Origin of the sequence: Bradyrhizobium valentinum, assembly GCF_001440405.1 — a bacterium.
Taxonomy (GTDB): Bacteria; Pseudomonadota; Alphaproteobacteria; order Rhizobiales; family Xanthobacteraceae; genus Bradyrhizobium; species Bradyrhizobium valentinum.
In genome coordinates, this window is sequence record NZ_LLXX01000175.1 from 1 (window position 1) to 57,671 (window position 57,671).

The window sequence follows — 57,671 nt, forward strand, 5'->3', positions numbered from 1 at the left end:
GGTGCCGCTGGGCGGGCCATCGCCGGCGGTGGTCCCGCTGGACGGGACATGGCAGGTGGTGCTGCCGGCGCAGCCACGCCCCCTGGACCGTGACCTCTTCCCACTTGGGCGGATGAGCCGGTGCTCAGCGTGATCGCGGAGACACCAAGAAAAAGCGTTGCAACGCGGGCGACGCGCGGAAGCATGGTCTCAACTCCCTCGTGCTTGGTCGCCCGGAGGTGTCAACGCGCGACCGCAGAAATCGTTCGCCTGGGGTCTGTGGCTTACATTGCGATTTTGCGACGCAGGACTGATGCAATTCGCCTACGGCGCTAGCTGACCGTGCAAGGCACGCTCAAGTATCCGCGGAAGCGCACGCGGCCGCCGCGTACCGGTGCGCCGTCGAGTGCATAATCCGGAAAGCGCGCGAGGAAATGAGAGATCGCGATCGCGCCCTCGAGCCGCGCCAGCGCCATGCCGGCGCATTGATGCGCGCCGGTGCCGAAGGCCAGATGCCGGTTCGGCGTACGGCCGATATCGAAACGCTCGGGATCGGCGAACTGCGCGGGATCGCGGTTGGCGGCGCCGATGCACAGCGTCACCGGCGTGCCAGGGGGCATCGCGATGCCGCCGAGTTCAAACGGCTCGACGGTCATGCGGTTGCCGAGCTGGTTGGAGCTCTCGAACCGCAGCATTTCCTCGACCGCGGTCTTGATCAGCGCAGGATTCTCAATCAACCGGCGTTTCTCGCTGGCGTGGTTCGACAACGCCACCAGGCCGTTGCCGATCAGGTTGGTGGTGGTCTCGTGGCCGGCATTGAGCAGGAAGATGCAGTTGTGCAGCAGCTCCTTTTCGGTCAGCCGTTCGCCATTGTCTTCGCCCTGAATGAGCCGCGTCAGCACGTCGCGGTCGGGATTGCCGGGCTTGGACCGTCGCCGTGCCACCAGCCCTTCGAGGTAGGACAGGAAATCCTCCACCGCCTTGTTGCCACGGGCGAAGGCGTCCGGGCCGATCACCGGCTCCAGCGCACCGAGGATAGCCAGCGACCAGTCGCGCAAGGGCTCGCGCTCGCCCTCGGGGACATCGAGCAGATTGCCGATCACCTCGATCGGGATCGCGGCGGCGAAATCGTCGATCAGGTCTACCTTGCCCTTGGCGGCGATGGCGTCGAGCAGGCGGTCGACCAGCCGGATCAGATCGGGCTCCATGCCGGCGATCGCGCGCGGCGAGAGCGCGCCCATGATCAGCCGCCGCACGCGGGTGTGGGCGGGAGGATCGTTGAACACGAGGCTTGTGGTGTGGTGCTCGTAGAGCAGGGAATTACCGTACTTCGGCGAGAACTCCTTCTTCTTGTCCGAAGAGAAGGCCTTGGTGTTCTTGTAGGCTGCAACCAGATCGTCGTAGCGGGTCAGAAAATACGACCCGTTCGGCAGCCGCTTGACCGGCTCGGTCTCGCGCAGCGCGCGATAGGTCGGGTAGGGGTCGGCGTAGAACTCCGGCGTCAGCTTTTCGAGGTCGAAGGTGGCCGCCAGTTCGCGCGCATCCAAATTCATGGCCCGGCACACTCTTTGGGAAAATTAAGCAGGCGACCATCAAATTAGTCGCAACTGCAACTATCTTAGATGCCATTCCCGGGGCGTCAAGCCAGAGCGCACCTTCCAGCTCCGAACCATCCGCGGCGCGTTGGGGTTGCAGCCGATCCAGGATAAGCCGGAAAGGTGAGCGCCGGATTCCAGGAAAAGTCATGTTCAAACAAAGCGATGAAGCTGTGTCTTTGACGTCACCCCGCGACACAATTCGCTTGGTGCGCTGCAATAGATACTTGACTCCATCAAGGTGAGTGATTACTCACGCCCCCATGTCTACCCTGCGCATGACCAGTGACTTGCGGCGGCAATTAATCTTGAGCGCCGCCAAGCGATGCTTTGCCCGCAACGGCTTTGCCGGCACCACGACCAAGAGCGTGGCGGCGGCCGCAGCCATTTCGGAAGGGCTATTGTTCAAGCACTTCCCCTCCAAGGCCGCGCTCTACGCCGAAATTCTCACCGAGGAGTGCGAGGCCGATCCGGATTTCGCGCACCTGCTCGGCCAGGAGCCTTCAACTGCCACACTGGTCGAACTGGTCAAGGGCATGGTTGGCCATTTCGTCGAGGTGTCCGACGGATCGGATCCGGAGGAAGCGCAACGGCTGCGGCTGATGACGACGAGCCATCTCGACGACGGCGAGTTCGCGCGGCTGCTCTACGACAAGATCGGCGGCCTGATCGGGCCGGTGTTCTCCGCATCGATCGAACGCGCTGTCGCGGTTGGCGATGCGGTGCGGATCGGCAGCGACCCGCTCAACCTGTTCTGGTTCGCGCACCACACCGTGCTGATGGCGGCGCTCACGCGGCTTCCGGCCGTGCCCTGTCTTTCCTACGGCAACGCCGCCGATCTGCAGCGGCAACTTTGTCAATTCATCCTGCGCGGCATTGGACTTACCGAAGCCGCAATTGCTTCTCATTTGGACTGCGAGCTGTCACCGACTTCGGGACAATCGGTAACTGCAGAAAGTGCATGACATGAATATCGTGACTGAACACAAGATATCGGGCAAGCCGATTGTCGATAAGCCGCACAAGCGGCCGGTCCGGATGGTGCGATGGTTCATCGTCGTGGGATTGTTGCTGGCCTTGCTGGTCGGCGGCCTCGTCTGGTTCAACTACTTCCGCGGCAAGATGATTGCGCAGTTCTTCGCGAACAACAAGCCGCCGCCGGTGAGCGTCAACGTTGCCACGGCGAAGTCCGAGACCATTCCGAACCTCCTGACCGCGGTCGGCGATCTCGCCGCCGTGCATCAGGTCAACGTCACTTCCGACGTCAACGGCCGCATCACCGACATCCAGTTTACCGCTGGTGCAAGCGTGAAGGCAGGTACGCCGCTGGTGCAGTTGTTCGACGGTCCGGAGCAGGGCGACCTCGCGAACTATAAGGCGCAGCAGCGGGTGGCGCAGATATCGCTGGATCGCGCCAAGCAACTGGCCGAGCGTCAGGTCGGGCCGCAGGCGACGGTGGACACCGCGCAAGCGGCGTTCGACCAGGCCAGCGCCGGCATTGCCAAAACCGAGGCGATCATCTCGCAGAAGCTGGTGCGGGCGCCGTTCGATGGCGAACTCGGCGTTCGCAGGGTCGAAGTCGGACAATATCTGACCGCCGGCACGCAGATCGTCTCCTTGACCGATCTGTCGGCGCTGTATGCGAACTTCACCGTGACGGAAAAGGATTCCGGCCAGCTCAAGGTCGGCCAGATCGTTCGTATCGCGGTCGATGCCTATCCGGGCCGTACCTTCGAGGGCAAGATCACCACCATCGAGCCGCAGATCGCGGCCGAAACGCGCAACATTCGCGTGCAGGCGACGATCCAGAATCCGGACCGTATCCTCAAGCCCGGCATGTTCGTGACCACCACCGTGGTGCTGCCGGACAAGCCGCCTGTGGTCACCGTGCCCGAAACCGCGGTTGACTACACGCTCTATGGCGACTCGGTCTTCCTCCTCGGCGAGAAGAAGGAAGAGGACGGCAAGACCAGCCTCACGGTGACGCGGACCTTCGTGCAGACCGGCAAGCGCCTCGAAGGACGGGCTGAAATCCTGAAGGGCTTGAAGGACGGCGACCGCGTCGTGGCGGTGGGGCAGCTCAAGCTGCAATCGGGATCCGCCGTGACGATCTCGACCGATCCGACACCGCCGATTCCGGCGAAGCCACCGCGCTACTGACAACAGATGAGCGCGATCCTGAGGGGCCGCGTTGGCGAAAGACGGGCAGCGGTCCTCGAGACGAGACCGCGCCCAAAACTGCTGAACTCACCGGGATAAATCTGCGATGGCCTTAACCGATATTTTCATCAAGCGTCCGGTCCTGTCGGTCGTCGTCAGTCTGCTGATCCTCCTGATCGGTCTCAGGGCCGCCAGCGTCTTGCCGATCCGGCAATATCCGAAGTTGTCGAACACGGTGGTCAATATCACCACTTCTTATCCGGGCGCGTCGGCTAACCTCATTCAGGGCTTCATCACTACGCCGATCGAGCAGGCGGTCGCCTCCGCCGAGGGCGTCGACTACATCACCTCGTCGTCCGTGCAGGGCACCAGCACGATCCAGGTCTACATCAAGCTGAATTTCGACCCGAACCAGGCGCTGACCGAAGTTCTCGCCAAGGTGAACTCGGTCAAATACCTGATCCCGAAGGAATCGAACGACCCGGTCATAACCAAGACGACCGGCCAAACCACGGCCGTGATGTATCTGGGCTTCTCCAGCGAAGAACTCTCGGGGTCAGCCATTTCAGACTATCTGACACGCGTGGTGCAGCCGGTGCTGTCGACGGTCGACGGCGTTGCATCCGCTGACATTCTTGGCGGACAAACGTTCGCGATGCGGCTGTGGCTCGATCCGATACGAATGGCGGGGCGCGGCGTATCGCCGAGCGACGTTTCCGCGGCGATCGCCGCCAACAACTTCCAGGCCGCGGCCGGTCAGTCCAAGGGCTATTTTATCGTCTCGAACGTCCAGACCAACACCGACCTGCGGAACCTCGATCAGTTCAAGAAGATGATCGTCAAATCCAAGGACGGCGGCTTCGTGCGGGTCGAGGATATCGCGACCGTCGAACTTGCCGCCCAAAGCACGGACGCGAGCGTCGCATTCAGCGGCGAGCGCGCGATCTTCATCGGCGTGCAGGCGACCCCGCAAGGCAATCCGCTGACGCTGGTCAAGGGCGTGCGCGCGCTGTTTCCGGAACTGGAGCGCAACCTGCCGCCATCGATGAAGATGAAGGTGGCCTACGATTCCACCAAGTTCATTCAGTCATCAATCGACGAGGTGAAGAACACGCTGATCGAAGCCGTGCTGATCGTCGTGGTCGTGATCTTCCTGTTCCTGGCCTCATTCCGCTCGGTCATCATTCCCGTGGTCACGATTCCGCTGTCGTTGATCGGCGTCTGCAGCCTGATGCTGATGATGGGCTTCAGCTTCAATCTTCTGACGTTGCTGGCGATGGTGCTGGCGATCGGGCTCGTGGTCGACGACGCCATCGTGGTGGTCGAGAACATCCATCGACATCTGGAAGAGGGAAAAACTCCGGTACAGGCGTCGCTGCAGGGCGCGCGCGAAATCGTCGGCCCCGTGATCTCGATGACGATCACGCTGGCGGCGGTGTATGCTCCGATCGGCTTCCTCGGTGGCTTGACTGGTTCGCTGTTCCGCGAATTCGCCTTCACGCTCGCGGGTTCCGTGATCGTGTCCGGCGTGATCGCGCTGACGCTGTCGCCGATGATGTGCTCGGTCCTCCTGAAGAGCGCGGACGAGGGGCGATTCTCCAGGCTGGTCAACAGGGTGTTCGGCGCGATGACGCGCTGGTATGGACGTCAGCTCGATCGCTCGCTCGACTATCGTCCGATCACCGGGCTGTTCGCGCTGACGATGCTCGGTCTGGTCGGCTTCCTCTATATGAACACTTCAAAGGAGCTTGCGCCCGAAGAGGACCAGGGCATCGTGTTCTCGGTAACCAAGGCGCCGAAATACGCCAACATCGACTATGTCGATTTCTACGGCGACAAGCTCGACAAGACGTTCGCCAAGTTTCCGGAAACCGACCTCCGCTTCGTCCTGAACGGCATCACCGGCCCGCAGGGCGGCATTGCCGGCATGCTGCTCAAGCCGTGGGACGAGCGTGAGCGTTCCTCGATCCAACTGAAGCCGCTGGTGCAAGCGGAGCTCTCAAAGATCGAGGGCGTCCAGGCGTTCGCGTTCAACCTGCCGCCGCTCCCGGGCGGGCCCGGCGGGCTGCCGATACAGATGGTGGTCAATTCCACCGCCGGCTTCCAGGCCGTTTATGACGAGATGGCGAAGCTGAAGGACGCCGCGCGCAAGAGCGGGCTGTTCATCGTGTCCGACAGCGACCTCGAGTTCAACCAGCCGGTGGTGCGCGTCTCCATCGACCGTTCCAAGGCGAGTGATCTCGGCATCAACATGTCGCAGGTCGGCGCCACCCTGCAGACGCTGCTGGGCGGCAATTACGTCAATCGCTTCAATCTCGAGGGACGTTCGTATCAGGTCATCCCGCAGGTGTCGCGGGACAAGCGGCTGTCGCCGGAATCGCTCGGGGGCTACTACGTCCCGACCAACACCGGGCAGCTTGTGCCGCTTTCGACCATCGTGTCGATCGAGACCGGTACCGATCCGAATTCGCTCACGCATTACAACCAGCTCAACTCCGCGACCTTCTCGGCGGTGCCGATGCCGGGCGTGACGGTCGGGCAGGCCGTGGACTTCCTGGAGGGCGAGGCCAAAAAGCTGCCTGCCGGGTTCGGCCATGACTATCTGGCTGATTCTCGCCAATATGTGCAGGAAGGCAACCAGCTCGCGATCACCTTCGGCTTCGCGCTGATCATCATCTTCCTGGTGCTGGCGGCGCAGTTCGAGAGCTTGCGGGATCCGCTGGTGATCATGATCAGCGTGCCCATGGCGATCGTCGGTGCGTTGATTCCGCTGTTCTTCGGCGTGGCGACCATCAACATCTACACCCAGGTCGGACTATTGACGCTGGTCGGCCTCATCACCAAGCACGGCATTCTGATGGTCGAGTTCGCCAACGAATTGCAGCTCAAGGAAGGTCTCGACAAGCGCTCGGCGATCGAGATGGCGGCCCGCATCCGGCTGCGTCCGATCCTGATGACGACGGCGGCGATGGTCACCGGTCTGATCCCGCTTCTGACCGCAACCGGTGCAGGTGCGGCGAGTCGCTTCTCGATCGGCCTCGTCGTGGTCGCGGGCATGTCGATCGGCACGCTGTTCACGTTGTTCGTGCTGCCGGCGGTCTATGTCTGGATGGCCACCGACCACCAGGCCAAGGCCGGCTCGCAGCGGACCAAGGAGATCTCCGATTTCGATCTCGGAAGGTCGGGGCTCAAGCCGACCTGAGCTTCTCGTGCGATGAAATTGTAGGCGACGGCAGCGGACATCGCTGCCGTCGTTTTTTTGCGGCGGCGCGTCGTGCAGCCCGGCGACGCCTTCGGCTCTCCATGCTAGGAAAGAAGAAACAGGGGAGCCAACATGACGAGCGACTTTCCCGCGGGCAATTACCGCTTCATCCCGGCCGTGTTTCAGTACTCCGGCGGGGTGGCCGCCAACCCTGACTATGAGATCGAGCGGGTGCGGTTCGACAAATGGGTACCGCTGGCCGAAGGTTTTGCGCAGATCGCAAAATACATTCAGGCGGCGGGAAGGCCGCTGACATCGTTCTGCGCCTGCGAATTGCGATCGCCCGCGGCGTTCACCGATGAAGGATTCCGCAATTTCAACCTGCACTACGTCAAGACGCTGGCAGAGTGGGGCGTCTATGACGGCAACACCAATCCGGTGGCGCGCAGCAATGTCTGTCCGGAGATCGATCCGCCGGCCGAGCCGTCGTTCTACGCCTTTTCGTTTACGCGCCTGAGCCAGGGTGCGACGCCGAGTTTCGTGATCGCAGGCAGCGGCGAGTCGCAGGAAGGCAATGCGAGCTACGCCGAACGTACGGTGCGCTACCGCGACGTCAGCCCCGAGGGCATTGCGGAGAAGGTTCGCTATGTTGCCGGCGTGATGGAGCGCCGCATGGACGAGTTCGGGTTCGGCTGGAAGGATGCGACTGATGTGCAGACCTACACCATCCACGACTTCCACCACGTCTTTGCCGATGCGCTTGTTCGCCGTGGTGCGGCGCGTTCCGGCCTGACCTGGCATTTCGCGCGGCCGCCGGTGATCGATCTTGAGTATGAGATGGATTGCCGGAGGGTGATGCGGGAGGTGGTAATCTAACCCTCATCCTGAGGAGCGCCTCTTCGCGCGTCTCGAAGGATGAGGCCACAGTGGGGCCTCATGGTTCGAGACGGCGCTATGCGCCTCCTCACCATGAGGGTTCGCCACTCACCGTTCTCTCGGGTCCAGCGCGTCGCGCAGGCCGTCGCCGACCAGGTTGAACGACAGCACCACGAGGAAGATCGCCAGCCCCGGCCAGATCGCCATCCACGGCGCATTGGTGAGGAAGCGTTGTGCGACGTTGAGCATGCTGCCCCACGATGGGGCCGGGGGCTGCTGGCCAAGGCCGAGAAAGGACAGCGCGGCTTCCGCGATAATCGCGGCGGCGATCGACAGCGTCGCCTGCACCAATAGCGCCGGCATGATGTTGGGCAGGATGTGAAACAGCGCGATACGCCAGCGCGGATTGCCCATGGCGCGCGCGGCCTCGACATAATCCTCGACCTTGACACTCATCACCTGGCCGCGGGTCAGCCGCACGAAGATCGGCGTCGCCGAGATGCCGATCGCGATCATGGCGTTGCCGAGGCTGGGGCCTAAGAATGCGGCCAGTGCAATCGCGAGGATCAGGAATGGGCAGGCCAGCATTGCGTCGGTAATGCGGCTGATCAGGGCATCGATGAAGCCGCCGCGATAACCCGACAACAGGCCGAGCGGGACGCCGATCGAAAGCGCTATCCCGACCGAGATGGCGCCGGCTAGCAGCGACGCCCGCGCGCCGTAGATTACGCGCGCAAGAATGTCGCGGCCGAGCTCGTCGGTCCCGAACCAGTGCAGTGCGGAAGGCGGCTTGCGCACCAGCGACCAGCTTGTCGCGATCGGTTCATAAGGCGAGATCAGCGGCGCAAACAGCGCGAGCAGGACGAAGGTTGCGATCACGACAAGGCCCGCCACCGCGCCCTTGCGCTTGAACAGCCGGCGTAGCGCGCGCCGCGCCGGGCTCTCCAGTTCGTCGGAGGCCGCAATCGGTAACGCGCTGAGGGTGGTGTCGGCCATGGCCTACGCCCTCAGCCGCGGGTTGACGAGGACATAGGCGATGTCTGCAATGAGATTGAGCGTGATGTAGATCGTCGCCGTCGTCAGCACGACGCCTTGCACGACCGCATAATCGCGGTTGAACACCGCATCGACGATCAGCTTGCCGAAACCCGGAATCGAGAAAATCTGCTCGGTCAGCACCGCGCCCGACAGCAGCGTACCCAGCTCGAGCGCACCGAGGGTGATGATGGGCGTCAGCGCGTTGCGCATGGCGTGCTTGAGAATGACGGAACGCTCGGAAAGGCCCTTGGCGCGGGCGGTGCGGACGTAGTCGCTTTCCAGCACCTGCAGCATGGCGCTGCGGGTATGCCGCATCAGGATCGCGGCAATCGCATTGCCCAGCACGAAAGCGGGCATGATGGTCGAGGCAATGCTGGCGCGAAAATTCTCGGTCGGCGGCACATAGCCCGATGCTGGCAGCCAGCCGAGCTCTATCGAGAACAGGAAGATCAGCATGATGCCGAGCCAGAAATTCGGCGTCGAGATGCCCCACAGCGCAAAGAAATTGGCGCCATAGTCCCAGGCCGTGCCCTTCTTTACCGCCGAGACGATGCCGGCGGGAATGCCGATCAGGAAAGCGATGATGATCGCCATCGACGCCAGTTGCATCGTTACGGGAAGTTTCTGCGCTATCAGTTCACGCACCGGCACCTTGTTGCGCAGCGACTCGCCGAAATCGCCCGATAGCACGCCCTTGACCCAGTAGACATATTGCACCGGCACCGGCTGATCGAGCCGGTACTGCTGGCGGATCTGCGCGATGACGTCAGGGTCGCGTTCCTCGCCCGCCATTACCAGCGCCGGATCACCCGGCAGCAGTTGCTGCAGCGAGAAGATCAGCACCGATACGAAGAACAGCGTCGGGATGAGCTGCACGATGCGCCGCACGAGGAAGTTCAGCATGGCGTGCGTCGCGTGCTTGAAACGAGTCGAGGGAGGCGGTGTCGCCGCGTGGTTCCCTCCCCCCTTGCGGGGGAGGGACAGGGAGAGGGGTAACCCAACGGGATTCTGTGTTCGTGGCACCCCCCACCCCAGCCTTTCAGAGCGAGCTTCGCTCGTCTCGACCCCGCAAGGGGAGAGGGAGCAAAGGGAGTGTGCCCGCTCATCGCGCTCACTTCAGCTTCAGCCCGACCACGCGCACCAGCCCGTCCGGCATCTGCTTGTAGCCCTCGAGCTTTATGGTATGCGCGATCAGAATGCGGCGGTGATAGATGTAGAGGAGCGGCTTCTCTTCGAGCACGATCTTCGCCAGCTTTTCATAGATCGCCTTGCGCTGCGCCTGATCGGTGACGAGGCGGCCGTCATCGAGGGCCTTGTCGGCCTCCTTGTTGGACCAGCCGCTATAGTTCTGCGGTGCGTCGGTCTTCTGGAAGACGTAGGAATTGCCGTCCGGATCGATCCGCCCGCTCCAGGCCAGCAGATAGGCCTGATATTCTCCGGCCTCGGCCTGCTTCAATGACGTCGCGAACTCGGTGACCCGGAGCTTCATGTCGAAACCGGTCTCCGCCGCCATCGACTGGATCACTTGCGCCGCGGCTTCGGTTTCCGCGCCTTTCGAAACCATGAAGTCCACGCTGACCGGCGTCGTGACGCCCGCTTCCTTCAGCAGCGCCTTGGCTTTGGCGACGTCGCGTTTCGGTATTGGAAAGGCCTTCTGGTAATAGGGATGGTCGGGGTTGACCCATTGGTTGCCGGGTTTGAACTCCCCGTTGGACACCACCTGGCTGATGGCATCGCGGTCGAGCGAGAGGTCGAGCGCCTGTCGCACCTTGGCGGACTGGCTGAGCGGCCCCTTGGCCTTGTCCTTGCCGACGTTCAACGTCACGCCCTGATAACCGAGCTCGATCGCGCTGGACAGTTTGAGTTTCGAGTCCGACTGCACCTCTTTGAGGTCTGTCGCGAGCACCCGCTCGATCAGGTCAAGGCCGCCGGATTTCAGGTTGGCGAGGCGGACGGTTGCGTCCACCAGCGGCAGGTAAACGATGCGGTCGATATGGATATTGTCCTTGTTCCAGTAATCGGCGAATTTCTCGAACACCATGCGGTCCTGCTGCACGCGTTCGACGAACTTGTAAGGACCGGCGCAGACCGGGCGCAGCCCGAACTTGTCGCCGGCTTCTTTCGCTGCCTTGGGCGACACCATCATCCCGGCGCGATCGGTGAGCTGCGCGACCAGCGGCGAGTAGGGGGCCTTCAATGCCAGTTTGATGGTGAGCGGATCGACGACGTCGATATGATCGACGGCTGCCAGTTCGGGCTTTCGGAACGAGCCCGGAAATGTCAGATGGCGCTCCAGCGAAAACTTTGCAGCCTCCGCGTTGAAGGCCTCGCCGTCGTGAAACTTGACACCGGGCCGGAGCTTGATGGTGACTTCCTTGCCGTCGGCCGACGTCTCGTGACTCAGCGCGAGCTGCGGCACGATGTTGAGCTTTTCGTCGATGTCGAACAGCTTATCGCAGAACGAGGCGAACACGATGCGGCCGACATAGGTGCGGGCCATGGTCGGGTCGAGAATGTCAGGATCTTCGGCGAGCCCGATCCGAAGCGTCGTCGTCTGGGCCTGAACAGATGTCTCGAACGACAGCAGGAGAGCCGCCGCGGTTACTGCCAAACGCAAAATCTTCATCGCTGCATCCCTTTGTCCACGATTACGCCAGCCATGTTCTTGATACATCAACCCCGGCGCGACCTGCACCTTCCGTGCCACCGCTGAAGGCGGCGACCAATTTTTCCAGCACCGGCGAAAAGCCGCCATCGGCGGGAATGATGGCCTCGGCTGCCGGCAGCTCAGTCGTGCGGTGGCACGCTGTGGCATGTCCTGTGCCGTCGGCGAGCAGCGCCGGGACCTCGGCGCGGCAGCGCTCGATGACGTAGGGGCAGCGGGTATGGAAGCGGCAGCCGGAGGGCGGATTGAGCGCGCTCGGCATCTCGCCCTCCAGCACGATGCGGCTGCGCTTCGCCTGGGGCTTGGGCACGGGAATGGCCGACAACAATGCGCGGCTGTAGGGATGCCGGGGCGCGGCGAACAGCGCCTCGGCGTCCGCGGTCTCGACAATGCCGCCGAGATTCATCACGGCGACGCGGTCAGCGATATGCTTCACGACCGCAAGATCGTGTGAGACAAAGATATAGGCGAGGCCGAGCCGGTCCTGCAGGTCGCGCAACAAATTGAGGATCTGCGAACGGATCGAGACGTCGAGCGCGGATACCGGCTCGTCGCAGATGATCAGCTTCGGCTCTACCGCTAAGGCCCGCGCAATCGCGATGCGCTGGCGCTGGCCGCCGGAAAATTCATGCGGATAGCGGCGGGCAAAGCGTGGCTCGAGCCCGACCAGCCGCAGCAGCTCCTCGACCCGCTCGCGCCGGCGTGGAGCCGGCACCAGATCGTGCAGCGCCAACGGCTCGGTTAGAATCTGGCTGACCGTCATGCGCGGGTTGAGCGACGCATAGGGATCCTGAAAAATGATCTGCGCATCGCGGCGGAAGGCACGCAACGCGTTGGTGCCGAGCGCGCCGAGGTCCCGGCCTTCGAAGCGGACAGTACCCGCATCCGGCTCGATCAGCCGCAGCACCAACCGGCTCACGGTGGATTTGCCGCAGCCGGATTCGCCGACCAGCGCCAGCGTCTTGCCGGCCTCGACGGTAAAGCTGACGCCGTCGACCGCTTTCACGTACGCGGTGGGCCGGCCGAACACCGAACGCGCGGCGACGAAATGCTTCACCAGGCCTTCGACTTCGAGAAGGGCGGTCATGACACCAGTCGCTCCAGCGGTGCCCGGATGCAGCGCGAGGCGTGACCATGGCTCACCATCGCCAGCGGCGGCGGCGCAGCGGTGCAGATCTCGACGACAAAGGGGCAGCGGGCGGCAAAGCGACAGCCGGCGGGCGGGTTCGCCATGTTTGGCACCATGCCCTCGATCGTCGCGAGATGTGCGGTGCGGCGGCCGAGTCGTGGGATCGAGCCGAGCAGGCCGACGGTGTAGGGATGTTGCGGATTGGCAAAGAGCTCATCGACCGGTGCGCGCTCGACGATCTCGCCGGCATACATGACCGCGACCTCGTCGCAGACCTCGGCGACCACGCCGAGATCATGGGTAATCAGGATGATCGCAGCGCCGCTTGCGGCTTTCAGCTCGCGCATAAGGTCGAGGATTTGCGCCTGCAGGGTGACGTCTAGCGCCGTGGTCGGCTCGTCGGCGATCAGCAGGCGCGGGTCGCAGGCCAGCGCCATCGCGATCATCACGCGCTGGCGCATGCCGCCGGAGAGCTTGTGCGGATACTCGTCGATTCGTTTGTCGGGCGAGGGAATGTGGACGCGGCGCAATAGCTCGATGGCGCGCTCGCGCGCCTGCCGGCGCGAGCCGCCGCGATGGCGCAGGATCGTCTCGGTGATCTGGTCGCCGATGGTAAAGCTCGGATTGAGCGAGGTCATCGGCTCCTGAAAGATCATCGCGAGCCGGTTGCCGCGGAGGTCCCGCAGCGTGTCGTCGGGAACGTCGAGCAGATCGAAGCCGTCGAAGCGGATCGAGCCGGAAACTTCGGCGGAATGTTTCGACAAAAGTCCCATGATGGCGAGCGAAGTCACGCTCTTGCCGCAACCGGATTCACCGACGAGACCGAGCGTCGCGCCATTGGCCACGCTGAGATCGACGCTGTCCACCGCGTGCGTGGTGCGGCCATCGTCGCCGTGGAAGACGACGCGCAGGCCCTCGATTTCGATCAGCGGGCTCGCCGTCATGCCTTGCCCGCCGTCGCGGCTTGAACGCTGGCGTCAATGACCGCGCGGTCGGTGATCCCGGCCGGGTTCTTGCGCGTCGGCAGGAAGGGACGGAAATGCACCCAGCGCTCGCGGCTCACCTGTTCCAGCCGCTCGAGCTCAGTGAGTGGATCGGCGTGGTCGTCGACGCGCAGGTCGAGATCGGACCATTCCTCCTCGCCATGGATCAATAGCGCCGCGGATTGCTTGCCGCGCTTGTCGCCGCCGGCGGCCTCGCCGGCTTTCAAGGCCGTGATCAGCCGCTGTGCAAAGGGCAGGGTAGCGTTGGCGGCATAGGCCTTCGCGGTGTCGTCGAGCACGGCGGCGCCTGCCAGCATGTTGCCGGCGAGAGAAAAACCGTCGCCCTGGATATGCCCGCACCAGTCGATGCATTCGGCTCCGGTATGCGCAGCGATCCGCCCGTCGATATCCATCACATGCAGTTGCCGGCTCTCGCGGCCGTCGTCGGCGGCAATCAGCGCGTCCACCACCTCGCGCGGGCTGCGCCCTTCGCGCAGCAGCCTGACGCCGTCGATGCCGTAATAGGGATTGACCAGCGCCTGCGTCGCGATGCCGCCAATGCCGGGTGCGATATGCGGCACCCGCGCGCCGACCGCAAAAAACCTAGTCGCAACCGCAATGCCGAGTTGGCCGGTTGAGGGATCACGGGCGATGATCGACCAGGTCATCTTGTCTCGTTCCTGTGAATTACCGACCTGCCGCGTAGCCTTGCATGCCTCTGGGATTGGCGGCGGCGCGGCGGCGGCGGCCGACCTTGGAGGCTGCCGTGAGGCGGCCTTCCGACCAGTCGGGGCCGATCTCGACGACATGGCCGCGGCTTTTCAGGGTGTCTACGGTCGTCTTTGGCACGCGGTTCTCGACCACGAGCACGCCAGGACGCGCGGTGCGCGGCCAGAATGAAATCGGGAAGTGCTCGGAGTGCCAGGCCGGCGCGTCGATCGCTTCCTGCAGGTTCAATTTTGCATGGACATGGCGCAGGAAGAATTGCGTGGTCCATTGATCCTGCTGGTCGCCGCCCGGCGAGCCCCAAGCCATGTACGGCTCGCCGTCGCGTAGCGCCATGGTCGGCGAGAGCGTGGTGCGCGGGCGCTTGCCAGGCGCCAGCGCCGCCGGGTGGTCTTCTTCCAGCCAGAACATCTGCGCGCGGCTGCCGAGGCAGAAGCCGAGTTCGGGAATGACGGGTGAAGATTGCAGCCAACCGCCGGACGGGGTCGCCGAGACCATGTTGCCGGCCTGGTCGATGATATCGAAATGAACGGTATCGCCGCGCACCTCGCCGAACCGGCCGACCGTCGGCTCGCCCGCGCCCATGGCGCCAACCGCCTCGCGGTGGCCTTCCGCTCGGCGCAGCTTCACCACCGAGCCGAAACCTTCGACGGAGCCCGGGAGGAAATCGAGCGAGGCTTTGTCTTTTGCGATCAGGTTGCGGCGTTCGTCATTGTAGGCGTCCGACAGCAGCGTCGTGATCGGGATGTCCGTGAACTTTGGATCGCCGTAGAATTTTTCGCGGTCGGCGAAGGCGAGTTTTGCGCATTCGATCTGCAGATGGATGAAGTCGGGGCCTGCCGGATCGAGGCCGTCGAGCTCAAATCCCTTCAGCAGCGCGAGCTGCTGCAGCATCACGGGGCCCTGGCTCCAGACGCCGGGCTTGCAGACGGTGTAGCGGCCGTAGTCATACGTGAGCGGCGTCTCGACGGTCGGCTGCCAGCGTGCCATGTCGTCGGCGGAGAGCACGCCGCGATGCGGCGAACCGGAGACGTCCATCACGTCCTGCGTACGGCAGAACTTGTCGATCGCTTCCGCCACAAAACCCTGCGACCAGGACTGTCGCGCGCGTTCGATCTGCGCGACGCGATCGGAGCCGGCACTTTCAGCTTCCTTGAGGATGCGGGCGTAGGTTTCCGAGAGCTGCTTGTTGGTGAATAGCGTGCCGGGCCTCGGCACTTCGTTGTTCGGCAAATAGACCGCCGCCGACGTGGTCCAGTGCTTCCTGAACAACTGCTCGACGACCTGGATGGTTGCGGAAGCGCGCTCGACCAGCGGATAGCCGTCGCGAGCGTAGGCGATGGCGGGCTCCAGCACCTCGCGCAGCCGCATCGTGCCGTAGTCACGCAGCAGCAGCATCCAGGATTCGAACGTGCCGGGCACGCAGGCGGCGAGAAGGCCGGTGCCGGGCACCATTTCCAGGCCTTCGCTCTTGTAGTGCGCGATGGTGGCCTTCGCAGGCGCCGGACCCTGGCCGCAGATCACTTCGGTGCGGCCGCGCTTGGTGTCGTGCACAATGATCGGCACATCGCCGCCGGGACCGTTCAGATGCGGCTCGACCACCTGCAGCGTGAAAGCGGTGGCAACACCGGCGTCGAACGCGTTGCCGCCCTTTTCAAGGATGCCCATGCCGACCGCAGTGGCGATCCAGTGGGTGGAGGTGACCACGCCAAAGGTGCCTTCGATTTCCGGCCTTGTGGTGAAGGGATCGGGGTTGATGTTGCTCATGGGAATCCAATGCCGTGCTGCTATCGCGATGCCGGTGCACTTGACCACAGGCGAGGCTGGATGCCAACGGCTGGCATGCCACGCATTGCTCCCATCCCTGTGATCATAACGCGACGGCGGCTTCAACCGGATGGTTGACTGCATGGCAGGCGACGCCGTCGATCAGCGCGGGCGCCTGCCGGCGGCAGAGATCGAAGGCCAGTGGGCAGCGCGGATTGAAGGCGCAGCCGGGCGGCGGATGGATCGGATTGGGGATTTCGCCCTTGACCGGAATCCGCTGGCGGCCCGACATCGCGAGATCAGGAACGGCTCCTAAGAGCATCTTGGTGTAGGGCATTCGGGGATTGGCGAACAACTCACGGCCTTCGGCAATCTCGACGATGCGGCCGAGATACATCACGCCGATGCGGGTCGCCATATGGCGAACCACGGCGAGGTTGTGGCTGATCAAAAGGTAGGTCAGGCCGAATTTGTCCTGCAGGTCGCGCATCAGATTGAGGATCTGCGCCTGCACGGAGACATCGAGCGCCGAGGTCGGTTCGTCGCAGACGATGAATTCGGCCTCGGACGCCAGCGCGCGCGCGATCGCGATGCGCTGGCGCTGCCCGCCGGAGAATTCGTGCGGATATTTCAGCCCGTCATCGGGATGCAGCCCGACGAGGTTCAACAATTCGCCGACGCGCATGCGGATGTCGCGCTCGCCCTGGATCAGGTCGAAGGCGCGGATCGGCTCGGAGACGATGGCGTCGACCCGGAAGCGCGGATTGAGGCTCGCATAGGGGTCCTGGAAGATCATCTGGATGCGGCGCCGCAGCCGCTGCCGCGCCTGTGCCTGTCTGGCACTCGTCATCGACACGCCGTCGATGATCACTTCGCCCGAACTCGGCGGCAGCAACCCTACTACCATCCGCGCCACGGTGGTCTTGCCCGAGCCGGACTCGCCGACGAGCGCGAATGTTTCGCCCTTCTTGATATCGAAGGTCACGCCGTCGACGGCTTTGAGGAATTCGAGATCGCCGCCTTCGAGGACGCGGTTGAGCCACGGCTTCGAGACGTCGAAGACGCGGCGTAAATTTCTGACATCTACAAAGGGCGGACTCATGCCGCGGTCTCCTTCGCCGCTTCGCCGGGCGCGGTATCGAAGAGATGGCAGGCCACGGCGTGCGAGCCGTGCTTGAGCGGCTCCGGCCGATCGACGCGGCAGCGGTCGAACGCAAAGGCGCAACGCGGATTGAACGAGCAGCCCGGTGGGATCGCCGACAGCCGCGGCATCGAACCCGGAATCTGCACCAGCCGCTTGTCTTCGCCGGCCAGCGTCGGGATCGCGCCCATCAGGCCCTTGGCGTAGGGATGCAGCGGGTTCTGCACGACATCCTGCACCGGGCCGATTTCGGCGATCCGGCCCGAATACATCACCGCCACGCGGTCGGAGGTCTCGGCAATCACGCCCATGTCGTGGGTGACCAGCATGACGGCGGTGCCGTGATCGCGGCCGAGCCGCTTGATCAGCGAAATGATCTGCGCCTGCACGGAAACGTCGAGCGCGGTCGTCGGCTCGTCGGCAATGATCAGTTCCGGTTCGGCGCAAATCGCAAGCGCGATCACGACGCGCTGGCGCATGCCGCCGGAGAATTCGTGCGGGTAGGCGTCGATGCGTTTCTCCGGAGCCGGGATTCCAACTTCGGCGAGCAGATCGATGGCGCGTTTGCGCGCCGCCGTCTCCGAAAGATTCATGTGGGTTCGGATCGTCTCCACGATCTGGTCGCCAATACGATACAGCGGATTGAGGCTTGTCAGCGGATCCTGGAAGATCATCCCGATCCGCTTGCCCCGGATCCGGCGGATTTCTTCCGGCGGCAGGTGATCAATCCGCGTGCCCGACAGGTAGATTTCGCCGGAGGCGATGCGGCCGGGCGGGTCGATCAGCCCGATTACGGCAAGGCCGGTGACTGATTTGCCGGCGCCTGACTCGCCGACCACGCCGAGCACTTCGCCCTTGGCGATGTCGAAGGACACGCCATTGATCGCGCGCAGCGTGCTGCGGCGGGTGAGGAATTCCACCTCGAGGTTACGCACGGAGAGGACAGGCACGGTCATCGGAGCTTTGGATTGAGCGCGTCGCGCAGCCAGTCGCCGAGCAGGTTGATGGAGAGGATCAGTCCCGCCAGCGCAATGCCGGGGAAGGCGACGATCCACCATTCGCCGGCGAACAGGTAGTTGTTGCCGATCCGGATCAGTGTGCCGAGCGAGGGCATGGTGTCAGGCATGCCGGCGCCCAGGAACGACAGCGTCGCCTCGGTGATGATGGCGAGCGCCAGGTTGATGGTCGCAATCACCAGGATCGGCCCCATCGTGTTGGGCAGCACGTGCCGGAAAATGATCTTCGGCGCGGGGAGGCCGATCAACTGCGCGGCCGCGACATAGTCCTTGTTCTTCTCGACCATGACCGAGCCGCGCACGGTGCGGGCATACTGCACCCAGAAACTCAGGCCGATCGCGACCACCAGCACCGCCAGCGTACTCATGGCATCTAACCGGTTGCCGAACACGGACTTGGCGACACCATTGACCAATAGCGCGATCAGGATCGCAGGGAAGGTGAGCTGCACGTCGGCAATGCGCAAGATCAGTCCGTCGATGGTGCCGCCGAAATAGCCCGCGATCAACCCGAGCGTGATGCCGAGCGTGCCGGCAAGCACCACGCCGAGCACGCCGACCACGAGTGAAATCCGCAAGCCATAGAGAATGGCCGAAAACACGTCGCGGCCCTGTTCGTCAGTGCCGAGCAGGAACGGGCTCTGGCCTTCGGCGGTCCACAGCGGCGAGATCCGCGAATTCATCAATTGCAGTTGCGCCGGGTCGAACGGGTTCTGCACCGACAGTTGCGATGCAAAAATCGCGAGCAGGAAGAACAGAATGGTGACGGCCGCCGCCACCATGGTCATTCGCGAACGGCGGAACGAATAAAAGATGTCGCTGTCGAGTGCACGCTTGAGCCAGCCCGTGCCGGAGCGCGACGCTTGCGCGTTCGGCTCTAGTCGGTGAGGGACCACGGCGTCAGACATCTGGTGTCTTTCCTATGCCGGTCGGCTGATGGTCGAGCGCAGGCGCGGATCGACGATGGTGTAGAGGATGTCGACCACCAGGTTGATGGTGACGAAGATCAGCGACACCATCAGCAGGTAGGCCGCCATGATCGGGATATCGACATTCTGGACGGCCTGCACGAACAACAATCCCATACCCGGCCATTGGAAGACGGTTTCGGTGATGATGGCAAATGCAATTACCGAGCCAAACTGCAGGCCTGCCACCGTGATGACGGGAACCAGCGTGTTCTTCAGCGCGTGACCGAAATGGATCGCTCGCGTCGTCAAGCCGCGGGCGCGGGCGAAGCGAATGTAATCAGTACGAAGCACTTCGAGCATTTCAGCGCGCACCAGCCGCATGATCAGGGTCATCTGGAACAAGCCGAGCGTGATCGAGGGCATGATCAGCGCCTTGAGGCCGGAGAGTGTCAGGAGGCCGGTGGTCCACCACCCGATCCGCACCACATCACCGCGCCCGAATGAAGGCAGCCAGCCCAGCGTGACAGAGAACAGATAGATCAGCAGAATGCCGATCAAGAACGTCGGCAGGGAGATTCCAATCAGAGATACGGCCTGGAAGAACTTTGTGAGAATGGTATCGCGCCGCAATGCGGAATAGACGCCCATCAGGATGCCGAAGACCATGGCAAGAACGGTAGCGCAGGCGGCGAGTTCCAGCGTCGCCGGCATCCGCTCCATCAACAGGTTCGAGACCGGCTGGCGGAACTGATAGGACACCCCGAATTTGAACTGCACGGCGTTGCCGAAATAGCGCGCGAACTGCACGGGCACCGGATCGTCCAGACCGAGCGATTTGCGTACCGCCTCGCGCTCAGCGGCCGGCGTATCCAGCGAAACGATCTGGTTGACGGGGTCGCCGGCGAAACGGAACATCGAGAAGGCGATGACGCCGACCGCGATCATGACGCCGATGGCCTGGATAGCGCGGCGAAGAGTGAAAGCGAGCATGAATTCCTTTCACTGCTCTATGCGGCGGCGGACGTCGCTGTCGCCTCCCGGAAGCCACTAAGCCGCCGGGACCTGGTGTTGACGCCTGACTAGTCCTGTTTGGTCGCCCAGTACAGCAGGACCTGATTGTCGGCGCGCTGCGTCAGCTTCACTTTTTTCGACACGCCCCAGGCCAGCGCCTGCTGATGCAGCGGGATGTAACCGAAATCCTTGTCGAGGATCGCGTAAGCGCTCTTGATCAACTGATCGCGCTTGGTGGTGTCGGCTTCCTGCAATATCTTGTCGGTGAGGGCGTCAATTTCCTTGTTGCAATATCCGCTGAGATTGTTCTCTCCGCGCGAGCTCTTGGGATCGTCGCGACAGCCGATAACGTCGTGGAGCACGTTGTGGGAATCGAGAGTTCCGGGAGTCCAGCCCAACAGAAAGAACGACGTCTGATAGCCGCCCGCCTTGAGAACCTTGGCGAAGTACTGCGCCTTGGGTTGCGCGAGGAGGTCAACTTTGACGCCGATCCGGGCCAGCATGCTGACTACCGCCTGGCAGATCGGGGCGTCGTTGACGTAGCGATCGTTGGGGCAGTCCATCGTGACTTCGAAACCATCGGGATAGCCGGCTTCGGTCAGAAGCTTCTTGGCGCCGTCGGGATCGAATTTCGGCCGCGTGAAATCCTTTGACAGCGCAAATAATTGCGGTGCGATCATCAGCGCCGATGGCGTGGAAAGGCCGCGCATCACGCGGGTCTTGATCAACTCGACATCGATTGCCTTGTAGAACGCCTCGCGAACGCGAACGTCCTTGAAGGGGTTCTTGCCCTTGATGTTGGAATACAGCAATTCATCGCGAAGTGTGTCCATGCCGAGAAAGATGGTGCGAAGTTCCGGTCCCTTCAGCACCTGGGCGTTGGGGCTGGAATCCACGCGTGTGATGTCCTGGATCGGAACTGGCTCGATGACGTCGACTTCGCCCGACAGCAGGGCGGCTACGCGCGTGGCGGCGGAGCCGATCGGCGTGAAGACGATCTCTTTCAGATTGTGCTCGGGCTCGCGCCACCAGTTCGGGTTTGGCTTGAACACCGTTTTCACCCCGGGCTGATGGCTCTCGATGATGAAGGGACCGGTGCCATTGGCGTTAAGCGAGGCAAAACTGGGCGACGTTGCCGCCACTGGAGTCGGGGCGATCGAGTTGTTCGCCTCGGCCCATTTCTTGTCCATGATGTACCAGGTGTCCCATTGCGAATGTAGAATGGGATTTGGCGAGGTCAGGATGAAATCCACGGTGTAGTCGTCGACCTTGACGACCTTGGCATCGGACGGAATGCGGGTGGGAAGGTTCGAGCCCTTGGCACGAACGCGCTCTGCCGAGAAAACGACATCGTCGGCAGTGAAGGGGTTGCCGTTATGGAATTTGACGCCCTTGCGTAGATGAAAGCGCCAACGGGTCGGTTCTGGGATGTCCCAGCTTTCCGCCAGGGCGGGGACGATCTTCAGGTCCTTGTCGCGGGCGATCAGACCCTCATAGGCGTGGCCGAGATGGGCGTGGGTGGTGGTTTCGTTCAGCGTATAAGGGTCGAGCGATTTGAGGTCGCCCTGGTTGGCATAGCGCAGGGTCTGGGCCGATGCGGGTGCCATTGCCAGGGCAAGGATTGAAGCCGTAGCCGCAGCAAGCAAAGTCTGACGTACCGACATTTGTTCGATTCCCCGCTTTGATCAGCAATTTCCACAACTAGCGGCGGATATTGCCGAGCCATGTTGCCAAAGTCCAGCCGCCGCGCAAGCATCATTATCCTGCACCGCATGCCGGTTTGCGCGGCGGTGCGGCAAAGACTAGTTTCATCTTAAGTCGTGCGCGCAAGCACGTGACATTAAATTTTCGGAGTGCCGGATGGCGGAACTGAAGGCCGACATTCTCGTCCTGGGTGCGGGCATGGTCGGCGTCAGCGCCGCTTTGCACCTGCAGAAACGCGGCCGGAACGTGGTTCTGATCGACCGGCACGAGGTTGCCGGCGAGGAAACCAGTTACGGCAATGGCGGACTGATCGAATGCGCCTCGGTCTTTCCCTACATGTTTCCGCGGGATGTAGGTCAGATCCTGCGCTACGCGTTCCTTCGCGCGCCACAGGTGCGTTACCATTTCAGGGATTTGCCGGCCTTCCTGCCATGGCTTACACGGTATTTCCTCGCCTCGTCGCCGGAGCGTGCACTGCACAGTGCGATGGCCGAATTGCCGTTGATCCAGCGCAGCCTGATCGAGCATGAGGCGCTGATTGCGGAAGCCAATGTTCCAGAATTGTTGCAGCGGTCGGGCTGGATCAAGCTGTTTCGTTCCGAGGCGACGCTTTCGGACGCGGTGCGGGATCTGGAGCGCGCCCGGCAGTATGGCGTGGCGGGAGAGGTGCTCGATGGGCAAGCGATATCAGCGCGCGAGCCGCATCTGACCGGCGATTTCACTGGCGCAATCCATTTTCCCGCGCCGGGATTTGTGCCCGATCCCGGTGGGCTGGCCAAGGCCTATGCGGCGCTGTTCGGCCGTAAGGGCGGGCGCTATCTGGTTGGCGATGCCCGAACGCTCGAACCCTCAGACGGGCGGTGGCGGGTGGCGACGCTGGAAGGCACCATTACGGCGCGCGAGGTTGTGGTGGCGATGGGGCCGTGGTCCGACCAGATCTTCGCGCCACTCGGCTATTCGATCCCGCTTCAGGTCAAGCGGGGCTATCATTTGCACCTCGAGCCGCGCGGCAACGCGGTCTTGAATCATCCCGTGCTGGACACTGATCTCGGCTATCTGCTGGCGCCGATGAATCGCGGCATTCGCCTGACGACCGGCGCGGAGTTTGCCCACCGCGATGCGCCGCCGACGCCGGTCCAGGTCGAGCAGGCCTTGCCGCGGGCGCACAGACTGTTTCCGCTGGGTGGGCCGGTCGACGCCAGGCCCTGGATGGGCGCGCGGCCCTGCCTGCCCGATATGTTGCCGGTCATCGGCAAGGCACCTCGCCATGGCGGGCTATGGTTCGATTTCGGCCATCAGCACCACGGCCTGACGCTCGGACCCGCAACCGGGCGCCTGCTGGCTGAAATGATGACCGGTGAAACCCCGTTTGCCGATGTCAGGCCTTTTGCTGCCGAACGCTTTGGTTGACCATATCGGAAATTGAGAGGGCCGGGGCCTGGCTCTTGTCCTTGCGTGACTCGGGCCATCGTGGCGATACTGCAGCAAGCCAGCAAAAGGAGCGGTCCATGAAAGTTAACGTCGAAATCGATTGCACGCCGCTGGAGGCCAGGCAATTTTTCGGACTGCCGGATGTCTCGCCGATGCAGACTGCCGTGATGGAAAAAATGCAGCAGCAGGTGATGGCCAATATCGAGAAGGTGTCGCCGGAATCGCTGATCCAGAGCTGGTTCACCTTCGATCCAAAGATCGCCGAGCGATTCCAGGATATGTTCGTGACCATGGCAGGCCTCGGCGGCATGGGTCAGAAGGACAAGAAGTAAGTGGCCCTCGCGGACGGCGGCGCAGCGACAAGCGAGCAAAGGCTTCAGCCGCCGAGCCTGTTCCTGATGCTGGCCGAGGCGAGGTGCTTGTTCGAACTGAATTCGAGCCTGCTGCTGTCGCCACTATTGTTGCGCGCGCCGAAGGGCGACGGGCATCCGGTGCTGGCGCTGCCGGGCTTTCTCGCCAGCGATCTTTCGATGGCGCCGATGCGGCGCTACCTGAAAGAACTCGGCTACGACACCTATGCGTGGCACATGGGTCGCAATTTCGGTGGCGTCGCCTCCAAGCGTGGTGCGTTGCGCGACCTCCTGCGGCGCATTCACGAATCGACCGGCCGCAAGGTCAGCCTGGTCGGCTGGAGTCTCGGCGGCGTCTATGCGCGCGATCTCGCACTGCAGATGCCGGACATGGTGCGCTCGGTGATTACGCTCGGCAGTCCGTTTGCCAACGACATAAGGGCGACCAACGCCACGCGGCTCTATGAGGTGCTGTCGGGGGAGACGGTCGACGATAATCTGGAAATCCGCCAGGCGATCGCCGGTGACCTGCCGGTGCCCGCGACCTCGATCTATTCCCGCACCGACGGCATCGTGAACTGGCACACCAGCCTGCTCCGTCCCTCCGAAACCGCCGAAAACATCGAGGTGCACTTTGCCAGCCATATCGGGCTCGGCGTAAACCCCGCTGCATTGTGGGCGGTGGCCGACCGTCTGGCGCAGGCCGAGGGAGAGTTTAAGCATTTTGACCGATCAGGACCATTTGCCATTGCCTACGGTCCCCCTGAAAATGCACAATCCTGAGCCTACGCCCTAGCTTGAGGGCATAATCTCGAAAGGTCCCGTCCTGCAATTGATGCGGGGTGGCTAGCGGTTTTCGGATATGCTCCAATAACAAAGACATTCCAGACGCCAGAAGCGCCGCCAAGGCGCCGCGTTTTCTACCGCGGGAGGAATAAATGGCGGACGCCAAGAAGCTGTCTTCGATGGACGCGTCGTTTCTGTATCTGGAAACGCCGGAGATGCCGATGCATGTCGGCAGCATGGCGATCTTCCGCCTGCCTGAGAACTACAGCGGCAACTTCTTCGAGGACTTCAAAGCGATGATCGCCTCGCGGCTGCACATCGCGCCGATCCTCAAAGCGCGGCTGGAAAAGGCGCCGCTCGACATCGATCATCCGTCCTGGGTCGAGGACGACCAGTTCGACATCGACCGTCACATCTTCCGCGGCAGCTTGCCCGCACCTTGCGACCGCGCGACGCTGGAACGCATCGTCGGCTGGATGCACGCCAAGCTGCTCAACCGCGCCCGGCCGCTGTGGGAGTTCTATGTCTTCGAGGGCATGAAGGACAACGAGATCGGGCTCTATTCCAAGATGCACCATGCCTGCATCGACGGCGGTGCAGGCGCGGCACTGACCAACATGATCTATGACGTCACGCCGGTGCCGCGCGTGGTCGAGAAGCCGCTCCCGCAGGCGAAAGGCGGCAACGAGCCGCGCGACATCGCCGCCAACCTGATCGATTCCTATCAACAGCTCTGGCGCCAGCCGTTCGACGGATCGTCGACGCCGAAGACCCTCGATCTGCCGCGCTCGGGCAAGAGCGATCTCGGATCGATCCTGTTCGACAACGCCATGTTCCAGATCGAGAGCACGGTGAAATTCGCCGGCAGCATTCCCGCGATGCTCAAGAGCGTCTCCGACGTGGTCGGCAAGATTTCCGACCCGAACTCGCGCGACAGCATCGCCAGCATGGTCTCGCCGTCGACGATTTTGAACAAGGCGATTTCGTCCGAGCGCAGTTTCGCCGGCACCTCGATTTCGCTATCGCGGGCCAAGGCGGTCGCTAAGGCATCCGGCGGCAAGCTCAACGACGTGGTGCTGGCGCTGTCCTCCGGCGTGGTCCGGCGCTATCTTTTGGAGCGCGGCGCCTTGCCGGCCAAGTCGATGACGGCCGCGGTGCCTATCTCGCTGCGCGAGGAGGGCAACACCGAGGCCAACAACCAGGTGTTCGGCATGATCTGCTCGATCGCCACCAATATCGAGGATCCCAAGGCGCGGCTGGAGGCGATCATCGCGCAATCCACCAAGTCCAAGGAGATGTCGCATCCGCTGCGGGCCTTCATGCCGCAGGTTTCCAACGTATCGATGCTGGGTGCGCCGATTCTGGTGCAGATCCTGGCGCTGCTCTACAGCCGCTCGGACTTGTCGAACGTTTTGCCGCCGTCGGCCAATATCACGGTGTCCAACGTGCCGGGGCCGCGGCAAACGCTGTACGCCGCGGGCGCGGAATTGCTGCACATCTTCCCGGTGTCGATCTCAACCCATGGAATCGCGCTCAACATCACCGTGCAAAGCTACCGGGACCAGCTCGATTTCGGCTTTATCGCGGGCGCCAACATCATTCCGCATGTCCAGGTTATGTGCGACATGCTGCCGGTCGAATTCGAGGCGCTGGAGGCGGCGTTCGCGCCACCGCGGAGCATGACCAGCGCGGCTGAATAGGGGGCTTGTCATGATTGAAATGCCGTCGCTGCAGTTCGCTCAGACGAACGGTATTCGCATGGGCTATTACGAGGCGGGGCCGAAGTCGGATACGCCGCCCGTCATCCTCTGCCACGGTTGGCCGGAGCTGGCGTTCTCCTGGCGTCACCAGATCAAGGCGCTGAGCGAGGCCGGCATCCGCGTGATTGCGCCGGATCAGCGCGGCTATGGCGCAACCGACCGCCCCGAGGCGATCGAGGACTACGACATAGAGCATTTGACCGGCGACCTCGTCGGTCTGCTCGATCATCTCGAGATCAGCAAGGCGATCTTTGTCGGTCACGACTGGGGTGGCTTCATCGTCTGGCAGATGCCGCTGCGGCATCTCGATCGCACCGCGGGCGTCGTCGGCATCAACACGCCTCACATGGACCGCGCGCCGGCGGATCCCATCGAGCTGTTCCGCATGCGCTTTGGCGACCAGATGTATATCGTGCAGTTTCAGGACCCGGCGCGCGAACCGGATCGAATATTCGGCAGCAGAGTCGAGCAGACCTTTGATGCCTTCATGCGCAAGCCGGTGCCGCGCAGCGACACTGCGCCCGCAGACAAGCCGGTCGCCGGCGTTGGCGCCTCGCCCAGGCTCAACCTGGCGTTTCCGCAAATGATCGCCGGCTACGATGCCAAACATGATCCGCGCACGCCGATCCTGAGCCCGGAAGAAAAGAAGGTGTTCGTCGATACCTTCACGAAAACCGGGTTCACTGGCGGCATCAATTGGTACCGCAACATGTCGCGCAACTGGCAGCGTTCGGGGTGGCTGGACCACACCGTGCGGGTACCATCGTTGATGATCATGGCCGAAAACGACCACGTGTTGCCGCCATCGGCCGCTGACGGCATGGAGAAGCTCGTCCCCGATCTGGAGAAGTATCTCGTGCGCGATAGCGGCCATTGGACGCAGCAGGAAAAGCCGGACGAGGTCAGCGCCAAGCTGATCGAATGGCGTAAGAAGCGGTTTGGGTGAATGTAAAAAGAATCAACTCGCCGTCATTGCGAGGATAGCGCAGCGACTTGCGCCGTCATTCCGGGATGGTCCGAAGGACCAGACCCGGAATCTCGAGATTCCGGGTTCGATGCTTCGCATCGCCCCGGAATGACAGCGTGGGTGGGATTAGGCAGGAGATACTTCGACAATGGCGTCCCCCAATAAACTTAGTCCGATACCGCATCCGCCGAAAAAGCCTGTCGTCGGCAACATGCTGTCGCTGGATCCGAACGCGCCGGTGCAGCATCTGGTACGGCTAACCAAGGAACTGGGTCCGATCTTCTGGCTCGACATGATGGGCGCGCCGCTTGTCATCGTCTCCGGCCATGACCTGATCGACGAGCTCTCCGACGAGAAACGCTTCGACAAGGCGGTGCGCGGTTCGCTGCGACGCGTCCGCGCCGTCGGCGGCGACGGATTGTTCACTGCCGATACCAATGAGCCGAACTGGAGCAAGGCGCACAACATCCTGTTGCAGCCGTTCGGCAATCGCGCGATGCAGTCCTATCATCCGAGCATGGTCGATATCGCCGAGCAGCTCGTGAAGAAATGGGAGCGGCTCAACGCCGATGAGGAAATCGACGTCGTGCACGACATGACGGCGCTGACGCTCGACACCATCGGGCTCTGCGGCTTCGACTACCGCTTCAATTCGTTCTACCGCCGCGACTACCACCCGTTCGTTGAATCGCTGGTGCGCTCGCTCGAGACCATCATGATGACCCGCGGCCTGCCGCTGGAATATCTCTGGATGCAGAAGCGCCGCAAGACGCTCGCGCAGGACGTCGCCTTCATGAACAAGATGGTCGACGAGATCATCGCCGAGCGCCGCGGGAGCGCCGAGGTCGCCGAAGGCAAGAAGGACATGCTGGGCGCCATGATGACCGGCGTCGACCGCGCCACCGGTGAACAGCTCGACGACGTAAACATCCGTTACCAGATCAACACCTTCCTGATTGCGGGCCACGAGACCACCAGCGGACTGCTGTCGTGCACGATCTATGCATTGCTCAAGCACCCCGACGTGCTTAAGAAGGCCTACGAGGAAGTCGATCGGGTGCTCGGGCCCGATATCAACGCCAAGCCGACCTATCAGCAGGTCACTCAGCTCACCTACATTACGCAAATACTTAAGGAGGCGCTGCGGCTGTGGCCCCCGGCGCCGGCCTACGGCATCGCGCCGCTCCAGGACGAAACTATCGGCGGCAAGTACAAGCTGAAGAAGAACACATTCGTCACGGTGCTGGTGATGGCGCTACACCGCGACCCAAGCGTCTGGGGTCCGAACCCGGATGCGTTCGATCCCGAAAATTTCAGCCGCGAGGCCGAGGCCAAGCGTCCGATCAACGCCTGGAAGCCGTTTGGCAACGGCCAACGCGCCTGTATCGGCCGCGGCTTTGCAATGCACGAGGCGGCGCTTGCGATCGGCATGATCCTGCAGCGCTTCAAGCTGATAGACACGCACCGCTATCAGATGCACCTGAAGGAAACGCTGACGATCAAGCCGGACGGCTTCAAGATCAAGGTGCGGCCGCGTGCCGACAAGGATCGTGGCGCCTTCGCAGGCCGCGCCGCGGTGGCCGCAGCCGCCTCGAATGCTGCGGCGGCGCCGCAGGCGCGGACCCGTCCCGGGCACAACACGCCGCTATTGGTGCTCTACGGCTCCAACCTCGGCACGGCGGAAGAATTGGCGACGCGGGTGGCGGATCTGGCCGAGGTCAACGGCTTTGCGGCGAAGCTCGGCGCGCTCGACGATTATGTCGGGAAGCTGCCGGAGCAGGGCGCGTTGCTGATCTTCTGCGCTTCCTACAACGGCGCAGCCCCTGACAACGCGACGCAGTTCGTCAAATGGCTGGACAGCGGCCTGCCGAAGGATGCGCTCGCCAAGGTCCGCTACGCCGTATTCGGCTGTGGCAACAGCGATTGGGCCGCGACCTATCAATCCGTGCCGCGAATGATTGACGACCAGTTGGCGGCGCATGGCGCGCGCAGCCTCTACGCTCGCGGCGAGGGCGATGCGCGCAGCGATCTCGACGGCCAGTTCGAAAAATGGTTTGCGGCGGCCGCGCCAGCGGCGATGAAGGAATTGGGTGTCGATTCCAGCTTCGCGCGCAGCGCCGACGACGCGCCGCTCTATTCGATCGAACCGGTGGCGCCATCGGCCGTTCACGCTATCGTGGCGCAGGGCGGCGTTGCGCCGATGAAGGTGCTGGTCAATTCCGAGCTACAGAACAAGACGGTCGCCAATGGTTCCGATCGGTCGACCCGCCATGTCGAGGTGCAACTGCCGCCAGGTATTACTTACCGCGTCGGCGACCATCTCAGCGTGGTGCCGCGCAACGATCCGGCGCTGGTCGATTCCGTTGCGCGCCGCTTCGGCTTTTTGCCGGCCGACCAGATCCGGCTACAGGTCGCAGAAGGGCGCCGCGCGCAATTGCCGGTCGGCGATGCCGTCTCGGTCGGCCGGTTGCTGACCGAGTTCGTCGAGTTGCAGCAGATCGCGACCCGCAAGCAGATCCAGATTATGTCGGAGCACACGCGCTGCCCCGTCACCAAGCCGAAACTGCTGGCCTATATCGGCGACGACGACGCCTCTACGGAGCTTTACCGCGCCGACGTCCTGGCCAAGCGCAAATCGGTGTTCGATTTGCTGGAGGAGCATCCGGCCTGCGAACTGCCGTTCCACGCCTATTTGGAAATGCTGTCGCTGCTGGCGCCGCGCTATTATTCGATCTCGTCGTCGCCGTCGGGCGATGCGGCGCGTTGCAGCGTTACCGTCGGCGTCGTCGAAGCGCCGGCAAGTTCGGGACGCGGCGTCTACAAGGGCGTCTGCTCGAACTATCTCGCCGGCCGCCGCGTCGGCGACAACGTGCATGCGACGGTGCGCGAGACCAAGGCCGGCTTCCGCTTGCCCGACGATCCGGCCCAACCCGTGATCATGATCGGTCCCGGCACGGGCCTCGCGCCATTCCGCGGCTTCCTGCAGGAGCGCGCGCACCGCAAGGCACAGGGCGCCAAGCTCGGGCCGGCGATGCTGTTCTTCGGCTGCCGGCATCCCGACCAGGATTTTCTCTACGCCGATGAGTTGAAGGCTTTTGCCGCCGACGGCATCACCGAACTGCACACCGCGTTCTCGCGTGCCGACGGGCCGAAGATCTATGTGCAGCATCAGGTCACGGCGCAAAAGGATCGCGTCTGGAGCCTGATCGAACAGGGCGCGATCGTCTATGTCTGCGGCGACGGCAGCAAGATGGAGCCGGACGTCAAGGCCGCGCTGGTCACAATCTACCGCGAAAAATCCGGCGCCGACGCCGATGCCGGCCTGCGCTGGATCGACGATCTCGGCACGAAGAACCGGTACGTGCTGGATGTGTGGGCTGGTGGGTGAACTGTCGTCCCTGCGAACGCAGGGACCCATAACCACAATCGTTTGTTGATGCACTGGTTGTAGCTCCAGCCATCGCCAATTTGGCTGCGGTGATTATGGGTCCCCGCTCGCGCTTCGCTTGGCCGGGACGACGGCTACTAGCCGATCATGCTACAAGCGCCGCATGATTCCCTGGGAAAAGATCGACACCACCCGCATTCCTGGCACCGATGGCGAACTCCGCCTCATGCGCCGCGGGAAAGAATTCTCCATCATGCTCGGCTCCAACGAGCTGATGAACAGCCGCCTCTCGGGCTCCGAGGCGGCGCTGGCGACCCTTGCGGCAAAGAAAATCGAGAAGCTCGCAAGCCCGCATATGCTCATTGGCGGCCTCGGCATGGGCTTTACGTTGCGCGCGGCGCTCGCCGTTCTCGGCAGCAAGGCAAAGATCGTGGTGTCGGAATTGGTGCCGGCCGTTGTCGCCTGGGCGCGCGGCCCGATGGCGGAAATCTTTGGCGACAGCCTGAATGATCCGCGCGTGACCATTCGCGAAGCCGATGTCACCGAAATCATCCGGTCGCATCGTTCGAAATTCGACGCTATTCTGCTCGACGTCGACAATGGGCCGGAAGGGCTAACCCGCAAGGCCAACGACGCGCTCTATAGCGGGGCCGGACTGAGCGCGTCGCGCACCGCGCTGCGGCCGGGCGGCGTGCTGGCGGTCTGGTCTTCGGGGCCCAATCCGGCGTTCGCAAAACGCCTTCGGAGCGCGGGCTTCGACGTCAATGAAGTCAATCTCCGCGCAACCGGCAAAGGCCGCGGTGTTCGCCACATCATCTGGATCGCAACGAAGAGCTGAGTTGGGCGGATCAACTCTCACCGTCGTCCCAGGGACCCATACGCCGCGGCGCGGCTGATGAAAGGCGGTGGCTGACGCCTTGCTTAACCCACGGTCTCCTGTGGCTATGGGTTCCTGCTTTCGCAGGAACGACGAGAGATGTCACGCCGCCTTCGCCGCGGCGCCATGCGCGTGCTTGTCGATGGCGTCGATGATCTGCGGCCACATCGGGATCGGCAGCGCGTGGCCCATGCCTTCGATCATTAGGAGTTTTGCGCCGGGGATCGACGCCGCCGTGTCCTTGCCGCCTTCGGGGCGCACCAACGGATCGACGGTGCCGTGGATGACCAGCGTCGGGATATTCACTTGATGCAGCCGTTCCTTGCGGCTGCCCGACGCCAGCACGGCGCGCAACTGCCGGCCGACACCGGCCGGATTGAGGCCGCGCTCATAGGTGCGGGCGGCGCGCGCAGGGTCGAGCGCCTCGTCCTCAGGAAACGAGCCGACGCGCAGCACTTTCCAGGTCTTGGCGAACCGCTCGAAATATTCTTCCCTGGTCTTCGGCGGCGGCGCCATCAGCACGGCGGCGGCCTCGCGGGTCGGCGGCGGTATCTTGGGGTTACCCGTCGTCGACATGATCGAGGTCAGCGAACGCACCCGCTGCGGAAACGAGAGCGCGATTTCCTGCGCAATCATGCCTCCCATCGACGCGCCGACCAGATGCGCCGACTTGATTCCGAGCACGTCCATCAGGCTGACGGTGTCCTTGGCCATGTCGATCAGTTTGTAGGTCGATGCGACCGGGATCTTCAGGAACCGCAGCTTGAGCAATTCGAACGGGGTCAGCCTCCCGCCGCCGGAAAGGTGGGAGGATTTGCCGATGTCGCGGTTGTCGAAGCGGATGACGCGAAAGCCGCGCGCGGCGAGCTGACGGCAGAAATCGTCATCCCAATGGATCATCTGGGCGCCGAGGCCCATGATCAAGAGCAGCGGTTCCGCGGCCGGATCGCCGAAAATTTCGTAGCAAATGTCGATGCCGTTGGCGCGAGCAATCTGTGGCGGCTGATGGGCGAGCATCGCGTTTGTCTTCCCTTGGGTGGCCTGAGCTTTGAGTAACTATGGCATGGTTTCCCGCACCGCAGAAGGCTTTGCAGCGGTTGACCGGCCTGCCGCAACGGTGTGGTATGGGTCAACAGAAGCGAAGCGTGGCAAGCGCTCGTAACCTTTCGGGAGAGGGCGCCTATGGCCGACAAAGGCAATGATCCTGCCGCGATCTGGCAGACCATGATCGGTGAGATGGAAAAGGGGTTCAACTCCTTTGCCAATCAGGCGATGGCGTCGCCTGAATTTTCCAAGGCGATGAACCAGGTCGGCGGCGCGACGGCGGGCGCGCAAAAGCAGCTTGGCGAGCTGATGGAGAAATATCTGCTCGCGATGAATCTGCCGAGCCGCGCCCAGATGGTCGGCATGGCCGAGCGGCTGCAGTCGATCGAGGGCCAGCTCAACGAGATCAAGGCGCTGCTGCATCAGGTGCATCATAACTCGCTGTCGCCGGAGAGCGGCCTTGGCACGCCGCGGCCGCCGCGCACCAAGCGTCCGCCATCGGAGGGAGAGCAGAAATGAACGCTCCGGCGGGCCTCGATCTGGCTGACATCCCGGAACGGATTCAATCCGAGGTGCAGCGCGCCATCCAGCGCAGCATCAAGGGCGTCGAATATATTGCCTCCTCGGGTCCCTCGCTCGGCTCGACGCCGAAGGACGTTTTGGCTGTCCGCGGCACCATGAACCTCTACCACTATCGTCCTGTTGCGGATGAAATCTACCGCGTGCCGATCCTGATCGTGATGGCCACCACCAACCGCGGCTACATCCTCGACATGGTGCCCGGCCAGAGTTTTATCGAGTTTCTGTTGAAGCGCGGCTACGACGTCTACATGCTGGACTGGACCGCGCCGAAGCCGGAAGAAAAAAGCCTGCGGATGGAGGACTATGTCCTCGACTTCATCCCGGATTGCGTCCGCCGCGTGCAGCAGGATTCCGGCGAGCACGACGTCACCGTGATCGGCTATTGCTTCGGCGGCGTGCTGTCGCTGCTCTACGGCTCGATCTTCAACGACGGGCCGATGAAGAACCTGATCTGCTTCACCACGCCGATCGATTTCCGCGAGATGAAGCTTTTCCAGAATTTCTCCGACCGTCGCTATTTCGACGTCGACCGTCTGGTCGATAGCGTCGGCAACGTGCCGCCGGAAATGATCTTGTCCTCGTTCGAAATGCTGCGGCCGGCGTCACGCGCCGTCAGCCAGGTGCAATTGTGGGAGAACATCTGGAACGACGAGTTCGTAAAATCGTACCGGATGTTCGACCGCTGGGCGACCGACACGCTGCCGCTGGCCGGCGAGTATTTCCGCGACATCACCAAGAACCTGATGTGGGACAACAAGCTCTATAACGACACCATGTCGGTCGGCGGGCGCGCGGCGGATATTTCCAAGATCAAGGTGCCGATCCTGCATGCGGTCGCCGAGCACGACCACATTGTGCCCTATGACGCCGCAAAACACCTGATCACCAAGGTCGGCTCGACGGACAAGGAAGAGGTGATGCTGAAGGGCGGTCACGTCAGCCTGGTCGCCGGCGCCAACGCCATCAAGCGGCTGTGGCCGAAACTGGACTCCTGGTTAGGTAAGAGATCAACATGAGCGAAACACGTTCCTATCCGCGCCACGTCAAGACCGACGCCGGCGACATCGAATTCCGTCTGATGTCGCGCGCCGACGAGCCGGCGGTGCTGGCGTTTGCGCAAAAACTTCCGACGCATGATTTGCTGTTCCTGCCGCGCAACATCAGCCAGCCGAAAGTGCTGTCGGCCTGGATCAACGAGATCGAGCGCGGCGCCATCGTCAGCCTGCTCGCGGTGAAAAGCGGGACGGTGGTCGGCTGCGGCACGCTGGTGCGCGATCCCCATTCCTGGTCGCCCCATGTCGGCGAGATTCGGATGGTGGTGTCGCTTGATGTCCGCGGGCAGGGGGTCGGCCGGACGCTGTCGCAGGAGACCTTTGCCTTGGCCTTGGGTGCCGGCCTGGAAAAGCTGTCGGTACAGATGACCGTCGACCAGCAAGCCGCGATCGCCCTGTTCGAAAGCCTGGGCTTCAAGGCCGAGGCCCTGCTGCGGGACCATGTGCGGGACGTCGACGGCAAGAAGCACGACATCGTCGTGCTCGGACACAATGTGGCGCAGGTGCGGGCGCAGATGGAGGCCTATGGGCTTCCGGGAGCGGTTCAGCACTAGCGAGACACAAAATCGCGAAAACAACCCCATGCAAAGTAGATGAGGCCGGCGCCGCATTAGCCTAAAGTGGAACTTTTGCCGGTTCTCTGGGCGAACCGTTCATCCATCAGGCTCTTCACGAATTCGTGATATCGCGCTGCAACATTAATGTTGCGTCGCACCATTAACTATGGCACAACACTCACGCCCCGGGCCAATCCGGACGGGGTGAGCCCATAGCTCAAACCTGAGGATGGAGAGACTGCAATGACCACTGAAACCAATTCCGTGCTGGACACCGTCAAGGAAGCCTTCGCGCCCGTCACCGAGGCGTTCACCAAGCTCCAGAACCTGGAAGTTCCGGAAGCTGCCCGTGAGTTCGTGAAGAAGCAGGCCGAGACCGCCAAGGTTCGCGCCGCCGACATGCATGCCGGCTCCGAGAAGGTCACTGCCGCCATCGAGACCGCCGTTGCCGGTTCGGTTTCCGAGGCTGCCAAGATCAGCCGCAACATCCAGCAGGCGTTTTATCAGGACGCGGAAGCGTTCTTCGCCGGCATCGACAAGCTTGCTTCGGCCAAGTCGCTGAGCGAAGCCGCCCAGATCCAGTCGGACATGGTCCGTGCGCGCGGCGAAGTGTTCGTCTCGCGGGCGAAGGCCACCACCGAGTATCTCGGCAAGCTCGTCACCGAGGGTGCCAAGAACGCGCAGGACAACTTCGCCAAGGTCTACTCCAAGACCGCCTGATCGCGATCCGCCTGCCAACTGCCGTTTCGAAGGCCCGCCTAGGCGGGCCTTCTTTTTGTCTGCCGTCGCCATAAGTCAGTCTGGACCCTCATGGTGAGGAGGCGCTCTTGCGCCGTCTCGAACCATGAGGCCACGATGGGCCTCATCCTTCGAGACGCCGCTTCGCGGCTCCTCAGGATGAGGGTCGCCGCCATTCGAAAGCCGTCATGAGCCTTCCCGGCACATTCGTCATCGACGCTCCCGCCGACGCCGCGCACGCCGCCGAATTGCGGCGCGTGAAGTTGCTGGCGACGCTGGTGCTGGCGGCGACGTTTGTAATTTTCCTGGCGGCGAGGGCGCTGCTGCCCCTGCATCCCGCGTTCGGCTTTATCGCGGCGTTTGCCGAGGCCGCTACCATCGGTGGCCTGGCGGACTGGTATGCCGTGGTCGCCTTGTTCAAAAGGCCTCTGGGATTGCCGATTCCGCACACCGCGATCATTCAGAGCAATCAACAGCGCATCGCCGACAAGCTCGGCGAATTCATCGAGGTGCATTTCCTCGAAGCGGCGCCCGTCGAAGCGAAACTGCGGCAGATCGATTTCGGCTCGTTCATCGCCGACTGGCTGCGCGACCGCAAGCGTAGCGAGGATCTCGCGCGCTTTGCGCTGCGGCTGCTGCCTGAGGCGGTCGCTGCGACGGAGAATTCCGGGTTGATGACCTTCGTCAGCCGCCGCATCACCGCGCAACTGATGGCGATCGATCTCGCGCCGCTCGCCGCCGGCACGCTGCGCGCCTTTGTGAAAGAAGGCCGCCATCAGGGTCTGCTCGACGATCTCCTGCGCGGAGTGCATGAGACGATGACGCAGGCCGAGACCATGGCGATGATCCGCGAGAAGATCCGCGCCGAATTGCCGACGCTTTTAAAACTCTATCGCGCCGACAAGTTTCTGGTGAACAAGATCGTGGCCTCGGCGACGGCGTTCTTCGAGGAAGTTCGTAACGACCCCAAGCATCCGTTTCGCGGCGAGTTCGATCGCATGGTGCTGACCTTCGTAGACCGGCTCGGTACCGATCCGGCCTACGCCGAACGCATCGCCGGCCTGAAGCGCGATCTTTTGGCGCGGCCCGAGCTGACCAGCCTTGCGCGTCACATCTGGGAGAATGTGCGCACCTTCTTCGAACGCAGCGCCTCGGGCGAGACGCAGGTGTTGGAGCAATATCTGGTGCGCATGTTCGTGAAAGCGGGCGAGGCGCTGGCCGGCGATGCCGAGTTGCGCACCGAAATCAACCAGGGCCTCGTGGCCGTGCTGCGTACTGTGGTCGCCGAACAGAAGAGCGGCGTCTCGACCTTCATCTCGGATCAGGTGAAATCCTGGGACATGGGACAGTTGATCTCGCTGATCGAAATCAACATCGGCCGCGACCTGCAGTACATCCGCTTCAACGGCTCGCTGATCGGCGGGCTGGCAGGGCTAGCGCTCTATACTCTCGAATACTTGCTGCGGCTGCTGTGACTAATTAATCACGTCAACGCTTTCGTTATCCGGGATGTGATCTGGGCCGCTTGCAAGAGCAAAACCGGTTCCTTAGCTTTTTGTGGAACAATGTTGCGTTGCGGTGAGATTCTGCTGCGTTTGCGTCCATTCAACCCAACGAGCGGCTTGGCTGCCGAGACGTAAGGGGCCAGCCCGAGAGGAGATACGATGTCCGTTGCTGCGCAGCCGCTTTCACCGCCGTCCAGAACGCTGATGTTTCTGGAGGGGCGAGCCATTCACGAATTGGGTGCGTTTCTCGGCGCGTTGCCGCTTCTGAGCCTTGCGCCGCGTGGCGATGGGCATCCGGTGCTGGTGCTGCCCGGGCTTGTGGCGTCCGACACCTCGACGCGCCCGTTGCGTTCCTTTCTGCGCAATCGCGGCTACGCCGTCAGCGGCTGGCGACAGGGACGCAATCTCGGGCTGCGTCATGGCGTGCAGAACGCGATGGTCGATCTGGTTCACGAATTGAATGACACGCATGGTCGCAAGGTTTCGCTGGTCGGCTGGAGCCTCGGCGGCCTCTACGCCCGCCAGCTCGCCAAGATGATGCCGGAGCGCGTGCGCTCGGTGATCACGCTCGGCAGCCCGTTCGCCGCGGGGCCGAAGGCGACCAACGCGTGGCGCGTCTACGAGATGGCAAGCGGGCGACGCGCCGATGAAGAGGATGCGCGTTTCGGCGGCGCGCTGTCGTCGACGCCGCCGGTGCCGACCACGGCGATCTTCAGCCGCACCGACGGCATCTGCGCCTGGCAGGGCTGCATGGAAAAGACGTCAGCGACCTCTGAGAGCATCGAGGTCGAGAGCAGCCATTGCGGCATGGGCCATCACCCGGCCGTGGTCTACGCGGTCGCCGACCGCCTGGCGCAGCCGGAAGGCGAATGGGCGCCGTTCGATCGAAGCGGCTGGCGCAGCCTGGTTTATCCGAACCCGCATCGCTGAAGCGGACGGAAATCCCGACTGGGTATATCAGGGCCACATGGTTCGAGACGCGCGGCGTTGCCGCGCTCCTCACCATGAGGGTCTAAGAGACCTCGTCCTGAGCTGTCAGACCTCGTCCTGAGGAGCGGCGTTTTCGCCGCGTCTCGAAGGATGAAGCCCCGCTCTATCTGCCGTTGTCGCGATCCCGCAAAACGCGGTATGCCTTGACGCATGCCGCCGCCGCTTGCCCGTATCATTCAACACTTGAAGCGCGAACCTTCGCGCACCGGCTCCATCGTCATCACCGTGTTCGGCGATGCCATCGTACCGCGCGGCGGCTCGGTATGGCTCGGCACGCTGCTCGAATTCTTCGAGCAACTCGACATCGACGCCAGCGTGGTGCGCACCGCGATGTCGCGACTGACCGCCGATGGCTGGTTCGAGCGCAACAAGGTCGGCCGCAACAGCTTCTATCGCCTGGTGCAAAGCGGGCGGCAAACTTTTGATATCGCAACGAAACACATCTATGGGCCACCGGCCTCCGACTGGACCGGCCGGTTCGAACTGCTGTTGATCGGCAATGGTGAAGATCGCGACGCCTCGCGCGAGGCGCTGAAGAATGCGGGCTTCGGCAGCCCGCTGCCGGGCGTGTGGGTCGCGCCGTCGGGCGTGCCCGTGCCGGCGGAAGCGGCTGGAGCCATCCGTCTTGAAGTATCGGCCGAAGACGACAGCGGGCGGCGCCTGCTCAGCGAGAGCTGGCCGCTTGATCGCACCGCGGACGCCTATCAGAAATTCATGAAGACCTTCGAGCCGCTGCATGGCTGGATTATCAGGGGGGAACGGCTGGCGGAAGCCGACGCCTTCACCGCGCGCGTGCTTCTGATCCACCATTATCGCCGCGTGGTGCTCCGTGACCCGCTGTTGCCGACGTCGCTGCTGCCCGCGGACTGGCCGGGAAGGGCGGCCCGCACGCTGTGCGGCGACATCTATCGCGCGCTGCTTCCCGCTTCGGAACAATGGCTTGACCTGCACGCAACGAATGAAAGCGGCCCGCTTCCGAAGCCCGGCGCCGAACTGTTCCAGCGGTTCGATGGGTCGTGAATACGTTACAGAAATATATTGCATATCGAAAATTATGTTATATATTGCCTCCCAACAAATATCGGGAGGTCCGCCATGTATACGCAGGCGCTCAATTCGTCCGAGGGCGAAGACCGCAACATTGAGGACGCCGCGCGGGCTGCGCAGTTTCAGGCGCGCATCGACGCCGACGAGCGCATCGAGCCCAACGACTGGATGCCGGCGGCCTATCGCAAGACGCTGACGCGGCAGATTTCCCAGCACGCGCATTCCGAAATCGTCGGCATGCTTCCCGAGGGCAACTGGATCACCCGCGCGCCGTCGCTACGCCGCAAGGTCGCGCTGCTCGCGAAAGTTCAGGACGAGTGCGGCCATGGACTTTATCTCTACGCCGCCGCCGAGACGCTCGGCTCCTCGCGCGAGGAGCTCGTCGATCTCATGCTGGCGGGCAAGGCAAAGTATTCCTCGATCTTCAACTATCCGACGCTGACCTGGGCAGACATCGGCACCATCGGCTGGCTGGTCGATGGCGCGGCGATCATGAACCAGATCCCGCTGTGCCGCTGTTCCTACGGCCCTTACGCGCGCGCGATGATCCGCGTCTGCAAGGAGGAGTCCTTCCATCAGCGCCAGGGCTTTGAGATCATGCTGACGCTGTGCCGCGGCACCGACGAACAGAAGGCGATGGCGCAGGATGCGCTGAACCGATGGTGGTGGCCAGTCTTGATGATGTTCGGCCCGCCCGATCAGGTCAGCCAGCACAGCGACACCTCGACCAAGTGGAAGATCAAGCGCTTCTCCAACGACGAGCTACGCCAGAAATTCGTCGATGCCACGGTGCCGCAGGCGCAATTCCTCGGGCTGACAATTCCCGATCCCGGCATGAAGCAGAACGTCGACGGCAATTGGGAATACAGCGCGATCGATTGGGAAGAGTTCAAGCAGGTGCTGGCTGGCAACGGCCCCTGCAACCGTGATCGCCTGGCCGCGCGGCGCAAGGCGCATGAGGACGGCGGCTGGGTGCGCGAGGCGGCAATGGCCTATGCCGAGAAGCGCCGGCAGCGCTCCGCCTTGCAGGCCGCAGAGTAGGGAGACGATCAATGGCAACGCCGAACATTCCGCTCTGGGAAGTCTTTATCCGCAGCCGCAACGGGCTGGCGCACAAGCATGTCGGCTCGCTGCATGCGACCGATGCGACGCTGGCGCTGCAGGCTGCGCGCGACATCTACACCCGCCGCGGTGAGGGCCTTTCGATCTGGGTGGTGCCGTCGAGCGCGATCACCGCGTCCGATCCGTCCGAGAAGGGCATGATGTTCGAGCCGGCGGAATCCAAGATCTACCGGCACCCGACGTTTTACGACGTGCCCGAGGAAGTCGGGCATATGTGACTCTTTTCTCTCCTCATGGTGAGGAGCGCGGAACGCGCGTCTCGAACCATGAGGCCCGAGATGTCGATGCAAGTACAACAGGCCTCATCCTGAGGAGCTTGCGAAGCAAGCGTCTCGAAGGATGGCGGCAGAGGGACTCGTGGCCCATCCTTCGAGACGCGCGTTCCGCGCTCCTCAGGATGAGGTTTGAGCTAGTGGATACAGGTGGAAGCAGAATGACCGTTGCCAACATCACCGTCTCCGGACGATGCTTCGCATCGCCGGGAGAACCACGAGGCCCGCGGCCAAGAATACAGACCTCATCCTGAGGAGCTTGCGAAGCAAGCGTCTCGAAGGATGGCGGCAGAGGGACTCGTGGCCATCCTTCGAGACGCGCGTTCCGCGCTCCTCAGGATGGGGTTTGAGCAAGTGGATACAGGTGGAAGCAGAATGACCGTCGCCAACATCACCGTCTCCGAAACGCCGCTGGTGCTCTACACGCTGCGCCGCGCCGATGACGCCCTGATATCAGGGCATCGGCTGTCGGAATGGTGCGGCCATGCGCCGATGCTGGAAGAGGATATGGCGCTCGCCAATATGGGCCTCGATCTGCTCGGTCAGGCGCGTGAGCTCCATTCCTATGCGGCTAAAGTCGAGGGCAGGGGCAATGACGAGGACAAGTTCGCCTATCTGCGCGACGTCAGGCAGTACCGCAATCTGCTGCTGCTGGAGCAGCCGAACGGCGACTTTGCTCGGACCATGGTGCGGCAATTCTTCTACGCTACCTTCGCCGATCTCTACTGGCGGGCAATGATGCGCTCTACCGACGCGACGCTGGCGGCGATCGCGGCGAAATCGGAAAAGGAAAGCGCCTACCACGTCAGGCATTGTTCGGAGTGGATCGTTCGCCTCGGCGACGGCACCGAGGAAAGTCACCGCCGCACGCAAGGAGCGATCGATGAACTCTGGGCCTTTACCGGCGAAATGTTCGCCGTCGATGACAGCGAGCGCGGCCTGATCGATGCCGGCATCGCGATCGATCCTGCGCCGCTTCGTTCGCAATGGCTGAAGACGATCACAGGTGTCGTGGACGAGGCTACGTTGGCCTTGCCGAAGAACGACTGGATGCAGCAGGGCGGCCGCAGCGGCCGCCACAGCGAACATCTCGGCCATCTTCTCAGCGAGCTGCAATCGATGCAGCGGACCTTTCCGGGGGCGACATGGTGACGGCCGTCCACAGCGATACCGATCTGCGCCGCCGCGTCTGGGAGGCGGCCTCAAAGGTGGTCGATCCCGAAATACCCGTGCTCACCATTGCCGATCTCGGCGTGTTGCGCGACGTCGAGGTCCACGACGGCCGTGTCGAGATCGCGATCACGCCGACCTATTCCGGCTGTCCCGCCATGAACATGATCGCGCTGGAGATCGAGTTGGCGCTGGAACGCGCCGGCATCGCGCGGCCGACCATCCGCACTGTGCTGTCGCCGGCCTGGACCACGGACTGGATGAGCGAGGACGGCCGGAGCAAGCTCCGTGAATACGGTATCGCTCCGCCGCAGGCCTCGAACTCGCGCCGCGCGCTGTTCGGCGAACAGCGCGTCGCCTGCCCGCAGTGCGGCTCACAAAATACCGAGTTGCTATCCGAATTTGGCTCGACCTCCTGCAAGGCGCTGTGGCGCTGCAAGAGCTGCCGCGAACCGTTTGACTATTTCAAGTGTCACTAGCCATGTTTGTCGTTGCCAGCGAGAGGATGCCGTCATTGCGAGCGAAGCGAAGCAATCCATTGTGCCGCAAAACAAGTATGGATTGCTTCGTCGCTTCGCTCCCTTGCGCAAACGCTTTGCGTTTGTCGCAGGCAATGACGGCGGGGAGATACTGATGTCCCACGCGCCGCGCTTTCACCGTCTTGCCGTCAATGACCTCCGCCGCGAGGCGGCCGATGCGGTGTCGATGACCTTTGCGATCCCGAAAGAGCTGGAAGGCGATTACAGCTTCGCGCCCGGGCAATACCTCACACTGCGTACAACCATGGACGGCGAGGAAGTGCGGCGTTCCTATTCGATCTGCTCCGGGCCCGACGATGGCGAGCTGCGTATCGCGGTGAAGAAGGTCGACGGCGGCGCGTTCTCCAATTGGGCGGCGGAAGAGTTGAAGAGCGGCGACGAGATCGACGTGATGACGCCGACCGGCCGCTTCGGCATCGCCCATGCGCCCGATGAGGCACGGGTCTATGTCGGCTTGGCCGCGGGGAGCGGCATCACGCCGATCCTGTCGATCGTCAAGGGCGTGCTCGCGCGCGAGCCCGATAGCCGCTTCTTCCTGTTCTATGGCAACCGCACGACATCGGGCATGCTGTTCCTCGAAGAGCTGGAGGAACTGAAAGACCGCTTCATGCAGCGGCTTTCGCTCTTCCACGTCATCTCGGGCGAAGAGCAGGATATCCCGATCCTTCACGGCAGACTCAACGGCGAGAAGGTGCGCGTACTGTTGCGCTCGCTGGTGCCGGCGGCAAGCGTCGATCATGTCTTTATCTGCGGGCCTGCGGGCATGAGCGAGGACATTGAGGCAACCTGCCGCGACATCGGCATTGCCGAAGATCGCATCCATGTCGAGCGCTTCGTCTCGGAGTTCGGCGGCAAGCCGCGTCCGAAGAAGGTCATTGAGGCGTCCGCGCCGCCCAAGGCGATGGCGTCGTTGATCATCGACGGCAAGCGCCGCGAGGTCCCGGTCGCCGAGGAAGAATCGATCCTCGACGCCGCATTGCGCGCCGGCATGGATTTGCCGTTCGCCTGCAAGGGCGGCATGTGCTCGACCTGCCGCGCCAAGCTGGTCGAAGGCGACGCCCAAATGGAAGTGAATTATTCGCTGGAGCCGTGGGAGCTGAAGGCAGGCTTCATCCTGACCTGCCAGGCGCGGCCGCGCTCGGACAAGGTCGTGGTGGATTACGACCATGTGTGACTACACCGTCATTCCGGGATGGTCCGTAGGACCAGACCTCAGATGCGCAATTGCGCATCGGGGAATCTCGAGATTCCGGGTTCGATGCTTCGCATCGCCCCGGAATGACGGAAGCGGTTGAATGAAGTAACTACGTAAAGAGGCCAAACAGGCCCGTACGCACAGGGAGAGAACGTCGTGGAACCGTCTCGCAGAGCGGGCTATCAGCTATGAATGTCGTGCTGTCGCCCGACGAGATCGCTCGCGCCTGCGCGGATGCGATGTGGAAGGAAGACGACGCCAGCAAGGGCCTCGGCATGAAGATCGTCGAGGTGAAGCCCGGGCAGGCGACGCTGACGATGACGGTGCAGCCGCACATGGTCAACGGCCAGCGCATCGCCCATGGCGGCTTCATCTTCCTGCTGGCCGATTCAACCTTCGCCTTTGCCTGCAATTCCCGCAACGAGCGCGCGGTCGCCGCGCAGTGCGACATCGCCTTCATCCGGCCGGGCAAGCTTGGTGACGTGCTGGTTGCCACCGCGCGGGAAATCTCGCGCAATGGCCGGTCCGGAATTTACGACGTGCGCGTCACCGTAGGCGATGTCGTGATTGCCGAGTTCCGCGGCCACTCCCGCACGATTGCCGGCACCTGGTTGCCAAGTGCGACCCCACAAGAATAGGAAGGGAAACGCGTCATGGCCATGGCAAGATTGAAATCCAGCGGAAGCGGTTACAGCGCCGAATTGGACGAGGCCGAGCGTGCCTCGCGCGATGAGATCATGGCTTTGCAGACGAAGCGTCTCGCGTGGTCGCTCACGCACGCCTATGACAATGTCGCGCACTACAAGAAAGCGTTCGACACGGCCGGCGTGCATCCGTCCGATTTCAGGCAACTTCCCGATCTCGCCAAATTCCCGTTCACCGTAAAGACTGATCTTCGCGACAACTATCCCTTCAACATGTTCGCCGTGCCGCGCGAAAAACTGGTGCGCGTCCATGCGTCGTCGGGCACGACCGGCAAGCCGATCGTAGTCGGCTACACCCAAGCCGATATCGACATCTGGTCGGACGTGATGGCGCGCTCGATCCGCGCCGCCGGCGGCCGCACCGGCATGATCATTCACAATGCCTATGGCTACGGCCTGTTCACCGGCGGGCTTGGTGTGCATTACGGCGCCGAAAAGCTCGGCTGCACCGTGGTGCCGGTTTCCGGCGGCATGACTGAGCGCCAGGTGCAACTGATCAACGACTTCAAGCCCGACATCATCACGGTGACGCCGAGCTACATGCTGGCGATATCGGACGAGTTCAAGCGGCAGGGCCTCGATCTCCGAAAATCGTCGTTGAAGTTCGGCATCTTCGGCGCCGAACCCTGGACCAACGCGATGCGCGCCGAGATCGAGCAGACCTTCGACATGGACGCGACCGACATTTACGGACTCTCGGAAGTGATCGGCCCCGGTGTGGCGCAGGAATGCGTGGAGACCAAGGATGGCCTGCACATCTGGGAGGATCATTTCTATCCCGAGGTGATCGATCCCGAGACGGGCAGGGTGCTGCCCGACGGCGAGAAGGGCGAACTGGTATTCACTTCGCTGACCAAGCAGGGCTTTCCGATCATCCGCTATCGCACCCGCGACCTGACGCGGCTGTTGCCGGGCACGGCGCGGCCGGGCATGCGGCGCATGGAGAAGGTGACGGGGCGCTCCGATGACATGATCATCCTGCGCGGCGTCAACGTATTTCCGACCCAGATCGAGGAAGCGCTGCTCGCGACCGATTGGTGCGGCGGCCATTTCACCATCGAGCTGACGCGCGAGGGCCGTATGGACGAGATGACCGTGCTCGCCGAAGCCCGCCCGGAAAGCTGGGACGCCAGCGGGCTCCACGCGCATGCCGAAAAAGTCGCGGTCTTCATCAAGAATACCATCGGCATCACAGCGCGTATCAAGGCGGTGGCCCCGAACACGCTCGAACGTTCGCTCGGCAAGGCAAAACGTGTTTACGACAAGCGGCCGAAAGGGTAACTCCTGCCTGAACGAGAGAGCAGGAAGCCCGTGATGCCGGTTACCAAGGAAGACGTTAGACCCATGACGGTGCAGGCCCGTTGCGTCCGTCTGCCTTCGAAGGTCGCAGATGCAGCTTCGCTCGCACCGGTCATCGAGACGCGCGCGCTGTCACGCGGCGAAAAGGATCTGCTGATCGAGATCAAGGCTGCTGCCGTCAATCCGTCCGATGTGAAGGCCGCGACGGGGCTGATGCCTTATGCCGTATTTCCGCGCACGCCAGGGCGCGACTATGCGGGCGTCGTGGTTGACGGGCCAACGGGCTGGATCGGCCGCGAGGTGTTCGGCTCGTCCGGTGATCTCGGCATTCGCCGCGACGGCACGCATGCCACGCATCTCGTCGTCGAAGCCGACGCCGTGGTGGAGAAGCCGAACAGCATTTCCTGGGAAGAGGCCGCCGGCATCGGCGTGCCCTTTGTCACGGCGATGGAAGGCCTGCGCCGGGCCGGCATTCCCAAGGCGGGCGAGACCGTGCTGGTGATGGGCGTCAACGGCAAGGTGGGGCAGGCGGCGGTACAGATCGCGAGCTGGCACGGCGCGCGCGTCATCGGCATTGTGCGCAAGGCCGAGCCGTATGAGGGCCATGCCAGTTCGAAAGTCGAAGTCATCGATGCCTCCGAAACCGATGTCGCGGCGCGCGTGCGCGAACTCACCAGCGGCAAGGGCGCCGACATCGTGTTCAACACGGTTGGCGATCCCTATTTCCAGGCGGCGCATCAATCGCTGGCGCTGCGTGGGCGGCAGATCCTGATCGCCGCGGTCGACCGCATCGTCCAGTTCAACATTCTGGAATTCTATCGCGGCCAGCACACTTACGTGGGCATCGACACGCTCGGCCTGTCGTCGGTCGCGACCGGTGCGGTGTTGCGGGAACTCGGTCCCGGCTTCGCCGATGGCCTTCTCAAGCCGTTCCCGATCAAGCCGAGCGCGGTCTACCCACTGGAGCAGGCCAAAGCGGCATTTATCGCCGTGGCTGGATCGTCGCGGGATCGCGTGATCCTGCGGCCCTCGGCTTAGGCTTCGCGGCCGCTACTTTCATGACCTCGTGGAAAAACAAATCTCCTGTCTCGGTTGCCGGCAACATTTTTGTTCCCCGATTATTATGTTGTGCGAGAGATTCATTCTCTGCGTCGGCAGGCCGTGGACGGACCCACGCTTCCAACGTATTAGCAGCCCGGAAATTGCATCCGATTTGAGCAGTGGCAGCCGCGTCCGCGGCGCCCAGAGAGCAGGGAAATGCCAGTACTGGACGGTGGCCAGATTATCGTCGCGAGCGGGTTGCTGATTGGCCTCATCTATGGGGCGGTCGGCTTGTTGAGCGGCTTTTGCCTGCTCTCTGGCCTGCGCGGCTGGTGGGCCGATGGCGATGGCCGCCTGGTCCGCACCTATGCGCTGGCGATCGGCGTGGCCGTCGCCGCGACGCAATTGCTGGCGGCGGCCGGTATGGTCGATATCGGCAAGTCGATCTATCTGCAGCCCTCCTTCTCGGTGCCGGTCATGTTCCTCGGCGGGCTGTTGTTCGGTTACGGCATGGTGCTCTCGAACGGCTGCGGCTCGCGTGCGCTGGTGCTGCTCGGTCGGGGCAATCTTCGTTCTTTCGTGGTGGTGGTCGTGCTGGCGATTTTTGCGCAGATGACGCTGAAAGGCCTGATCGCGCCGCCCCGCATTGCGATGGTCGCCGCGTCGCAGACCACGACGACGGCAAATTCGGTGCCTGCGTTGCTCGCTGGCGCTGGCCTGAGCGCAACGGCGGCGCGGATGCTGGCCGCCTCGATCATCTCCGCGGCGCTGATCATCTTCGCCTTTGCGCATCCGGCGTTCCGGCGTTCGCCGGGCCAGATCGCCGCGGGTCTCGTGATCGGCCTTTTGGTAGCCGGCGGCTGGTTGGCGACCGGCTATCTCGGCGCCGACGATTTCAATCCGACGCCGGTGACCTCGCTCACCTTCATCGCGCCGATCGCGGACGCGCTGCAATACGTCATGCTGTCGACGGGATCGACGCTGAATTTCGGCATCGTCACGGTGTTCGGCGTGTTTGCCGGCAGCCTCGTCACCGCGCTGTTGACCGGACGCTTTCAGCTCGAGGGCTTTCAGTCGCCGCGCCACATGCTGCGCTCCGGTGGCGGCGCGGCGCTGATGGGCGCCGGCGGCGTGATGGCTTTCGGCTGCTCGATCGGGCAGGGCCTGACGGGATTTTCCACGCTGGCGGTGGCATCGCTGATCGCATTCTCCGGCATTCTGGTCGGCACCGCCGCGGGCCTGCGCGGCGTGCTGCGCGTACGCCCGCTGGCGACGGCTTAGAGCGCGCTTCGATAGCCGGGCTTTCATCCTTCGAGACGCATCGCTTCGCGATGCTCCTCAGGATGAGGTCTGAGACACAGGAGAAGTCTCTGACCCTCATGGTGAGGAGCGCTGCGAAGCAGCGCGTCTCGAACCATGAAGGCCCGTGGCCGGTCCACTAATCGGCCGCCTTGGTCACGATACGGATTTCCGACGTGAGGGTCCGGTGCACCGGGCACTTGTCGGCGATCTCCATCAAGCGCTTGCGCTGATCGGCGTCGAGAACGCCCTCGATCGAGATCACGCGGTCGATCCGATCGAGCATGCCCTCCCGCGTTTCGCATTCCTCGCAATCTTTTGCGTAAATCTTGCTGTGCTCCAGCGTCACCGTGATGCGCTCGACGGGCAGCGATTTTCGCTCGGCATACATCCGCATCGTCATGGAAGTGCAGGCGCCAAGGCCGGCGAGCACGAAATCATACGGCCCGGGCCCACTGTCCTGGCCGCCGACACCAACGGGCTCATCCGCCACCATTTCATGCGGACCTGAAGTGACGGTCTGCTGGAACTTGCTGTTGCGGGTTTCGCGCACCACGACGTGGCGCGGCGCCTCGATCGCGGCAGCGGCGGGCTGCGCTGCGACGGGTTCGATATAGCGTTCGGCCCAGGCGGCGATGACGCCGGCGACATAGGCGCTATCGCGCTTGCCGCTCAGCAGATGGTCCGAGCCTGCCAGCGATACAAAGCTCTTGGGATGCTTGGCGGCGGCAAAAATCTTCGTGGCGTTGTCGATGCCGACCGTGTCGTCGGTCGGTGCATGCATGATCAGCAGCGCCTTGTGCAGCTTTGCGATATGCGACATCAGGCTGTGTTCGGCAACGTCGTCGAGAAACTCGCGCCTGATGTGGAACGGCCGCCCGGCGAGCTGAACCTCCACCTTGCCATGCTTGCGGATGTCCTCGATGCGATCCTTGAACAGATGCGTGACATGCACGGGATCGGAAGGGGCGGCGATAGTCACGACTGCCTTCGCCTCCGGAATCTGCCCGGCGGCGGCAAGGATCGCCGCACCGCCGAGGCTGTGCCCGATCAGGAGAGCTGGAGCTCCGCGGGTTTCGCGCAAATGATCGGCAGCACGGACGAGGTCGGCCACGTTGGAAGAGAAGGTGGAGTTGGCGAATTCGCCTTCGCTGGCGCCAAGGCCGGTAAAGTCGAAACGCAATACGGCAATCCCTTTGGCCGCCAGCGCGGTCGCGATGCGTTTCGCCGCCAGCACGTCCTTGCCGCAGGTGAAACAATGCGCAAACAGCGCGTAGGCCTGCACCGGGCTGTCAGGCATATCAAGGGCAGCGGCAAGCTGATGGCCGCCTTCGCCGGTGAATTGAAAGCGTTCGTTTGGCACGGCTGTCTCCTCAGTTGATCCGGTCCGCTCGGCTGTAGTCATGACCTCATGGTTCGCCCGGCGATGCGCAGCATCGTCCGGAGACGCGCGGCGTCGCCGCGCTCCTCACCATGAGGGTCTCAGACCTCATCCTGAGGAGCCGCGCGGCGGCGTCTCGAAGGATGAAGCCAGACAAGCTGAAGCATACTCAATCGCCTGAATATCTCTGTTCGGCCCACGGGTCGCCGCGATTGTGATAGCCGCGGACTTCCCAATAGCCCGGCTTGTCTTCAGCAAGAAACTCGATGCTTTGCAGCCACTTTGCACTTTTCCAGAAATAGAGATGGGGCACGACGAGCCGTACCGGGCCGCCATGCTCCTGCTCCAGCGGCGCGCCGGACCAGCTATGGGCGAGTAGGGCATCTTCGGCGGCGAAGTCTTCCAGCGCCAGGTTGGTGGTGTAGCCGTCATGCGAATGCAGCACCACGAACCGCGCTGCCTCGCGCGGCCGGCAGGCATCGAGGAGATCGCGGGTCGAGAGCCCCTCCCACTGATTGTCGTAGCGCGACCAGGTCGTGACGCAGTGGATGTCCGATAAAAACTTGTTCTGCGGCTGCGCGGAAAACTGCGCGAAATCCCAGAACAGCGGAGTTTCCACCGCGCCATACACATCGAGCCGCCAGCGCTCGCGCGAAATGTTCGGCGTCAAGCCGAGATCAAGCGTCGGCCAATCCTTGGTCAAATGCTGGCCCGGCGGCAGCCGCGCTTCCTCCGGCCGTGACATCTTGCCGGTGAGGAATTTTCCCTCGCGCGCCCAGCGCTCCTTGCTGCGCGTCAGCTTGCTCTCCGGCGGCGGGTCGTGGTCATTGGTCATGTCGATCGCGACCTTGTTGCCGGCAGTATAGCGACACAGACATGAACCACCAACGGCGAAAATTTCACCTCATCTTGAGGAGCCGCGGAGCGGCGTCTCGAAGGATGAAGGCCCGGCTGTGGCCTCATGGTTCGAGACGGCGCGGAGCCTGTCATCGGGCCGCGCTGCGCGCGGACCCGTTGGCGCCTCCTCACCATGAGGGGTTGATATCTACTTCGGCGCCTTCGGATCGATCGGCGTCGTGCCGCGCAAGCCCAGAATATCCTCCAGCACCTTGGCTCCCGCGAGCAACTGAGCCTCGCCGCGCGGCGGCGCCACCACCTGCAGCCCAACCGGCAAGCCAGAAGCGGTGAAGCCGCAGGGCAGCGACAGGGCGGGGCAGCACACCAGCGTGATTGCGTAGACGATGCCGAGCCATTCGACGTAATTGTCGAACTTCTTGCCGGCGCATTCGGCGACGTAGCGGTTCTCGACCGGGAACGGCGGCACGATGGTGGCGGGGCTGAGCAACAGATCGTATTTGTCGAAAAATTCCAGCGTGCGCGCGGTCATCGCGACGCGCTGCGCCTCGGCGCGTTCGAGTTGCTCGACCGTCAGCTTGAGGCCCTCCTCGATGTTCCAGATCACTTCCGGCTTCAAGAGGTCGCGCTTCGAACGCAACAGCGCCGCCTTGGAGAGCGCAAAGTCGAACGCGCGCAGCACCTGGAAGCACTCATGGGCTTCACGCAGGTCCGGATGGGCCTCCTCGACGACGGCGCCCGCTTCCGCAAAACGCTGCGCAGCTTTGCGGGTGATGGCGGCGACCTCGGGGTCGACCGGCGTGATGCCGAGATCGGGCGAATAGGCGACGCGCTTCGGCTTGTTGCCGGAACGGGCGGCGGACAGAAACGAGGTCGGCAGCACCGGCAGCGAGAGCGGATCGGCGGGATGCTCGCCGCTCATGGCATCGAGCAATAGCGCGAGATCCTCGACATTGCGCGCCATCGGGCCCTGGACGCCGAGATTGCGGTCGATCGCCGCCGCCAGCGTACGTGCGACGCGGCCGATGCTCGGACGCATACCGACGACGCCACAGAAGCTCGCAGGGTTGCGCAAGGAGCCGCCCATGTCAGAGCCATGTGCGAGCCACGCGGTGCCGGTGGCGAGCGCAACCGCTGCGCCGCCGGAAGAGCCGGCTGCGGATCGCGACGTATCCCATGGATTGCGCGTCGGGCCGAACACCTCGTTGAATGTGTTGGCGCCGGCGCCGAATTCCGGCGTGTTCGATTTGGCGTAGATCACCCCGCCATTGTTCTCGAGGTGCTCGACCAGGATATCGGACTTCGCGGGGATGTTATCCTTGTAGATCGGCGAGCCTTGCGTCGTCAGGACGCCGGCGACATTGGTGAGGTCCTTGATCGGAATCGGAAGGCCGGCGAGCAGCCCGCGCTCGCTGACCGGCTTCTTCATCAGCACGGTGGCGTGCTTTCGGGCACGATCGAAGCACAGCGTCGGCAGCGCGTTCACCTTGCCGTCGACCTCGGCAATCCGCTTTTCCAGTACGTCGAGCAGGTCGAGCGGCGTAACTTCACCGGATTTCAGCTTGCCGACAATGGCAATCGCCGTCTCTCGCACCAGCCCCCGATCAGCCACTTCGCTCTCTCCGCTCGTTTTGCGTTTGTCGCAGATGGTGCTGTAGAACATTTTCCGGCAAAGTGGAATCGTATGGAAGTTGTGGCCGACCGGAGATATTGCATGACGACATTGTTCTCTGCGCTGGACTGGCGCGCGATGAGCCAGCAGGAGCGCGACCTCGGCCTCAACAACGGTGTTGCCGTGCCCGGCAGCGTCGAGATGGTCGCGGGCTGGGAGCAGCGGTCCGCTGAGATGCGCAAGCGTTACCCGGATCATATCGATCTTTGCTATGGCCCGCGCGAGCGCAACCGGATCGACTTTATGAAAGGCGCAGACGCCGCGCCGACGCTGCTGTTCATCCACGGCGGCTACTGGCAGGCGCGGGCGAAGGAGGTTTTCACCGTGGTTGCCGAAGGTCCGATGGCCCACGGTATCAACGTGGCCCTGATCGGCTATACGCTGGCGCCGGAAGCGACGCTGGACGAAATCGTCACCGAGATCCACGCCGGCATCGATTACCTCGCCGAGCAACTGCCGGCGCTTGGCGCCGCCGCCGGCGGAATCGTAGTATCGGGCTGGTCCGCCGGCGGGCACCTGACCTCGATGGCGCTGTCGCATCCGAAGGTGAGGGCGGGCATGGCAATCTCAGGCATCTACGATCTCGAGCCGATCCGCCACTCCTATCTCAACGAGAAGCTGAAGGCCGATGAAGGAACGTCACGCCGCAACTCGCCGATGATGCAGGAAGGCGGTCCCTTGAAACCGCTGTCGCTGGTGGTCGGCAGCGCCGAGTTGCCGCTATTGCGCAAGCAGACCGCCGATTTCGCCGGCCACCGCGCCCGATATGGCTTGCCAGTGACGTATGAGGAAATTCCCGGCGCGAACCATTTCACCATCCTGTACGAGATGATGTCGCTGAAGGGAAGGATCACGACGCTGATCCGACAATTGTTCGAGCGGACGACGGGTTGAGTGTCGCCGTCATTGCCGACCCTCATGGTGAGGAGGCGCGTAGCGCCATCTCGAACCATGAGGCCCCGTCGGTGGCCACATCCTTCGAGACGCGCGCAAGTGCGCGCTCCTCAGGATGAGGTTGTGCAGTGGTTGCGTAGCTAACCCCATCCCGACGTATACCCGCCATCGACTGTAAAGATCACCCCCGACGTATATCCCGACCGGTCCGACGCCAGGAACGCCATGAGATCGCCGATCTCGCGCGCGTGTGCGGGACGGCCGAGCGGCATGCCCTTCTGGAATTCCTTGTAGCGGTCCTCGTCGCCGAACTGGTCCTTTGCCCGGATCTTCATACGCATGACGTGGCGCTCGGTGCCGACGGGACCGGGGTTGATGCCGACCACGCGGATATTGTCGGCAAGGCTCTTGCCGCCGAGTGCGCGGGTGAACGCCATCAGCGCGGCGTTGCCGGCGCTGCCGCAGATGTAATTGGTGTCGAATTTTTCGCCGGCCGCGCCGATGTCGTTGACGATGACGCCATGCCCACGCGCCTTCATCTGCGCATAGACCGCGCGGGTGAGGTTGATGTAGCCGAACACCTTCAGCTCCCAGGCGTGACGCCAGGTGGCCTCGTCGATTTTGTCGATCGAGCCGCTCGGGATATCGCCGGCATTGTTGACGAGGATATCGATATCGGCGGCTTCCTTGGCGAGTCTTGCAATGTCTTCCGCCTTGCGCAGGTCGACCACATGGGCTGTCGCGCCGATCTGATGCGCGGAGCGCAGCCGTTCGGTCAGCGCTTTCAATTGATCGCCGCTGCGGGCGGCCAGCATGACGTCGCAGCCTTCCTCGGCAAAGGCTTCGGCCGCGGCCGCGCCAATGCCCTTGGAGGCGCCGGTGATCAGGACACGCTTGCCGCGCAGGTGCAGATCCATGGAATGCTCGCTGGGTGAGGAGAGGTGGGATGGAGCTCGCGCGAAATTGTTAGGCTCGCGGTGCCGTGGCGGTCAACATTGCAGTGCAGCGTTGCGCGGGCGGCAGGTTTGGTCCATTGCAAGGCAATCAAATAACCGGCATTAGCCGGCTGACAAACAGCCAAACGAACCTTTCAAGGAAACTCTCGATGAGCAGCGCCAAGAAGCAGTATCGGATCGCAGTCATTCCCGGCGACGGCATCGGCAAGGAAGTGATTCCCGAAGGGCTACGCGTGCTCGAGGTGGCGGCGAAAAAGCACGGCGTATCGGTTCATTTCGATCATTTCGACTTCGCGTCCTGGGACTATTACGAAAAGCACGGCGAAATGATGCCGGAGGATTGGAAGGCCAAAATCGGCAAGCACGACGCGATCTATTTCGGAGCGGTCGGCTGGCCCGCGAAGATCCCGGATCACATCTCCCTGTGGGGCTCGCTGATCAAGTTCCGCCGCGAATTCGACCAGTATGTCAATCTGCGCCCGGTGCGGCTGATGCCCGGCGTGCCGTCGCCGCTCGCGGGCCGCAAGCCCGGCGACATCGATTTCTGGGTGGTGCGCGAAAATACCGAGGGTGAATATTCCTCCGTCGGCGGACGCATGTTCCCTGACACCGACCGTGAATTCGTCACCCAGCAGACGGTGATGACGCGCGTTGGCGTCGACCGTATCCTTAAATTCGCATTCGATCTGGCGCAGTCGCGGCCGAAGAAGCATCTCACTTCGGCAACCAAGTCCAACGGCATCTCGATCACGATGCCCTATTGGGACGAGCGCGTGGAAGCGATGGCGAAGAAATATCCAGGCGTGAAGTGGGACAAGTACCACATCGACATCCTTACCGCGAACTTCGTGCTGCATCCGGACTGGTTCGACGTCGTGGTCGGCTCCAACCTGTTCGGCGACATCCTCTCCGATCTGGGCCCGGCCTGCACCGGCACCATCGGCATCGCGCCGTCGGGCAACATCAATCCGGAAGGCAATTTTCCGTCGGTGTTCGAACCCGTACACGGCTCGGCGCCCGATATCGCAGGGCAGGGCATCGCCAATCCGATCGGCATGATCTGGTCGGGCGCGATGATGCTGGAGCATCTCGGCGAGAAGGATGCGGCTCAATCGATCGTCGGCGCCATCGAGCGCACGCTCGGCGAACGGACCCTGCGGACGCGGGATCTCGGCGGCAACGCTGACACGGTGGCCTGCGGCAAGGCTGTGGCGGAGATGGTGGATTGAGATTTCGGTTACTGTCGTCCCTGCGAACGCAGGGACCCATAACCACTGAATTTAGTTGTTACGCGTCGCTGTGGCTCCAGCATTCGCGAACGTACGCATCGGTGGTTATGGGTCCCGGCTCGCGCTTCGCTTGGCCGGGACGACGGAGAGATATTGTCACCCCTTCACAACCCGCCGGCAGTGCTCCCACGCCGCGCGCATCAAATTCTCGCTCGCTTCGGGCGTGCGGAACGCCGAGTGCGCCGACAGCGTGACATTAGGCAGTTCCGTCAACGGATGATCCGACGGCAGCGGTTCGATGTTGAAGACGTCGAGGCCGGCATGGCGGATCTGGCCCGATTTCAGGGCGTCGATCATGGCTTCCTCGTCGACGATGGCGCCGCGCGCGGTATTGACGAGGATGACGCCGGGCTTCATCGCCTCGATGCAGGCGCGCGAGATCATGCCGCGGGTCTCGTCGTTGAGCAGCAGATGGATCGAGACGACGTCGCTCTCGGTCAATAGTTCGTCGAGATCGACGAACTCGACCTTTGGATATTTCTTCGGCGACCGGTTCCAGGCGACGACGCGCATGCCGGAACCGAGCGCGATCCGCGCGACTTCGGCTGCGATGCCCCCGAAGCCGATCAGGCCGAGCGTCTTGCCGGTCAGTTGCATGCCGTCGTCGCGCAGCCAGTTGCCGGCGCGGATGCCGCGGTCCATCTTGGCGAGGCCGCGCGCGCCTTCCCACATCAGCGCGATGGCGCACTCGGCCACGGCAGTATCGCCATAGCCTTTGATCAGGTGCACCGTAATCCCAAGCTCGGCGAGCTCTTCCGGGTTCATGTAGCTGCGCGCGCCGGTGCCGAGAAATACAATGTGCTTGAGCCCGGTGCATTTCTTCGCGACGTCGGTCGGCAGCGCCGTATGATCGACGATGGCGATCTCGGCGCCATCGAGTATCTGGGGATACTGATCCGAGGTGATGTCGGGGTCGCGGTGGATCCGCACCTCGGGATCGCCGGGCTCCTGCAGCCGCTCGAAGATCACGGCCAGCGATTCATTGGCGTCGACAAAAACTCCACGCACGGCTTTTCCCCTCGTTTTTGATGATCAGGACGCGACGCCGGCCAGCGCCAGCACGGTATGCATGAGCACGTTGGCACCGGCCGCGCAATCGGGTTGGGTCGCGTCTTCCAGCTCGTTGTGGCTGATGCCGTCCTTGCACGGCACGAACACCATCGCTGCCGGCATCACGGTGTTGAGGTTGCAGGCGTCGTGGCCGGCGCCGGAGGTGATGCGGCGGTGGGAGTAACCGAGCATCTTTGCGGCGTTCTCCACCGCATCCACCAGCCTGGGATCGAAATGCGTCGGCGGCTTGCGCCAGATCAGATCAAACTGGACGTCGACCTTGCGCCGCGCCGCGATCTCGGCAATCGAGCTGCGCAAATCCTTATCCAGCGCGTCCATGATGGCGGCATCCGCGCTGCGGCAATCCACCGTGAAGGCGATCTCGCCGGGAATGACGTTGCGCGAGGGGTTGGCGATCACCGCTTCGCCGACGGTGCCGACCGCCTTCGGGCCGTGCTTCCTGGCAATCGCTTCCATCGCCAGCACGATTTCCGACAGCGTCGCCAGCGCGTCGCGTCGTAGCGGCATCGGCGTCGACCCGGCGTGGCTCTCGAAGCCGGTGATCTTGCCGTCGTACCACAAGACGCCCTGGCCGGAATCGACGACGCCGATGGTCTTGTTCTCTGCTTCGAGTATCGGGCCCTGTTCGATATGCAGCTCGACGAAGCCGGAGAATTTCTGCGTCCCCACCGGGGTCTCGCCGCGGTAGCCGATGCCGTCGAGCGCTTGCGCCACGGTGACGCCCTCGGCATCCCTGCGGGACAAAATGTCATCGGTGGTGAAGTCGCCGACATACGCCGCCGACGCCATCATCGCCGGCGCAAAGCGCGAGCCTTCCTCGTTGGTCCAGTTGCAGATGCAGATCGGCGTCTCGGTTTCGATTCCGGCGTCGTTCAGCGTCCGCACCACCTCCAGCGCCGCCAGTGTTCCGAGCACGCCGTCATATTTGCCGCCGGTCGGCTGCGTGTCGAGGTGGGAGCCGAGGCCGATCGGCGGCTTCGACATGTCGCGGCCCTTGCGCAGGCCGAACATCGAGCCCAGTGCATCGACATGCACTTCAAGGCCCGCGGCCTCGCAACGTTCGCGGAACCAGTCGCGCACCTGCTTGTCTTCAGGTCCGAGCGTCAGCCGCCGCACGCCGCCTTTCGGCGTCGCGCCGAATTTGGCGGTTTCGTGAATCGTGTCCCACAGCCGGGCCGAGTCGATCTGCAGGTTGGATCCGATTTTGGTCATGGGGTACTTCCGAACGTGAGGCGCAAGCGCTGCGCCGTTTTCAATGCCGCGCTTGCGGCGGCGCGTCAACAATGACGCCGCCTCGCGCCAGGCTGGCGGCGAGTTCGACCACGCGCTCCACCGCGACCGTATCGGGGGAGGCGAGCCAGCTTGCCGAAAACGTCAGCGGGGCCAACTGCAGATTGGTCGACAGCAATTGCAGCCGTCCGCTCGCCATATCGTCTTCGACGATCGCGGTCGGTATCAAGGCGATGCCGAGACCCTCGATCGCCATATGGATGACGGTCGCGAGCGATGCGCTCGCATGCAGCCGTATCGGCGGCAGGTCGGGCCGGTTGAACAGGGAACGCACGATCTCATAGGGCTGGGTCCGGCGCGAAAAGGTGATGATCGGGAACTTCGCCAGATCGTGCAGGGTCAGCTCCTGCTTGCCGAGGCCGAGCGAGGGACTGGCGGTAAAGCCCACGGGATAATCGCACAGCGTCCGGTTATTGACCATCGGCGCCGTCAGCGGCCCGAGCACGAAGGCGAGTTCGATTTCCTGCGCCAGCAGCCGGTTGCGCAAATTCGAGGTGATGTCGACCTCGATCTCGAGCGAGAGGTTCGGATAGGCGTGGTTGACGCTTTTGATGAGTTGCGGCAGCCAGGTGTGCACGATGGTTTCGGCGACGCCGAGCCGAAGCACGCCGCGCATCGCCGAGCGGTCGCCGACGACCGCCAGCA

50 protein-coding genes (1 of these 50 running past the window's edge) are annotated in these 57,671 nt (G+C 63.0%); 29 read left to right on the plus strand and 21 right to left on the minus strand.

Features of this window, described 5'->3' with window-relative positions; all coding sequences use genetic code 11:
* Positions 1-311 precede the first annotated feature (311 nt).
* Positions 312-1,532, minus strand: a complete 1,221-nt coding sequence (locus tag CP49_RS31455; RefSeq protein ID WP_057854014.1) for a cytochrome P450 — start codon at positions 1,530-1,532, stop codon at positions 312-314.
* Positions 1,533-1,837: 305 nt separating this feature from the next.
* Between CP49_RS31455 and CP49_RS31460 the strand changes: the two genes are divergently transcribed.
* The 4 genes from CP49_RS31460 to cnbZ all read left to right on the plus strand — a co-directional run bounded on the left by CP49_RS31460 (position 1,838) and on the right by cnbZ (position 7,812).
* On the plus strand, positions 1,838-2,539 hold the full coding sequence (locus tag CP49_RS31460; protein WP_057854015.1) for a TetR/AcrR family transcriptional regulator: 702 nt from the start codon (positions 1,838-1,840) through the stop codon (positions 2,537-2,539).
* 1 nt (position 2,540) lies between these two features.
* Positions 2,541-3,734: an efflux RND transporter periplasmic adaptor subunit gene (locus tag CP49_RS31465; RefSeq protein WP_057854016.1), complete on the plus strand. Its 1,194-nt coding sequence runs from the start codon at positions 2,541-2,543 to the stop codon at positions 3,732-3,734.
* Positions 3,735-3,840: 106 nt separating this feature from the next.
* On the plus strand, positions 3,841-6,936 hold the full coding sequence (locus tag CP49_RS31470; protein ID WP_057854017.1) for a MexW/MexI family multidrug efflux RND transporter permease subunit: 3,096 nt from the start codon (positions 3,841-3,843) through the stop codon (positions 6,934-6,936).
* Between the two features lie 132 nt (positions 6,937-7,068).
* The gene (cnbZ, locus tag CP49_RS31475; RefSeq protein WP_057854018.1) at positions 7,069-7,812 is read left to right on the plus strand and encodes a 2-amino-5-chloromuconate deaminase CnbZ; all 744 of its coding nucleotides are present in this window, start codon (positions 7,069-7,071) and stop codon (positions 7,810-7,812) included.
* Positions 7,813-7,920: 108 nt separating this feature from the next.
* Here cnbZ and CP49_RS31480 read toward each other — a convergent pair whose 3' ends face one another.
* The 12 genes from CP49_RS31480 to CP49_RS31535 all read right to left on the minus strand — a co-directional run bounded on the left by CP49_RS31480 (position 7,921) and on the right by CP49_RS31535 (position 21,863).
* Positions 7,921-8,808, minus strand: coding sequence for an ABC transporter permease (locus tag CP49_RS31480; RefSeq protein ID WP_057854019.1), 888 nt, complete (start codon positions 8,806-8,808; stop codon positions 7,921-7,923).
* 3 nt (positions 8,809-8,811) lie between these two features.
* Positions 8,812-9,753: an ABC transporter permease gene (locus CP49_RS31485; RefSeq protein WP_057854020.1), complete on the minus strand. Its 942-nt coding sequence runs from the start codon at positions 9,751-9,753 to the stop codon at positions 8,812-8,814.
* A 208-nt stretch (positions 9,754-9,961) separates the two neighbouring features.
* The gene (locus CP49_RS31490) at positions 9,962-11,476 is read right to left on the minus strand and encodes an ABC transporter substrate-binding protein (protein ID WP_057854021.1); all 1,515 of its coding nucleotides are present in this window, start codon (positions 11,474-11,476) and stop codon (positions 9,962-9,964) included.
* Between the two features lie 22 nt (positions 11,477-11,498).
* On the minus strand, positions 11,499-12,602 hold the full coding sequence (locus CP49_RS31495) for an ABC transporter ATP-binding protein (protein ID WP_057854022.1): 1,104 nt from the start codon (positions 12,600-12,602) through the stop codon (positions 11,499-11,501).
* The gene (locus tag CP49_RS31500) at positions 12,599-13,588 is read right to left on the minus strand and encodes an ABC transporter ATP-binding protein (RefSeq protein ID WP_057854023.1); all 990 of its coding nucleotides are present in this window, start codon (positions 13,586-13,588) and stop codon (positions 12,599-12,601) included. The genes CP49_RS31495 and CP49_RS31500 overlap by 4 nt, the downstream gene beginning before the upstream one ends.
* Positions 13,585-14,295 (minus strand): DUF1028 domain-containing protein, encoded by a 711-nt coding sequence (locus tag CP49_RS31505; protein WP_057854024.1) that lies wholly within the window; start codon positions 14,293-14,295, stop codon positions 13,585-13,587. Before CP49_RS31505 ends, CP49_RS31500 begins: the two co-directional genes overlap by 4 nt.
* 19 nt (positions 14,296-14,314) lie before the next feature.
* Positions 14,315-16,120 carry a gamma-glutamyltransferase family protein gene (locus CP49_RS31510; protein WP_057854025.1) on the minus strand — a complete coding sequence of 602 codons (1,806 nt, stop codon included), beginning with the start codon at positions 16,118-16,120 and terminating at the stop codon, positions 14,315-14,317.
* 103 nt (positions 16,121-16,223) lie between these two features.
* Positions 16,224-17,222: an ABC transporter ATP-binding protein gene (locus CP49_RS31515; protein ID WP_057854026.1), complete on the minus strand. Its 999-nt coding sequence runs from the start codon at positions 17,220-17,222 to the stop codon at positions 16,224-16,226.
* On the minus strand, positions 17,219-18,217 hold the full coding sequence (locus tag CP49_RS31520) for an ABC transporter ATP-binding protein (RefSeq protein ID WP_057854027.1): 999 nt from the start codon (positions 18,215-18,217) through the stop codon (positions 17,219-17,221). Before CP49_RS31520 ends, CP49_RS31515 begins: the two co-directional genes overlap by 4 nt.
* Positions 18,214-19,185: an ABC transporter permease gene (locus CP49_RS31525; RefSeq protein ID WP_057854028.1), complete on the minus strand. Its 972-nt coding sequence runs from the start codon at positions 19,183-19,185 to the stop codon at positions 18,214-18,216. The genes CP49_RS31520 and CP49_RS31525 overlap by 4 nt, the downstream gene beginning before the upstream one ends.
* A gap of 12 nt (positions 19,186-19,197) precedes the next feature.
* On the minus strand, positions 19,198-20,178 hold the full coding sequence (locus CP49_RS31530; protein ID WP_057854029.1) for an ABC transporter permease: 981 nt from the start codon (positions 20,176-20,178) through the stop codon (positions 19,198-19,200).
* Positions 20,179-20,267: 89 nt separating this feature from the next.
* On the minus strand, positions 20,268-21,863 hold the full coding sequence (locus tag CP49_RS31535) for an ABC transporter substrate-binding protein (RefSeq protein ID WP_057854030.1): 1,596 nt from the start codon (positions 21,861-21,863) through the stop codon (positions 20,268-20,270).
* Positions 21,864-22,059: 196 nt separating this feature from the next.
* On the opposite strand from CP49_RS31535, the gene CP49_RS31540 reads away from it, so the two are divergent.
* From CP49_RS31540 to CP49_RS31570, 7 genes are all read left to right on the plus strand, one after another.
* Positions 22,060-23,313: an NAD(P)/FAD-dependent oxidoreductase gene (locus tag CP49_RS31540; protein WP_057854031.1), complete on the plus strand. Its 1,254-nt coding sequence runs from the start codon at positions 22,060-22,062 to the stop codon at positions 23,311-23,313.
* A 98-nt stretch (positions 23,314-23,411) separates the two neighbouring features.
* A complete protein-coding gene (locus CP49_RS31545) occupies positions 23,412-23,666 on the plus strand; it encodes a DUF6489 family protein (RefSeq protein WP_057854032.1) in 255 nt (84 codons plus the stop codon).
* The gene (locus CP49_RS31550) at positions 23,667-24,467 is read left to right on the plus strand and encodes an esterase/lipase family protein (RefSeq protein WP_057854033.1); all 801 of its coding nucleotides are present in this window, start codon (positions 23,667-23,669) and stop codon (positions 24,465-24,467) included.
* 155 nt (positions 24,468-24,622) lie between these two features.
* Complete coding sequence (locus CP49_RS31555) at positions 24,623-26,170, plus strand: WS/DGAT/MGAT family O-acyltransferase (protein ID WP_057854034.1); 1,548 nt, start codon at positions 24,623-24,625, stop codon at positions 26,168-26,170.
* A 10-nt stretch (positions 26,171-26,180) separates the two neighbouring features.
* A complete protein-coding gene (locus tag CP49_RS31560) occupies positions 26,181-27,176 on the plus strand; it encodes an alpha/beta fold hydrolase (protein WP_057854035.1) in 996 nt (331 codons plus the stop codon).
* Between the two features lie 169 nt (positions 27,177-27,345).
* Entirely contained in the window at positions 27,346-30,585 is a 3,240-nt protein-coding gene (locus CP49_RS31565) for a bifunctional cytochrome P450/NADPH--P450 reductase (RefSeq protein WP_057854036.1), read from the plus strand.
* 163 nt (positions 30,586-30,748) lie between these two features.
* A complete protein-coding gene (locus tag CP49_RS31570; protein ID WP_057854037.1) occupies positions 30,749-31,423 on the plus strand; it encodes a spermidine synthase family protein in 675 nt (224 codons plus the stop codon).
* A gap of 141 nt (positions 31,424-31,564) precedes the next feature.
* Here the strand turns inward: CP49_RS31570 and CP49_RS31575 are convergent, their stop codons facing one another.
* Positions 31,565-32,479, minus strand: a complete 915-nt coding sequence (locus CP49_RS31575) for an alpha/beta fold hydrolase (protein WP_057854038.1) — start codon at positions 32,477-32,479, stop codon at positions 31,565-31,567.
* Between the two features lie 165 nt (positions 32,480-32,644).
* Between CP49_RS31575 and CP49_RS31580 the strand changes: the two genes are divergently transcribed.
* From CP49_RS31580 to CP49_RS31655, 16 genes are all read left to right on the plus strand, one after another.
* A complete protein-coding gene (locus CP49_RS31580) occupies positions 32,645-33,025 on the plus strand; it encodes a hypothetical protein (RefSeq protein ID WP_057854039.1) in 381 nt (126 codons plus the stop codon).
* Complete coding sequence (locus CP49_RS31585) at positions 33,022-34,104, plus strand: alpha/beta fold hydrolase (RefSeq protein ID WP_057854040.1); 1,083 nt, start codon at positions 33,022-33,024, stop codon at positions 34,102-34,104. Before CP49_RS31580 ends, CP49_RS31585 begins: the two co-directional genes overlap by 4 nt.
* A complete protein-coding gene (locus tag CP49_RS31590) occupies positions 34,101-34,694 on the plus strand; it encodes a GNAT family N-acetyltransferase (RefSeq protein ID WP_057854041.1) in 594 nt (197 codons plus the stop codon). The genes CP49_RS31585 and CP49_RS31590 overlap by 4 nt, the downstream gene beginning before the upstream one ends.
* Positions 34,695-34,940: 246 nt before the next feature.
* Positions 34,941-35,417: a phasin gene (locus CP49_RS31595; RefSeq protein WP_057854042.1), complete on the plus strand. Its 477-nt coding sequence runs from the start codon at positions 34,941-34,943 to the stop codon at positions 35,415-35,417.
* Between the two features lie 206 nt (positions 35,418-35,623).
* Positions 35,624-36,910 (plus strand): DUF445 domain-containing protein, encoded by a 1,287-nt coding sequence (locus CP49_RS31600; protein WP_057854043.1) that lies wholly within the window; start codon positions 35,624-35,626, stop codon positions 36,908-36,910.
* A gap of 189 nt (positions 36,911-37,099) precedes the next feature.
* Complete coding sequence (locus tag CP49_RS31605) at positions 37,100-37,870, plus strand: esterase/lipase family protein (RefSeq protein ID WP_057854044.1); 771 nt, start codon at positions 37,100-37,102, stop codon at positions 37,868-37,870.
* A gap of 210 nt (positions 37,871-38,080) precedes the next feature.
* Positions 38,081-38,950: a phenylacetic acid degradation operon negative regulatory protein PaaX gene (gene paaX, locus CP49_RS31610; RefSeq protein ID WP_057854045.1), complete on the plus strand. Its 870-nt coding sequence runs from the start codon at positions 38,081-38,083 to the stop codon at positions 38,948-38,950.
* 75 nt (positions 38,951-39,025) lie between these two features.
* On the plus strand, positions 39,026-40,018 hold the full coding sequence (gene paaA / locus CP49_RS31615) for a 1,2-phenylacetyl-CoA epoxidase subunit PaaA (RefSeq protein WP_057854046.1): 993 nt from the start codon (positions 39,026-39,028) through the stop codon (positions 40,016-40,018).
* 11 nt (positions 40,019-40,029) lie between these two features.
* Complete coding sequence (paaB, locus tag CP49_RS31620; RefSeq protein WP_057854047.1) at positions 40,030-40,317, plus strand: 1,2-phenylacetyl-CoA epoxidase subunit PaaB; 288 nt, start codon at positions 40,030-40,032, stop codon at positions 40,315-40,317.
* A 429-nt stretch (positions 40,318-40,746) separates the two neighbouring features.
* A complete protein-coding gene (gene paaC / locus CP49_RS31625) occupies positions 40,747-41,523 on the plus strand; it encodes a 1,2-phenylacetyl-CoA epoxidase subunit PaaC (RefSeq protein WP_057854048.1) in 777 nt (258 codons plus the stop codon).
* Entirely contained in the window at positions 41,517-42,020 is a 504-nt protein-coding gene (gene paaD, locus CP49_RS31630) for a 1,2-phenylacetyl-CoA epoxidase subunit PaaD (RefSeq protein ID WP_057854049.1), read from the plus strand. Before paaC ends, paaD begins: the two co-directional genes overlap by 7 nt.
* Positions 42,021-42,174: 154 nt before the next feature.
* Entirely contained in the window at positions 42,175-43,254 is a 1,080-nt protein-coding gene (gene paaE / locus CP49_RS31635; RefSeq protein ID WP_057854092.1) for a 1,2-phenylacetyl-CoA epoxidase subunit PaaE, read from the plus strand.
* Positions 43,255-43,463: 209 nt separating this feature from the next.
* A complete protein-coding gene (paaI, locus tag CP49_RS31640; protein WP_057854050.1) occupies positions 43,464-43,913 on the plus strand; it encodes a hydroxyphenylacetyl-CoA thioesterase PaaI in 450 nt (149 codons plus the stop codon).
* 15 nt (positions 43,914-43,928) lie between these two features.
* Positions 43,929-45,260: a phenylacetate--CoA ligase PaaK gene (gene paaK / locus CP49_RS31645; RefSeq protein ID WP_057854051.1), complete on the plus strand. Its 1,332-nt coding sequence runs from the start codon at positions 43,929-43,931 to the stop codon at positions 45,258-45,260.
* Between the two features lie 33 nt (positions 45,261-45,293).
* Positions 45,294-46,316, plus strand: a complete 1,023-nt coding sequence (locus CP49_RS31650; protein WP_245310957.1) for a quinone oxidoreductase family protein — start codon at positions 45,294-45,296, stop codon at positions 46,314-46,316.
* Positions 46,317-46,535: 219 nt separating this feature from the next.
* Positions 46,536-47,600 carry a YeeE/YedE family protein gene (locus CP49_RS31655; protein ID WP_156438767.1) on the plus strand — a complete coding sequence of 355 codons (1,065 nt, stop codon included), beginning with the start codon at positions 46,536-46,538 and terminating at the stop codon, positions 47,598-47,600.
* 157 nt (positions 47,601-47,757) lie between these two features.
* Here CP49_RS31655 and CP49_RS31660 read toward each other — a convergent pair whose 3' ends face one another.
* From CP49_RS31660 to CP49_RS31670, 3 genes are all read right to left on the minus strand, one after another.
* A complete protein-coding gene (locus tag CP49_RS31660; protein ID WP_057854094.1) occupies positions 47,758-48,981 on the minus strand; it encodes a bifunctional alpha/beta hydrolase/OsmC family protein in 1,224 nt (407 codons plus the stop codon).
* Between the two features lie 187 nt (positions 48,982-49,168).
* The gene (locus CP49_RS31665; RefSeq protein ID WP_057854053.1) at positions 49,169-49,834 is read right to left on the minus strand and encodes a sulfite oxidase-like oxidoreductase; all 666 of its coding nucleotides are present in this window, start codon (positions 49,832-49,834) and stop codon (positions 49,169-49,171) included.
* A 210-nt stretch (positions 49,835-50,044) separates the two neighbouring features.
* Positions 50,045-51,466, minus strand: coding sequence for an amidase (locus CP49_RS31670; RefSeq protein ID WP_245310959.1), 1,422 nt, complete (start codon positions 51,464-51,466; stop codon positions 50,045-50,047).
* A 102-nt stretch (positions 51,467-51,568) separates the two neighbouring features.
* Here CP49_RS31670 and CP49_RS31675 point away from each other — a divergent pair, with 102 nt between their 5' ends.
* The gene (locus CP49_RS31675; protein ID WP_057854095.1) at positions 51,569-52,420 is read left to right on the plus strand and encodes an alpha/beta hydrolase; all 852 of its coding nucleotides are present in this window, start codon (positions 51,569-51,571) and stop codon (positions 52,418-52,420) included.
* Positions 52,421-52,560: 140 nt separating this feature from the next.
* Here CP49_RS31675 and CP49_RS31680 read toward each other — a convergent pair whose 3' ends face one another.
* Positions 52,561-53,337 carry an SDR family oxidoreductase gene (locus tag CP49_RS31680; RefSeq protein WP_057854055.1) on the minus strand — a complete coding sequence of 259 codons (777 nt, stop codon included), beginning with the start codon at positions 53,335-53,337 and terminating at the stop codon, positions 52,561-52,563.
* Between the two features lie 188 nt (positions 53,338-53,525).
* Here CP49_RS31680 and CP49_RS31685 point away from each other — a divergent pair, with 188 nt between their 5' ends.
* Positions 53,526-54,605 (plus strand): tartrate dehydrogenase, encoded by a 1,080-nt coding sequence (locus tag CP49_RS31685; RefSeq protein WP_057854056.1) that lies wholly within the window; start codon positions 53,526-53,528, stop codon positions 54,603-54,605.
* A gap of 156 nt (positions 54,606-54,761) precedes the next feature.
* On the opposite strand, the gene CP49_RS31690 is transcribed toward CP49_RS31685, so the two are convergent.
* The 3 genes in view from CP49_RS31690 to CP49_RS31700 are tightly spaced (at most 40 nt apart) and all read right to left on the minus strand, a layout consistent with a single transcriptional unit that may run on beyond the window.
* Positions 54,762-55,673 carry an NAD(P)-dependent oxidoreductase gene (locus CP49_RS31690; RefSeq protein ID WP_057854057.1) on the minus strand — a complete coding sequence of 304 codons (912 nt, stop codon included), beginning with the start codon at positions 55,671-55,673 and terminating at the stop codon, positions 54,762-54,764.
* Positions 55,674-55,697: 24 nt separating this feature from the next.
* Positions 55,698-56,948, minus strand: a complete 1,251-nt coding sequence (locus CP49_RS31695) for a Zn-dependent hydrolase (RefSeq protein WP_057854096.1) — start codon at positions 56,946-56,948, stop codon at positions 55,698-55,700.
* A 40-nt stretch (positions 56,949-56,988) separates the two neighbouring features.
* Positions 56,989-57,671, minus strand: partial view of a LysR family transcriptional regulator gene (locus CP49_RS31700; protein ID WP_057854058.1) — the 3' portion only. Its footprint extends 235 nt past the window's final position; 683 of the gene's 918 nt are visible here — the last part of the coding sequence; the start codon falls outside the window, past its right edge — the gene reads right to left on this strand; the stop codon is at positions 56,989-56,991.

Excerpts from the sequence above, each read along its gene's own strand:
- paaK (WP_057854051.1), top strand. The coding sequence starts at position 43,929 with ATGGCCATGGCAAGATTGAAATCCAGCGGAAGCGGTTACAGCGCCGAA.
- CP49_RS31570 (WP_057854037.1), top strand. The coding sequence starts at position 30,749 with ATGATTCCCTGGGAAAAGATCGACACCACCCGCATTCCTGGCACCGAT.
- CP49_RS31650 (WP_245310957.1), top strand. The coding sequence starts at position 45,294 with ATGCCGGTTACCAAGGAAGACGTTAGACCCATGACGGTGCAGGCCCGT.
- CP49_RS31555 (WP_057854034.1), top strand. The coding sequence starts at position 24,623 with ATGGCGGACGCCAAGAAGCTGTCTTCGATGGACGCGTCGTTTCTGTAT.
- CP49_RS31565 (WP_057854036.1), top strand. The coding sequence starts at position 27,346 with ATGGCGTCCCCCAATAAACTTAGTCCGATACCGCATCCGCCGAAAAAG.
- CP49_RS31590 (WP_057854041.1), top strand. The coding sequence starts at position 34,101 with ATGAGCGAAACACGTTCCTATCCGCGCCACGTCAAGACCGACGCCGGC.
- CP49_RS31530 (WP_057854029.1), bottom strand. The coding sequence starts at position 20,178 with ATGCTCGCTTTCACTCTTCGCCGCGCTATCCAGGCCATCGGCGTCATG.
- CP49_RS31560 (WP_057854035.1), top strand. The coding sequence starts at position 26,181 with ATGATTGAAATGCCGTCGCTGCAGTTCGCTCAGACGAACGGTATTCGC.
- CP49_RS31605 (WP_057854044.1), top strand. The coding sequence starts at position 37,100 with ATGTCCGTTGCTGCGCAGCCGCTTTCACCGCCGTCCAGAACGCTGATG.
- CP49_RS31460 (WP_057854015.1), top strand. The coding sequence starts at position 1,838 with ATGTCTACCCTGCGCATGACCAGTGACTTGCGGCGGCAATTAATCTTG.
- CP49_RS31520 (WP_057854027.1), bottom strand. The coding sequence starts at position 18,217 with ATGACCGTGCCTGTCCTCTCCGTGCGTAACCTCGAGGTGGAATTCCTC.
- CP49_RS31595 (WP_057854042.1), top strand. The coding sequence starts at position 34,941 with ATGACCACTGAAACCAATTCCGTGCTGGACACCGTCAAGGAAGCCTTC.
- CP49_RS31695 (WP_057854096.1), bottom strand. The coding sequence starts at position 56,948 with ATGACCAAAATCGGATCCAACCTGCAGATCGACTCGGCCCGGCTGTGG.
- paaC (WP_057854048.1), top strand. The coding sequence starts at position 40,747 with ATGACCGTCGCCAACATCACCGTCTCCGAAACGCCGCTGGTGCTCTAC.
- CP49_RS31455 (WP_057854014.1), bottom strand. The coding sequence starts at position 1,532 with ATGAATTTGGATGCGCGCGAACTGGCGGCCACCTTCGACCTCGAAAAG.
- CP49_RS31535 (WP_057854030.1), bottom strand. The coding sequence starts at position 21,863 with ATGTCGGTACGTCAGACTTTGCTTGCTGCGGCTACGGCTTCAATCCTT.
- CP49_RS31485 (WP_057854020.1), bottom strand. The coding sequence starts at position 9,753 with ATGCTGAACTTCCTCGTGCGGCGCATCGTGCAGCTCATCCCGACGCTG.
- CP49_RS31575 (WP_057854038.1), bottom strand. The coding sequence starts at position 32,479 with ATGCTCGCCCATCAGCCGCCACAGATTGCTCGCGCCAACGGCATCGAC.
- cnbZ (WP_057854018.1), top strand. The coding sequence starts at position 7,069 with ATGACGAGCGACTTTCCCGCGGGCAATTACCGCTTCATCCCGGCCGTG.
- paaB (WP_057854047.1), top strand. The coding sequence starts at position 40,030 with ATGGCAACGCCGAACATTCCGCTCTGGGAAGTCTTTATCCGCAGCCGC.
- CP49_RS31540 (WP_057854031.1), top strand. The coding sequence starts at position 22,060 with ATGGCGGAACTGAAGGCCGACATTCTCGTCCTGGGTGCGGGCATGGTC.
- paaX (WP_057854045.1), top strand. The coding sequence starts at position 38,081 with ATGCCGCCGCCGCTTGCCCGTATCATTCAACACTTGAAGCGCGAACCT.
- paaE (WP_057854092.1), top strand. The coding sequence starts at position 42,175 with ATGTCCCACGCGCCGCGCTTTCACCGTCTTGCCGTCAATGACCTCCGC.
- CP49_RS31545 (WP_057854032.1), top strand. The coding sequence starts at position 23,412 with ATGAAAGTTAACGTCGAAATCGATTGCACGCCGCTGGAGGCCAGGCAA.
- CP49_RS31680 (WP_057854055.1), bottom strand. The coding sequence starts at position 53,337 with ATGGATCTGCACCTGCGCGGCAAGCGTGTCCTGATCACCGGCGCCTCC.
- CP49_RS31500 (WP_057854023.1), bottom strand. The coding sequence starts at position 13,588 with ATGACGGCGAGCCCGCTGATCGAAATCGAGGGCCTGCGCGTCGTCTTC.
- CP49_RS31665 (WP_057854053.1), bottom strand. The coding sequence starts at position 49,834 with ATGACCAATGACCACGACCCGCCGCCGGAGAGCAAGCTGACGCGCAGC.
- paaD (WP_057854049.1), top strand. The coding sequence starts at position 41,517 with ATGGTGACGGCCGTCCACAGCGATACCGATCTGCGCCGCCGCGTCTGG.
- CP49_RS31470 (WP_057854017.1), top strand. The coding sequence starts at position 3,841 with ATGGCCTTAACCGATATTTTCATCAAGCGTCCGGTCCTGTCGGTCGTC.
- CP49_RS31465 (WP_057854016.1), top strand. The coding sequence starts at position 2,541 with ATGAATATCGTGACTGAACACAAGATATCGGGCAAGCCGATTGTCGAT.
- paaA (WP_057854046.1), top strand. The coding sequence starts at position 39,026 with ATGTATACGCAGGCGCTCAATTCGTCCGAGGGCGAAGACCGCAACATT.
- CP49_RS31505 (WP_057854024.1), bottom strand. The coding sequence starts at position 14,295 with ATGACCTGGTCGATCATCGCCCGTGATCCCTCAACCGGCCAACTCGGC.
- CP49_RS31515 (WP_057854026.1), bottom strand. The coding sequence starts at position 17,222 with ATGAGTCCGCCCTTTGTAGATGTCAGAAATTTACGCCGCGTCTTCGAC.
- CP49_RS31525 (WP_057854028.1), bottom strand. The coding sequence starts at position 19,185 with ATGTCTGACGCCGTGGTCCCTCACCGACTAGAGCCGAACGCGCAAGCG.
- paaI (WP_057854050.1), top strand. The coding sequence starts at position 43,464 with ATGAATGTCGTGCTGTCGCCCGACGAGATCGCTCGCGCCTGCGCGGAT.
- CP49_RS31580 (WP_057854039.1), top strand. The coding sequence starts at position 32,645 with ATGGCCGACAAAGGCAATGATCCTGCCGCGATCTGGCAGACCATGATC.
- CP49_RS31675 (WP_057854095.1), top strand. The coding sequence starts at position 51,569 with ATGACGACATTGTTCTCTGCGCTGGACTGGCGCGCGATGAGCCAGCAG.
- CP49_RS31600 (WP_057854043.1), top strand. The coding sequence starts at position 35,624 with ATGAGCCTTCCCGGCACATTCGTCATCGACGCTCCCGCCGACGCCGCG.
- CP49_RS31495 (WP_057854022.1), bottom strand. The coding sequence starts at position 12,602 with ATGACCGCCCTTCTCGAAGTCGAAGGCCTGGTGAAGCATTTCGTCGCC.
- CP49_RS31685 (WP_057854056.1), top strand. The coding sequence starts at position 53,526 with ATGAGCAGCGCCAAGAAGCAGTATCGGATCGCAGTCATTCCCGGCGAC.
- CP49_RS31490 (WP_057854021.1), bottom strand. The coding sequence starts at position 11,476 with ATGAAGATTTTGCGTTTGGCAGTAACCGCGGCGGCTCTCCTGCTGTCG.
- CP49_RS31585 (WP_057854040.1), top strand. The coding sequence starts at position 33,022 with ATGAACGCTCCGGCGGGCCTCGATCTGGCTGACATCCCGGAACGGATT.
- CP49_RS31655 (WP_156438767.1), top strand. The coding sequence starts at position 46,536 with ATGCCAGTACTGGACGGTGGCCAGATTATCGTCGCGAGCGGGTTGCTG.
- CP49_RS31510 (WP_057854025.1), bottom strand. The coding sequence starts at position 16,120 with ATGAGCAACATCAACCCCGATCCCTTCACCACAAGGCCGGAAATCGAA.
- CP49_RS31480 (WP_057854019.1), bottom strand. The coding sequence starts at position 8,808 with ATGGCCGACACCACCCTCAGCGCGTTACCGATTGCGGCCTCCGACGAA.